Annotated in this window: 45 protein-coding genes and 1 tRNA gene (1 of these 46 running past the window's edge); 7 read left to right on the top strand and 39 right to left on the bottom strand. The window is 37.6% G+C overall.

The window, feature by feature from the left end; translation table 11 throughout:
- From GKE48_RS09840 to GKE48_RS09810, 7 genes are all read right to left on the bottom strand, one after another.
- Positions 1 to 1,600, bottom strand: the 5' portion of a protein-coding gene (locus tag GKE48_RS09840) for a DNA topoisomerase (protein WP_173016915.1). The gene continues 416 nt to the left of window position 1, outside the view; the window shows 1,600 of its 2,016 coding nt (coding positions 1-1,600); it begins with the start codon at positions 1,598 to 1,600; the stop codon falls past the left edge of the window.
- A 34-nt stretch (positions 1,601 to 1,634) separates the two neighbouring features.
- Complete coding sequence (yfbR, locus tag GKE48_RS09835) at positions 1,635 to 2,222, bottom strand: 5'-deoxynucleotidase (protein WP_081458296.1); 588 nt, start codon at positions 2,220 to 2,222, stop codon at positions 1,635 to 1,637.
- A 123-nt stretch (positions 2,223 to 2,345) separates the two neighbouring features.
- Positions 2,346 to 3,443: an aspartate-semialdehyde dehydrogenase gene (gene asd, locus GKE48_RS09830; RefSeq protein WP_012739480.1), complete on the bottom strand. Its 1,098-nt coding sequence runs from the start codon at positions 3,441 to 3,443 to the stop codon at positions 2,346 to 2,348.
- 242 nt (positions 3,444 to 3,685) lie between these two features.
- Positions 3,686 to 5,533 (bottom strand): carbohydrate esterase family 12 protein, encoded by a 1,848-nt coding sequence (locus tag GKE48_RS09825; RefSeq protein WP_154300978.1) that lies wholly within the window; start codon positions 5,531 to 5,533, stop codon positions 3,686 to 3,688.
- Between the two features lie 140 nt (positions 5,534 to 5,673).
- Positions 5,674 to 9,534 carry a pectate lyase family protein gene (locus tag GKE48_RS09820; protein ID WP_154300977.1) on the bottom strand — a complete coding sequence of 1,287 codons (3,861 nt, stop codon included), beginning with the start codon at positions 9,532 to 9,534 and terminating at the stop codon, positions 5,674 to 5,676.
- Between the two features lie 220 nt (positions 9,535 to 9,754).
- Complete coding sequence (locus GKE48_RS09815; protein WP_154300976.1) at positions 9,755 to 10,357, bottom strand: metallophosphoesterase family protein; 603 nt, start codon at positions 10,355 to 10,357, stop codon at positions 9,755 to 9,757.
- Positions 10,358 to 10,395: 38 nt separating this feature from the next.
- Positions 10,396 to 12,315, bottom strand: coding sequence for a BMP family ABC transporter substrate-binding protein (locus tag GKE48_RS09810; protein WP_154300975.1), 1,920 nt, complete (start codon positions 12,313 to 12,315; stop codon positions 10,396 to 10,398).
- A 249-nt stretch (positions 12,316 to 12,564) separates the two neighbouring features.
- Between GKE48_RS09810 and GKE48_RS09805 the strand changes: the two genes are divergently transcribed.
- Positions 12,565 to 13,713 carry an aminotransferase class I/II-fold pyridoxal phosphate-dependent enzyme gene (locus GKE48_RS09805; RefSeq protein WP_022097685.1) on the top strand — a complete coding sequence of 383 codons (1,149 nt, stop codon included), beginning with the start codon at positions 12,565 to 12,567 and terminating at the stop codon, positions 13,711 to 13,713.
- A gap of 95 nt (positions 13,714 to 13,808) precedes the next feature.
- Here the strand turns inward: GKE48_RS09805 and GKE48_RS09800 are convergent, their stop codons facing one another.
- The 5 genes from GKE48_RS09800 to ppdK all read right to left on the bottom strand — a co-directional run bounded on the left by GKE48_RS09800 (position 13,809) and on the right by ppdK (position 20,801).
- Positions 13,809 to 14,447, bottom strand: coding sequence for a bifunctional 4-hydroxy-2-oxoglutarate aldolase/2-dehydro-3-deoxy-phosphogluconate aldolase (locus GKE48_RS09800; RefSeq protein ID WP_022097684.1), 639 nt, complete (start codon positions 14,445 to 14,447; stop codon positions 13,809 to 13,811).
- 63 nt (positions 14,448 to 14,510) lie between these two features.
- The gene (locus GKE48_RS09795; RefSeq protein WP_022097683.1) at positions 14,511 to 15,806 is read right to left on the bottom strand and encodes an MATE family efflux transporter; all 1,296 of its coding nucleotides are present in this window, start codon (positions 15,804 to 15,806) and stop codon (positions 14,511 to 14,513) included.
- Positions 15,807 to 15,917: 111 nt separating this feature from the next.
- Positions 15,918 to 16,565 (bottom strand): uracil phosphoribosyltransferase, encoded by a 648-nt coding sequence (gene upp, locus GKE48_RS09790; RefSeq protein WP_012739488.1) that lies wholly within the window; start codon positions 16,563 to 16,565, stop codon positions 15,918 to 15,920.
- 29 nt (positions 16,566 to 16,594) lie between these two features.
- Positions 16,595 to 18,022 (bottom strand): uracil-xanthine permease family protein, encoded by a 1,428-nt coding sequence (locus GKE48_RS09785; protein WP_012739489.1) that lies wholly within the window; start codon positions 18,020 to 18,022, stop codon positions 16,595 to 16,597.
- A 148-nt stretch (positions 18,023 to 18,170) separates the two neighbouring features.
- Positions 18,171 to 20,801 (bottom strand): pyruvate, phosphate dikinase, encoded by a 2,631-nt coding sequence (gene ppdK / locus GKE48_RS09780; protein ID WP_118369904.1) that lies wholly within the window; start codon positions 20,799 to 20,801, stop codon positions 18,171 to 18,173.
- 234 nt (positions 20,802 to 21,035) lie between these two features.
- Between ppdK and GKE48_RS09775 the strand changes: the two genes are divergently transcribed.
- The gene (locus tag GKE48_RS09775; protein ID WP_055285811.1) at positions 21,036 to 21,206 is read left to right on the top strand and encodes a DUF4250 domain-containing protein; all 171 of its coding nucleotides are present in this window, start codon (positions 21,036 to 21,038) and stop codon (positions 21,204 to 21,206) included.
- A gap of 355 nt (positions 21,207 to 21,561) precedes the next feature.
- Here GKE48_RS09775 and GKE48_RS09770 read toward each other — a convergent pair whose 3' ends face one another.
- The 6 genes from GKE48_RS09770 to GKE48_RS09745 form a co-directional block, all read right to left on the bottom strand.
- Positions 21,562 to 22,440 carry an Rpn family recombination-promoting nuclease/putative transposase gene (locus GKE48_RS09770; protein WP_154300974.1) on the bottom strand — a complete coding sequence of 293 codons (879 nt, stop codon included), beginning with the start codon at positions 22,438 to 22,440 and terminating at the stop codon, positions 21,562 to 21,564.
- 361 nt (positions 22,441 to 22,801) lie between these two features.
- Positions 22,802 to 25,405, bottom strand: a complete 2,604-nt coding sequence (gene clpB, locus GKE48_RS09765; RefSeq protein ID WP_022097678.1) for an ATP-dependent chaperone ClpB — start codon at positions 25,403 to 25,405, stop codon at positions 22,802 to 22,804.
- Between the two features lie 209 nt (positions 25,406 to 25,614).
- Positions 25,615 to 26,850 (bottom strand): glycerate kinase type-2 family protein, encoded by a 1,236-nt coding sequence (locus GKE48_RS09760; protein ID WP_154300973.1) that lies wholly within the window; start codon positions 26,848 to 26,850, stop codon positions 25,615 to 25,617.
- Positions 26,851 to 26,892: 42 nt separating this feature from the next.
- Complete coding sequence (garR, locus tag GKE48_RS09755; protein ID WP_118265941.1) at positions 26,893 to 27,768, bottom strand: 2-hydroxy-3-oxopropionate reductase; 876 nt, start codon at positions 27,766 to 27,768, stop codon at positions 26,893 to 26,895.
- A gap of 125 nt (positions 27,769 to 27,893) precedes the next feature.
- Entirely contained in the window at positions 27,894 to 29,285 is a 1,392-nt protein-coding gene (locus GKE48_RS09750) for a GntP family permease (RefSeq protein WP_022097675.1), read from the bottom strand.
- A gap of 120 nt (positions 29,286 to 29,405) precedes the next feature.
- A complete protein-coding gene (locus GKE48_RS09745) occupies positions 29,406 to 30,578 on the bottom strand; it encodes a CdaR family transcriptional regulator (protein ID WP_012739496.1) in 1,173 nt (390 codons plus the stop codon).
- Positions 30,579 to 30,755: 177 nt separating this feature from the next.
- On the opposite strand from GKE48_RS09745, the gene hcp reads away from it, so the two are divergent.
- On the top strand, positions 30,756 to 32,429 hold the full coding sequence (gene hcp, locus GKE48_RS09740; RefSeq protein ID WP_154300971.1) for a hydroxylamine reductase: 1,674 nt from the start codon (positions 30,756 to 30,758) through the stop codon (positions 32,427 to 32,429).
- Between the two features lie 58 nt (positions 32,430 to 32,487).
- Here the strand turns inward: hcp and GKE48_RS09735 are convergent, their stop codons facing one another.
- Positions 32,488 to 33,747, bottom strand: a complete 1,260-nt coding sequence (locus tag GKE48_RS09735; RefSeq protein WP_118149191.1) for a peptidoglycan-binding protein — start codon at positions 33,745 to 33,747, stop codon at positions 32,488 to 32,490.
- Between the two features lie 53 nt (positions 33,748 to 33,800).
- Here GKE48_RS09735 and GKE48_RS09730 point away from each other — a divergent pair, with 53 nt between their 5' ends.
- Positions 33,801 to 34,760, top strand: coding sequence for an N-acetylmuramoyl-L-alanine amidase (locus tag GKE48_RS09730; RefSeq protein ID WP_154301049.1), 960 nt, complete (start codon positions 33,801 to 33,803; stop codon positions 34,758 to 34,760).
- 86 nt (positions 34,761 to 34,846) lie between these two features.
- Here GKE48_RS09730 and GKE48_RS09725 read toward each other — a convergent pair whose 3' ends face one another.
- The 12 genes from GKE48_RS09725 to GKE48_RS09670 form a co-directional block, all read right to left on the bottom strand.
- On the bottom strand, positions 34,847 to 35,368 hold the full coding sequence (locus GKE48_RS09725; protein WP_070098659.1) for a hypothetical protein: 522 nt from the start codon (positions 35,366 to 35,368) through the stop codon (positions 34,847 to 34,849).
- A 2-nt stretch (positions 35,369 to 35,370) separates the two neighbouring features.
- Positions 35,371 to 36,384, bottom strand: a complete 1,014-nt coding sequence (locus GKE48_RS09720) for an SGNH/GDSL hydrolase family protein (RefSeq protein ID WP_154300970.1) — start codon at positions 36,382 to 36,384, stop codon at positions 35,371 to 35,373.
- 29 nt (positions 36,385 to 36,413) lie between these two features.
- On the bottom strand, positions 36,414 to 37,976 hold the full coding sequence (locus tag GKE48_RS09715) for an MBOAT family O-acyltransferase (RefSeq protein WP_154300969.1): 1,563 nt from the start codon (positions 37,974 to 37,976) through the stop codon (positions 36,414 to 36,416).
- A 15-nt stretch (positions 37,977 to 37,991) separates the two neighbouring features.
- Positions 37,992 to 38,960, bottom strand: a complete 969-nt coding sequence (locus GKE48_RS09710) for a transglutaminase domain-containing protein (RefSeq protein WP_154300968.1) — start codon at positions 38,958 to 38,960, stop codon at positions 37,992 to 37,994.
- 164 nt (positions 38,961 to 39,124) lie between these two features.
- Positions 39,125 to 40,660: a flotillin family protein gene (locus tag GKE48_RS09705; protein ID WP_154300967.1), complete on the bottom strand. Its 1,536-nt coding sequence runs from the start codon at positions 40,658 to 40,660 to the stop codon at positions 39,125 to 39,127.
- Between the two features lie 47 nt (positions 40,661 to 40,707).
- Positions 40,708 to 42,366 carry a zinc ribbon domain-containing protein gene (locus tag GKE48_RS09700; RefSeq protein WP_154300966.1) on the bottom strand — a complete coding sequence of 553 codons (1,659 nt, stop codon included), beginning with the start codon at positions 42,364 to 42,366 and terminating at the stop codon, positions 40,708 to 40,710.
- Positions 42,367 to 42,486: 120 nt separating this feature from the next.
- Positions 42,487 to 42,975 (bottom strand): dihydrofolate reductase, encoded by a 489-nt coding sequence (locus GKE48_RS09695; RefSeq protein WP_119220285.1) that lies wholly within the window; start codon positions 42,973 to 42,975, stop codon positions 42,487 to 42,489.
- A 2-nt stretch (positions 42,976 to 42,977) separates the two neighbouring features.
- Positions 42,978 to 44,219, bottom strand: a complete 1,242-nt coding sequence (hflX, locus tag GKE48_RS09690; RefSeq protein WP_154300965.1) for a GTPase HflX — start codon at positions 44,217 to 44,219, stop codon at positions 42,978 to 42,980.
- Between the two features lie 14 nt (positions 44,220 to 44,233).
- Entirely contained in the window at positions 44,234 to 45,961 is a 1,728-nt protein-coding gene (gene ptsP / locus GKE48_RS09685) for a phosphoenolpyruvate--protein phosphotransferase (protein ID WP_154300964.1), read from the bottom strand.
- Between the two features lie 15 nt (positions 45,962 to 45,976).
- Positions 45,977 to 47,788 (bottom strand): glycerophosphodiester phosphodiesterase family protein, encoded by a 1,812-nt coding sequence (locus GKE48_RS09680; protein ID WP_119220287.1) that lies wholly within the window; start codon positions 47,786 to 47,788, stop codon positions 45,977 to 45,979.
- Between the two features lie 37 nt (positions 47,789 to 47,825).
- Positions 47,826 to 48,419 carry a putative ABC transporter permease gene (locus tag GKE48_RS09675; protein ID WP_243004229.1) on the bottom strand — a complete coding sequence of 198 codons (594 nt, stop codon included), beginning with the start codon at positions 48,417 to 48,419 and terminating at the stop codon, positions 47,826 to 47,828.
- Between the two features lie 41 nt (positions 48,420 to 48,460).
- On the bottom strand, positions 48,461 to 49,669 hold the full coding sequence (locus GKE48_RS09670) for an NADP-dependent isocitrate dehydrogenase (protein WP_154300963.1): 1,209 nt from the start codon (positions 49,667 to 49,669) through the stop codon (positions 48,461 to 48,463).
- A gap of 183 nt (positions 49,670 to 49,852) precedes the next feature.
- Between GKE48_RS09670 and asnB the strand changes: the two genes are divergently transcribed.
- Positions 49,853 to 51,697, top strand: a complete 1,845-nt coding sequence (asnB, locus tag GKE48_RS09665; RefSeq protein WP_154300962.1) for an asparagine synthase (glutamine-hydrolyzing) — start codon at positions 49,853 to 49,855, stop codon at positions 51,695 to 51,697.
- 73 nt (positions 51,698 to 51,770) lie between these two features.
- Here asnB and arcC read toward each other — a convergent pair whose 3' ends face one another.
- Both arcC and GKE48_RS09655 read right to left on the bottom strand, forming a co-directional pair.
- Positions 51,771 to 52,709 (bottom strand): carbamate kinase, encoded by a 939-nt coding sequence (gene arcC, locus GKE48_RS09660; protein ID WP_022097657.1) that lies wholly within the window; start codon positions 52,707 to 52,709, stop codon positions 51,771 to 51,773.
- 92 nt (positions 52,710 to 52,801) lie between these two features.
- Positions 52,802 to 53,563 carry an SDR family NAD(P)-dependent oxidoreductase gene (locus tag GKE48_RS09655; protein WP_022097656.1) on the bottom strand — a complete coding sequence of 254 codons (762 nt, stop codon included), beginning with the start codon at positions 53,561 to 53,563 and terminating at the stop codon, positions 52,802 to 52,804.
- A 155-nt stretch (positions 53,564 to 53,718) separates the two neighbouring features.
- On the opposite strand from GKE48_RS09655, the gene GKE48_RS09650 reads away from it, so the two are divergent.
- The gene (locus GKE48_RS09650) at positions 53,719 to 54,525 is read left to right on the top strand and encodes a S8 family peptidase (RefSeq protein ID WP_154300961.1); all 807 of its coding nucleotides are present in this window, start codon (positions 53,719 to 53,721) and stop codon (positions 54,523 to 54,525) included.
- 1 nt (position 54,526) lies between these two features.
- On the opposite strand, the gene GKE48_RS09645 is transcribed toward GKE48_RS09650, so the two are convergent.
- Genes GKE48_RS09645 through GKE48_RS09630 form a run of 4 tightly spaced genes read right to left on the bottom strand, consistent with a single transcriptional unit; the run spans position 54,527 to position 56,532 of the window.
- The gene (locus GKE48_RS09645; protein WP_022097227.1) at positions 54,527 to 54,685 is read right to left on the bottom strand and encodes a hypothetical protein; all 159 of its coding nucleotides are present in this window, start codon (positions 54,683 to 54,685) and stop codon (positions 54,527 to 54,529) included.
- The gene (hypB, locus tag GKE48_RS09640; RefSeq protein WP_022097228.1) at positions 54,685 to 55,362 is read right to left on the bottom strand and encodes a hydrogenase nickel incorporation protein HypB; all 678 of its coding nucleotides are present in this window, start codon (positions 55,360 to 55,362) and stop codon (positions 54,685 to 54,687) included. Before hypB (GKE48_RS09640) ends, GKE48_RS09645 begins: the two co-directional genes overlap by 1 nt.
- A complete protein-coding gene (gene hypB, locus GKE48_RS09635; protein WP_118265957.1) occupies positions 55,355 to 56,065 on the bottom strand; it encodes a hydrogenase nickel incorporation protein HypB in 711 nt (236 codons plus the stop codon). Before hypB (GKE48_RS09635) ends, hypB (GKE48_RS09640) begins: the two co-directional genes overlap by 8 nt.
- An 11-nt stretch (positions 56,066 to 56,076) precedes the next feature.
- Positions 56,077 to 56,532, bottom strand: a complete 456-nt coding sequence (locus tag GKE48_RS09630) for a GNAT family N-acetyltransferase (protein WP_243138492.1) — start codon at positions 56,530 to 56,532, stop codon at positions 56,077 to 56,079.
- A gap of 117 nt (positions 56,533 to 56,649) precedes the next feature.
- Here GKE48_RS09630 and GKE48_RS09625 point away from each other — a divergent pair, with 117 nt between their 5' ends.
- Positions 56,650 to 56,829 carry a hypothetical protein gene (locus tag GKE48_RS09625; protein ID WP_012738945.1) on the top strand — a complete coding sequence of 60 codons (180 nt, stop codon included), beginning with the start codon at positions 56,650 to 56,652 and terminating at the stop codon, positions 56,827 to 56,829.
- A gap of 8 nt (positions 56,830 to 56,837) precedes the next feature.
- Here GKE48_RS09625 and GKE48_RS09620 read toward each other — a convergent pair whose 3' ends face one another.
- Positions 56,838 to 57,338 carry a DNA-deoxyinosine glycosylase gene (locus tag GKE48_RS09620; protein WP_022097231.1) on the bottom strand — a complete coding sequence of 167 codons (501 nt, stop codon included), beginning with the start codon at positions 57,336 to 57,338 and terminating at the stop codon, positions 56,838 to 56,840.
- 109 nt (positions 57,339 to 57,447) lie between these two features.
- Positions 57,448 to 57,518: transfer RNA gene (locus tag GKE48_RS09615), tRNA-Trp, on the bottom strand.
- Positions 57,519 to 57,671: the final 153 nt, after the last annotated feature.

Below are 57,671 nucleotides of genomic sequence, written 5' to 3'. Positions count from 1 at the left end.
CTGAATTATATCTCTTAGGAGGTGATGTTTCACCTTCTTTGATATTAAACCCATTAAATGTGATTGTAGAACCTTTTCTGTATTTTTTCAATACCTCAAATAAAGCTGCATCACATTTATTATCTTCCTTATTATCGACGCTATCATCATCCTTTACTTTTGCATCATTTCTCGCCTTTGCAAATGAGTTCTTAGCTACGCTAAGATACCCTTCATCTACAAGCACTTTAAATGAAGCATACAGTTTTTCATTCTTTACATCACTGGTAATACTTACCTTCTGATAAATAGCCGGTGGATAGAATATACTTAAGAATCTTCTTACAATTATCTCATAAGTTCTCGCAGCTGTAACTGACAAGTTCTTTAAATTATTAAACCCCTGTCCTGTCGGAATAATCGCATAATGGTCTGTGATTGCTTTATCGTTGCAATATCTTGTCTTTTCAATCCCCTTCTGCATATTATTCTGTAATATATGCTCAGCTATCTCCTTCACAGGCGGAAAATTCCTGAGTCCTCCTATATTCTTATGTATTTCCTTACTTACCGCAGTCGATAACACTCTCGCATCAGTTCTTGGATAAGTAACCAGTTTCTTTTCATACAGTTCCTGAATAATATTAAGGGTCTCATCAGGGCTTATCTTAAACAGCTTGCTGCATTCATTCTGAATTTCAGCAAGATTATACAGAAGCGGTGGATTCTTGGTTTCTTTCTTTCTCTCAATAGAATCAACTACCCCCTGTGCCGGCAGTGGATCAGATAAGAACTTAACAAGTTCCTCAGCCTTTTTCCTTTCCTTAAAACCATTATCCTTATATAAATATGGCGTACCGGCATACATACTCTTATCACTTACACGCCATTCTGCATCAAATGTTGAATTTTCAGCCTGTGCCTGTCCAATAACTCTGTAGAACGGTGTCTTTACAAAGCTTCTTATCTCCCGTTCTCTTCTTACTACCATTCCAAGAACACATGTCATAACCCTTCCGACAGATACAACTGCCCTGTCAAGGTGCAGGTAATTAGCAATATTGCGTCCATATTTCAATGTAAGAACTCTTGAGAAATTAATTCCCATAAGATAATCTTCCTTCGCACGAAGATACGCTGAATCACTCAGATTATCATATTCAGATATATCTTTAGCCGTATTAATTCCTTTAAGAATCTCTTCCTCGGTCTGCGAATCAATCCACACACGGCGCTCTTTCTTTCCCTTAACGCCTGCCTCCTGCCTCACAAGCCTGTATATATATTCTCCCTCTCGTCCTGAATCGGTACACACATATATATATTCAACATCATCCCTTGTAAGAATGTCTTTAACTATATTAAACTGTTTCGCAACTGCAGGTATAACCTCATACTTAAATTCCTTTGGTATGAATGGCAATGTGTCAAAGCTCCATCTTTTCAGATTAGGATCATATGCATCCGGGTAGCTCATAGTTACCAGATGTCCTACACACCATGTCACAATATGGTCTCCACCCTCAAGATATCCGTCTTTTCTTGTGAAGTTCACATGCAGTGCCTTGGCAAACTCCTGCGCTACGCTTGGTTTTTCCGCGATATATACGGATTTTCCCATTATATCCCTCATTTCTGTGTCTATTACACAATTATTATTCTCCTGAAGCATCAAGAGTTCCCATATAAGCTGGTATATATTCTTTTATAAAATAATCTGCTTCCGGAATATTCATATCAACAATAGCCTGATATATTGTCTTTTCCGCATCAGCAAAATCCATATTACCAGACTTCTTTTCCTCAAGACATTTGATATAAGCTGACATCTTATCAGCCGCCTTTACATATTTCCAGAGTTCTTCTTCCTCTTCTGTCTCTGATAACACACCCTTATAATGTGCTCTTATATCAGATGACAGACCTGAGAGCATCTGCTCCTCTGCAACATGCTCTACTTCCTTATAAGCATTTCTTATAACCGGATTGTAATACTTTACAGGAGTCGGAAGATCACCCGTAATTATCTCTGTAACATCATGATACATTCCAAGAATTGCAAGCCTTTCAGCATTAATATTCCCACCATATATCTCATTGTTGATAATTCCCAATGCATGTGCTATGAATGCCACTTCAAGACTATGCTCGCACAGATTCTCATGGCGTGTATTCTGCATAAGTCCCCATCTGTTAATATATTTCATTCTCGACAGCATTGCATAAAAATAATTTTCCTTCAATGTAAATGTCCCCTCTTAACTCTTTAAGTCGTTTCATAATTTTATATCATAATAGGTTTTTAAGCAAGTAAAAAGAGATGCCATCTCTGACATCTCTTTTCTGGTATGTGTATTAGAATTTAATTATTCTGCATCCTTAGGAGTGATATAACCCTGTGCCTTAAGAAGCTCTGCAATAAGAACAGCTCCACCTGCTGCACCTCTTAATGTGTTGTGTGAAAGACCAACAAACTTATAATCAAACACACTGTCTTCTCTTAAACGGCCAAGTGAAACACCCATTCCGTTCTCATAATTTACATCAAGCTTAACCTGTGGACGGTCATCTTCTTCAAGATACTGGATGAACTGCTTTGGAGCACTTGGAAGATTAAGTTCCTGTGGAACTCCCTTGAAGCTTCTCCACTTTTCAATAATCTGTTCCTTAGTTGGCTTCTTCTCAAAGTTAACAAATACAGCTGCTGTATGTCCATCAAGAACTGGAACTCTGATACACTGACATGTGATAACCGGATCACTTGCAGGAACAATCTTTCCATCCTCAATCTTACCCCATAATCTTAAAGGCTCTTTCTCAGACTTTTCTTCCTCGCCACCAATATAAGGGATGATATTCTCAACCATCTCTGGCCACTGTTCAAATGTTTTACCAGCACCTGAGATTGCCTGATATGTTGTTGCAACAACAAGCTTTGGTCCGAATTCCTTTAATGCATTAAGAGCAGGTGTGTAGCTCTGGATTGAACAGTTAGGCTTAACACAGATAAATCCTCTCTTAGTACCAAGTCTTTCTCTCTGATATTTAATAACTTCAAGATGCTCTGGGTTGATTTCTGGAACAACCATAGGAACATCTGGTGTCCAACGATTAGCACTGTTATTAGAAACAACTGGAACTTCTGCCTTAGCATATCTTTCCTCTATAGCCTTAATCTGGTCCTTAGGCATATTAACTGCACAGAATACGAAATCTACCTTAGAAACAATTTCATCAAAATCCTTATCCATATCATATACAGTCATCTTCTTAACGAACTCTGGCATTGGTGTCTGCATCTTCCAGCGTCCTTCAACAGCATCTTCATAAAGCTTTCCTGCTGAACGTCCTGAAGCTGCTACTAAAACAACCTCAAACCAAGGATGATTCTCAAGTAATGTTATAAATCTCTGTCCTACCATACCTGTACCGCCAAGGATACCAACTCTTAACTTATCGCTCATTTTTAACTCCTTCAATATGTAAAATCTAAAAGACACTTCCCTCTGTTCTGTCTTTCTGTGACGGACATTTGTTTTTGTGTCTAAGAAAATATATCACAGCCTATAGGATAATGCAAGCCATTTTTAAATATTTTAAGATTTTTCTTAATAAAAATATATTTTTTTATGTAAAAATGAAAAAGCCCCGGCAGTTAACCGGAAGCTTTTTCTGGAAATATTAGGAGAAGTAAATTCTTATAAACTTATTTATCGAATGTCTTCTTTCTCTTTAATTCAACACATGCAATTCCTGCTGTTAATGTCATTGCAGCAATATACCATACCATATGGTATGAATCACCTGTCTCAACACCATTATTGTCTGATACCACTGGATCTGTAGCTGGCTGCTCTGCCGGTGTCTCTGGTTTAGCAGGCTGCTCTGGTGCTGGATTCTCTGGTTCACCCGGTGTTGGATTCTCTGGTTCACCCGGTGTTGGATTCTCTGGTTCACCTGGTGCTGGATTCTCTGGTTCGCCCGGTGTTGGATTCTCTGGTTCGCCTGCAGATGTAATCTCCTTACCATCAACAACAAGCTTAACATCTGAAAATGTCACATCAGCACTTCTTGCAACATACATTCCAACATATACATATTCTGAATCTACAGAAGTTAATTTAAAATCAAAACCACCTGTAATAGTTTCTTCATTACCAAATGTACATGCATAACCATCTGTATTACTTTCGATTTTAAGGTTATATGTCTCACCAGCCTTAATTTCATTAGCACATGTTCCGCCCTGTGTAAGAGCGCCACTCTTTCTTGCAAAACAGTTCCATACAGAATCTTTCTTAGTAAGCTTAAGTGGACCAGCTGCAACATAGTCACCCATTGTACTGTTAATATACTGATCTACATACATATCATCTCTTGCCATAAGACCGAATGATACCTGATCATTAGATGTAAAACTGTTTACAGTCGCCTTTGCTGTAATTGTAAAATTACTGTTTGCTGGAACTCTGTAATAATACATAGCAATTCCATCAGCAGTACTTGCTATCTTTCCTGCTCCATTAACAGCAATATTAATATTACCATTGTCAAGACTCTCAAGCTTAAATTTAGATGCTATCTTATCATTGCCGCCAACATTTCCAAATACAGTTCCCTTAAAGATTCCTGCATTAGCCCATAATTCGCTGTCTTTTAAATCATTTGAATATTCTGACTCTTTATAATCAGGATTAGACTTTAAAACATCACTCTTAGTTGGTGCTTTAGCATCAATAATATGCTCTGCAAGTCCTGCTACATTAAGTTCCTTAATTGTCTTAGTAACAAGATATGCATTATATGTTCCGCCCCAGATATTAGTATGCGTATTGTCTACACTTTCTGGCTTTGATGATGTCCATGCATGTAAATTAACTGTCTCGGCTGCTCCTAATGAATCATATAATTTCTTAGTAAGAGAAGTCATATCAACCACTGGAACATTAAGATCTTTTCCAAGATTAATGATTGCCTGTGGATAACTTCCTCCTTCAAACTCTCCTGAAGCAGCTGTAACATGAAGCTGACTGTCAGACCAGTTGCCATCAGCAGTTCTTCTTACAATCGGTGTACATAAAACAACTGTTGTTCCTGCTGCCTGTGCTGGCTTTATATAATTCTCATATAAAGAATAAGCAAATGAACCTGCTGTTTTATAATCTCCATTAGGGTTAGTATATCTTCCGCTCTCCGCTTTTTCATCATTGTGGCCGAAACCAACAAGAAGAAAATCTCCCTTTTTCATTCCAGCTATAAGCTCACCATACTCCTTATCCGCTGTATAGCTTGTTGAACTTCTTCCTGATAAAGCAATATTCTTTACCTCAAAAGTTCCATCCAGATACTTATCAATCTGTGTTCCCCATCCATATCTAGGATAATAATAATTGTCTGTGAAAGCACTGACTGTCGAATCTCCCACAATCCAGACAACAGGCTTTGATGAATCTGATTCCTCAGCTCCTGCAAATGTTCCAAATCCAAAGCTCATAACAAGCAAAAGGATTGCACTAAGCAGACAACTGATCAGCCTTCTATTTTTGTTTTTCATAACAAAGACCATTCCTTTCTTTTATTTGTTCAAATTGTAAACTATGAACCTATGTCAAGGTCAAGTCTTTGTGTATATTTTACCATAAAATGTTTTTGCAAAAAAATCCCCGCACTATGTGCGGGGAAATTCTCAAAATATTAATACGCTATACCATTAGATACTTCTACATAATAAATATTAACTCCACCAGATTCTGATACAATATAATATTCACCTGCCTCATCTAATCTGAATGATACTGACTTAAGTGAAGAACCAGGTATCTTAGCTGTACTTGTTACATCATTACCATTCTTATCAATAATCTTAATAAGTCTGCTTGTATCTGTATCTGAGCTTGTTGCATATATCTTTACCTTAGATTCACCTGCTGTCTTAAATGCAATAGCTCTTGCAGATTCGCTTCCTGCACCGCCAAGCTTGATTCTCTTTGTAAAGCTGATATTCTTGTAATCCTTATTGCTCTTATCAACCGTTACAGTCTTTTTGCTTGTTGCAACAATCTTAAGACCATCAACTACAGTTGAACTCTTAATCTTTCCTGTTGAAACATCATTAGCATTAAGAATTAATTTTTCACCCTTTGTTGATACTGAAGAAGCTTCTGTTGCTTTTGTTGGAGCCTGTGTAGCCTTTGTTGGAGTCTGTGTCTCCTTTGTTGTTGCCTCTGTCGCCTTAGTTGGAGCCTGTGTCTCCTTTGTTGTGCCTTCAGTAGCTTTAGTTGTTTCCTGAGCCTTTGTTGTCTCTTCTGGCTTAGTTACCTCAGATGATGAATTCTTTGAAGATACACTAATCATCTGATTAGCAACATTGAATCTTGCTCCCATTGAAGCATAGCTTCCTGTTGTCTCATAAAGGCTGTTCATGTTAATTGTTCCATCAGCATTTCTAAGCTGTTTATCTATATTTTTGCTCATATCAATTGCATTAACAGTGTTCTTAAACATTCCAGCTGTCTTAGCAGGGTCAGTTACAACAGTTCCCTTCTTATCTCCACTTACTAAAGAAGTAAACAAAGAACCTGAAAGATTATAATACTTACCTGAATTGTAATATATTGAATCAGCCATTTTACCAGTAAACTTATCTGAATCAATTGCACCAGCTGATACAAGTCCCTTAAATATTGCTGCACTTGATGTTCTGTAACATAAGAAGTTACCCTTCTTAGCATACTTTCCATTGCCCCATGCTGTAACATTTACAATTGTAAGACCTGTTGGGTTATTATTATCTGTAAATCCTGTTGCACCATTGTCAAATGACAGACAATTCATTACATTATGTGGAGTTCCAACACCTGAACCACCAAGCTTAAATCCATTCATATCTCCATTAGCATAATGAACACCATTAGATAATGTTCCGTTGTTAAATGCAACGCAATTTCTTATTGTAATTACACCTATAGGACCTGTTGCACTCTTTGCAAATAAATCCCATCCATCATCTGAGTTGCTGTATGATATACATCCGTCAAATACATTGCCTTCACCACATGTAAGCTTTGCAGCAAATCCATCTGCATTCTCACCTGTACCGCCCTGGTCAGGGAAATCACAGTTATCATGTGATGTACAGTTGATAATCAGGTTATTTGATGGCCATAAATCTTTAGTAGCAGCCGTTGTGTCATATCTTGAAATCTGGAGTCCTGAATCTCTGTTTGCTTCAAATACACATTTTTCAAAAATGTTGTTATTACCAGCAAGTAATACTCCGTTATCTCCAGCACCATAGAAATTAATTCCCTGGAAATACCAGTAATCTCCATCTACAACTACACCTCTGTTAGCTCCGTCAAGCTTCTGTGCTGAAAAATCAAACTTAACTTCCTTGCCACTTTCAGCCTTTACAATAATATAAGAGCCTGATTTTCCATTCATGGCATTATTAATTACAATTGTATCAGAGAACTTATATGTTCCCTCTTTTACAATAATTACATCGCCAGCCTTAGCTGAACTGATTGCATTAAGAATTTCATTTGAAGATGATACATATTTTGCATTCTTGAAATCTGCATCTTTCTTCTTACTGATATCTGTATACGCACCTGAATAAGAAAGGCTTGTCTTATCATATGATGTTGTTGCATCTGAACCCGTTGTTTCCTTTTCAGTTGCCTTTGTTGCGCTTTCTGTTGATTTAGTTGTTGCCTGTGTTGCTTTTGTTGTTGTCTGTGTTTCCTTTGTTGTTGCCTGTGTTGCTTTTGTTGTACTCTCTGTTGCCTTAGTTTCTTCTGTTGTTGGATCTGGTGATACAATCTTCGCATTAGTACCACCTACAGAAACAAGGTCTGTATTCTTGTAATTAGTAACTGTTGCCTTTAATTCCTTATCAATGGCATATACAGAATCATCTTTATCAGAGAATGTCCATGAAATCACTCCACCACCAAGGCTTCCTGCTCCCTTTGCAGATGTTACTACTGAAGGTACATCTTCTGCATTATTAAGACTTCCTGATTTAACTCCGAGATCCTTAGTTGTATCAAAGTTATCATAAGATGTTGCACCTGCTACAGTCTTATATGAAGATGGAACTTTCTCATCTGCTGACTTTGCAAGGTATGCATCAAATGATGCCGCATTTGCAGAATCACCTGTTTCTGAAACAGCATTTGCATAGATAATCTTCTGTGCACCTACGATAACATTTCCATATGCTTTAATGATACCACCGTTCTCACCTGAGAATGTACCCTCACCAAGTGCATCTGTTCCCTGATTAGATGAAAGCATTGGATTCTTACAGTTTCTAAAATAGTTATTCTGTATGAATAATGAAGAACCCATTGTTGAACCAGCACCGTACTTTGCATTGCCATCATAGTAGTTGTTATACATATGCACTGACATTGTTCTTACTCTTGCATGTCTTGAATCAGAATGATCAAACCAGTTATGATGATATGTAATATAGTTAGGACCAGACTCACTCTTCATTCCACATAATGAGCACTTACCTGAGTCATAAAAATGTACATATGAAACTGTTATATACTGTGAATTACCTTTAATGTCAATTGAACCGTCACCCTTTGCCTGGTCAGCATCCCCACCTGCTTTACCATAGTACAGATCAACATTGTGAATCCATACATTGCAGTTTGCTGTATCGAGAGAAATACCATCATCCATGAAATTAATAATTGAGAAATTTCTCATCTCAACATTTCCTGCATTTCTTAAGAGGAAACCGAATCCATTGATTGTTGCATCATCTCCGATACCCTCTATTGTCATATTAAGATTTGAATAAGCACTAGCTCCTTTAATCTGTACTCCCTCAGATGAACTTGAAAACTTATCCATTGCAGTATCTGTAACACATCCGATTACACGAACATCAAGTGCTCTTGTTTCTATCCCCTTGCTAGCACTTTTTGTATATGCATCAATTATTGTCTGAAGACCTGTATATTCCTTCTCTCCCTTTGCCTCTTTTACTGATGCCTTAATTGTCTTTGCATTATCGTTAGTAACATAAAGAACAATTGCATCTTTCTTAAGTGTTCCATTCTCATTGTAAGCACCTGAACCTGTTTTATATTTTGATTCAGATGAAAATGCAAATCCGGATCTGTCATAAGAACTTACATTGAGTGTCTTAGTAACCTGTGCTTTGTCAGTAACTTCCTTTCCGTTCTTTACAGGAACTACCTTAATAACATAGTCACCTGCCGCAAGTCCTACTGCATCAACCCTGTAGTAGTTCTTATACTTTCTGATAAGTTCATTGTCGATTCTTGCATAGGCAGAATCTGACTGACTGGCTTTCTTGATATATGCTGTATATCCTTCTGCCTGATTATCAATGGTCCACTGTGCATATGCTGACTCTAACCATCCTGCCGCACCATCAATAAATTTAACTGTTCCAACATCCGCCTTTGCTGTAAGAAGTGATGTAGGAATCACGATACTCACAATCATAACCAATGCAAGTACCCATGCCCATTTTCTACGAGCTGCTTTGCTAATAATAGCTTTCATGTTTTGCTTTTCCTCCTCAATACATTTTTTTGTGCATTTTGCTTTAACCAGCAAGGGTTTATGTCGTTATATTAGCAACTTTTACTCAAAAAGTACATGTATGTTAAGTAGGAAATAGGTACCATTTTCATAACTTTTAAGTACTTCATATTAAAATATGACAAAAATATGTAAAACACCGTGGCACATTTGCTATTAAGCTAATATGCCACGGTGCAGATTAAGCATCCGGATATTCCAATATATATCTCTCATAACCATTAATTATCTTAGTATTCTCATTATATTCATATTCCTGCTTAAACTTCATCTGGTAGGTCTTGTGGATATGACCATGGATGAAATACTTAGGCTTATATTTTTCCAACAGATAATTAAAGCCCTCAAAACCCTTATGCGGTTCGTCAGGTCCGTCACCTATTCCCGCTGCCGGTGAATGTGTAAGCAGTATATCAAAGCCCCTGTTCTTCTTTATTGAAAGCCACATTTTATTAATTCTGTGGTTCATCTCTTTCTGTGTATACTGGTTCTTTCCCTTCTTATAGCGTATAGAACCACCAAGTCCCATAATACGGACACCTTTATACACATATATCTTATCCTCAATATTGATACATCCATCCGGTGGCTGTATATCATAACAGTCATCATGATTGCCATGCACATAAAGAATAGGTACTTTTGAAAATGATGCAAGAAACGACAGATACTGGGGCTTTAAATCCCCTGCTGAAAGTATAAGATCTATACCTTCCAATTTTTCCTTTTCGAAATAATCCCATAAGTACTTTGATTCAACATCCGCTAACACAAGTATTTTCATTAATAATTCCCCAGCCACCACTGCAGGCAGCATGCTTTCTATTCTTCTTCTTTGACAACACCCTGAAGTGCCATTTTTAATTTAGCATTATCTGTAAGTTCATTATACCGAGGCAGTCTGCCAACCACATTATCAAGCAGCCAGTCCATAGTAATTATATGTTCCGGATCAATAAGCTTCCCTTCTTCAACCCTTATATTACCCTGCTGATCTTTTAATTCACCCTCAAACACTCTGAACCTTGCTTCCTTAAGTTCTTTCTCAAAGAGCTTTACAAGTCTCTTAGTTGCTGATGGCAGACTCTCTGAATATATAAGATCAACAACTCCTGCCGACATTCCCCACCAGTAATTAAGTGCTTTTACATTATCGCCGTCCTCATCCTTACTCCATGAACCACTCATAATGCTCTGTATAAGCTTTTCATAAAAAACTCCCCAGTGCCATACAGGCATAGCCAGGTGCTTATCCGAATCACTCGCTTTATACAACCCGAACTTTCTCTTACTCTTGCCCGGAGTAATCATATCCTGATTAGAAATAATGCTTATATTCTTCTTAGCAAGATTTTCCTCTGAATCATTATCCTTAATACTGTTCCATTCAAGGTAAACCTTGGCTCTTGGATTAACAAACTTTACTCCCAATGCAAATGCATTTATATTCGCACATGCCCCATAAACCGGATTATCAGCTATATAACCAACATTATCGTCATCAGCCAGTGAACCTGCAATAATCCCTGTTATAAACTTTGCTTCAAACATTCTTGCATAATATGACCTGATATATTTATGTGAAATGTTAAGAGAACAATCAAGAATCTTTACTGACGGATGTGCTATTGCAGCTTTAAGTCCAGCCATATTCATCGCCGAAGATGTCACGAATATAAGATCACATCCTTTATCTATAAGTCTGTTGATTGCCGCCTCATCATTCTGCTCCGGTATCACATTCTCCTCAACGTATGTCTCTATCTGGTCACCAAATGTATCATCAATATACTGTCTTCCAAGCTCATGTGCATAACACCACTCTGAATCCTGCGGTGTTTTTTCATATACAAATCCAACCTTAAGCTTCTTAACTCCTCCACCCATTGGAAGCAGATAGCTTAATATATTCTTCTTAGGTGCTGCTGCCGGCGTCATCTTAAGTTCCACTTCACTGTTATCATCAAGAAGCTCGAATTCAGCCCATGTTTTGGCGACATTCTTTGCCATCTCAGACTTAGTCATCTTCTTAACAGCATCATATCCGTGAATATGAATGAAGCGTAAAAATGAATCTCCTGTTGGAAAATCAAACTTATCCCCTCCTCTTGATTCATAAGCAAGCCTGAAATTAAGATAGCACGAAACAAGGTCTTTCTTATCATCCTCATCCATTGGTTCTCCTGGTGTAATTCCAACCAGCTCCATAAGAGTTGTAAAACTGCCCTCTTTACTGAAATATATATCGTTTAACTTGGTAGATTTATAAAAATCCATGAATTCATAATATATCTTAACATCAGGATCATCACTGTATTTAGGTATCTTTCTTATAACCTGTGCACTTACTGTCACCGCCTTAAAATATTTAAGTACACTGACTCTTTTATTACCTTCAAGCACATAGAACTTATTCATGTACTCATATACTTTAATATCGTCTCTTATTCCTTCATTCACCTGACTGTCGCTAAGCGAAGCCCACTTTGCTGAAAATTCTGTTCCCCAGTCAAGTATAGGCATGAAGTTGTCTGCAAATGCAGTAGTTCTACCTGCTGTACATGTTCCAACCACAAGTCTTAACGGAATCTGGTCACTTCCAAGACTAACTTCTCTGTCAATACTGTTTTCATCAATAATATCCTCCAAAACCGGAAGATATGGGTACGTACCCTTATTTACACACGCATGATATTCTTTTTTACCAATCTTTACTGCACTAAGATAATCCTGTACTGACATATCTTCTACCTTTCCTTTCTGTCTGCATTCTACCGTTTAATGTTCCTGTATGTAACATTTGCAGACCGCCATATCTTATTTATTTCTACTTACATATATAAAACTATCACATTTTCACCAAAAAATACACCTTAAAATTGACTTTTGTTAATTATGCTAGTATCTTATTCGATAGGCTTGAAATTTTTCTATATTTCGGGTCTGAATAAAATGCATGCAGATACGCATTTAAAGAAATGGAGTATACATATGAATATTGAATTTTCTAAGAGAGCTGACCGCTTTGGCAGCAACATTTTTAATATACTTAATCAGAAAAAGAATGACAGACTTGCACAGGGAAAGCCGGTATATAACTTTACTGTAGGAACTCCTGATTTCAAGCCTGATGAATCTGTTATGAAGGTTGTTTCAGAGGCAGCACTTGACCCTGAGAATTACAAGTACTCACTTGGTGATACTGATGAATTGCTTGACGCTGTATGCAAATGGTACAAACGCCGTTACAACACCGTTATCACACCTGATGAAGTCGCCTCTGTATTCGGAACCCAGGAAGGCATGGCTCATATTGCCCTTGCTTTGTGCAACCCTGGTGATTTATGCTTAGTTCCTAATCCAGGATATCCTATATTCGAGATTGGACCATTCCTGTGTGACGCACAGATTGCTTATTACAATCTTCTCCCAGAGAATGATTATCTTATAGATTTTGATTCTATCGATGAAGATACTGCAAAAAAAGCCAAAATGATGGTTGTATCTTATCCACTGAATCCTGTATGTGCTACTGCACCTGATGAATTCTACGATAAACTCATCGCATTTGCCAAGAAATATAACATCATTATTATTCACGACAACGCATATTCTGAGATTATATATGACGGACAGATTGGTGGCTCTTTCTTAAGCCACGAAGGTGCTATGGAAGTCGGAGTTGAATTCAACTCTCTTTCTAAGACTTATAATCTTACTGGTCTGCGCCTTTCATTTCTTATCGGAAACCGTGAAATCGTAAGCAAATTCAAAACTGTCCGCTCACAATTTGACTATGGAACAAGTTTTATATATCAGAAAGCTGCTGTTGCTGCACTTAACGGTCCGCAAGGATATGTCGCTGACAACCGTGCTGAATATGAGTTAAGAAGAAATGCTCTCGTTGCCGGAATTAAGAAGCTTGGACTTAAACCTGCTGATGTTAAAGGCACAATGTTTGTATGGGCTGCCATTCCTGACGGCTATACCAGTTCAGCTGATTATGTTATGGAACTTCTTAATAAGACTGGCGTTTTATGTACACCTGGAAGCAGCTTCGGAAGCCTTGGAGAAGGTCATGTAAGATTTGCCCTTGTACTTCCCCATGAAGAAATTGAGAATATTTTTTCTAATCTGTAATTCACTAAAAAACATAATATACGTACAAAACCCCGTATCCTGCAAAACAGAATACGGGGTTTATATGTATCTTTGCTATTAACAATCACTGGTGATTAGCCACGGATCTTCTTAACAAGAGCAACAGCCTCTGCTGTCATATCCTTAATCTTGTCAAATTCTCCTGCCTTAATCATATCACCCTTAACCATCCATGAACCACCACAGCAGAAGATCTTATCGCATGATAAGAATTCCTCAAGGTTAGCTGTGTTGATACCACCTGTAGGCATGATTCTTACATTAGTGTAAGCTGCGCACATAGCCTTGATCATCTTAATTCCACCTGCAGCTGTAGCTGGGAAGAATTTAACTCTTGTAAGGCCTCTCTTAACAGCCTGTGCAAGCTCTGAAGGTGTAACGATACCTGGCATAACAGGAATGTTCTTAGAAATACAGTAATCAACGATTTCTGGATCAAATCCTGGGCTTACGATAACTGAAGCACCAGCTGCTACAGCTCTGTCAACCTGCTCTGTTGTAAGTACTGTACCTGCTGCAAGTACCATATCTGGATATGCTTCATGCATAAGACGGATAGATTCCTCAGCTGCTGCTGTACGGAATGTAACCTCTGCACAAGGAAGACCACCATCAACTAAAGCCTTAGCTAATGGAAGTGCATCTTTAGCATCATTCAATACTACTACTGGAATTACTCCAAGTTCTTCAAATTTGTCTGCAATATTGCTCATAATTATATAGACTCCTTTCATATTTCCCCAATCTCTGGGATAATTTTGTCCGCAAATATTCTATCACACTCTCATCGCCATTACAAGCATTATAAATGTTGTTATTCCCTCAGCAACAGCATACGCAAGCCATACTCCTGTCATTCCAAAAAATGCCGACATTACAAAAACTGCACCTAAAATCAGCACAAATCCTCTTGCCACAGAAACAACTGCCGCTTTAAACGCATCCTCTGTTGCACTGAATGCACCGCCACCTACAATGTTAATTCCCGCAAAGAATATTCCAATAAAATATAACTTAACACCTTCTGTTGCGTAAAGCCTTAACATTTCTGAACCTTCACTGTTAAACACTGCGACAAACTGTCCTGCAAATATAAACAATATACTATACATAACCGCTGCAAGTACAAATGCTGTTGTATATCCCATTCGTTTTAACTGTGTACATCCATCCTTGTCTCCCCTGCCGAAACAACTGCTTATAAGTGGCTGACTTCCCTGTGCAACACCATTAAATACCGCAGTTGTGACAATTGCAATATTAGCCACAACTCCGTATGCAGCTACTCCGACATTACCAGCCAGCTTAAGTATTACGAAATTAAAAGCAAGTGTAATGACCGCTGACGACATCTCTCCTACAAATGCCGATACACCAAGCTGGCACCCTGCCACAAGTTTTCTGACTGAAGGCTTACACACAACAAGCCTGACACTGCTTTTCTTAGAGAAGAAATGTATGCTGCATATTCCCATTCCGATAATCGGCGACAAAGCTGTTGCCAGTGCTGCACCTTCCATTCCCAGATTCATCGGGAACATGAGAATATAGTCAAATACTATATTAAACAAACTGCTAAAAAGTGTTGCACTCATAGCAATTCCCGGTGCTCCGTCATTTCTTACAAATGCATTAGTCACATAGTTGCACATAAACATAGGTGCAAAACACATGAATATCTTAGTGTAATTATTTCCAACTGCTACAATATGTTCATCAGCTCCTAGAACACGCATGATATCTGCCGAAAAGAATATTCCGGCAAAAACGAATAGCATGCTTGACAATATACACCATATTAATGCATTCCAGAAATAATCATCTGCATCTGCATCTTTTTTAATCTTACTAATTGCATACCTTATAGCTGAACCAACACCAATCATCTCACCAATTGAGAATATTATACTATATAATGGCATAACAAGATTTAATGCTGTAAGTCCGTCTGCTCCCTTTGCTATAGATATAAAATACGAGTCAGCAAGAACGTAGCATGAAAACCCTATCATTCCGAGAATATTCTGCGATACATATTTAGAAAAATTCTTTCTGTTTTCCTCCTTGCTCATCGAAATCTCCTTAATTAAATAATATAAGTTACAAAAACGGCTCCCGTTGGGAGCCGCATTTTACACACTATCATATCTCTTAACACAAAGCAATTACATGCCCATAATTATTTACTTAGTTCCGAAGATTCGGTCTCCGGCATCCCCAAGTCCTGGGCAAATATAAGCATCTGCGTTAAGCTCTCTGTCAAGATGTCCAATGTATATCTGAACATCCGGATGCGCCTTATGAAGCTTTTCAACTCCCTCTGGGGCAGCTATGATACACATGAACTTAATCTGCTTTCCGCCAACCTTCTTTATCTGGTCAATTGCATCAACTGCCGAACCACCTGTTGCAAGCATCGGATCTGTTACAACAATAGTTCTTTCCTCTATTGGATGTGGAAGCTTGCAGTAATATGGTACAGGCTCATGTGTCTCTTCATTACGATACATTCCAATATGTCCAACCTTAGCTGTTGGTACAAGTGAAAGTACACCAGGAACCATGCCAAGGCCTGCCCTTAAGATAGGAACAATTGCAAGCTTACGTCCTGAAATCATAGGTGTCATACAAGTCTCAATAGGTGTCTCAATCTCAACATCTTCTGTTGGAAGATCTGATAATGCCTCAAAACCTTCAAGCATAGCTATTTCTTCAACGAGCTTTCTGAATTCATTAGTTCCTGTTTTCTTATCTCTAAGAATTGAAATCTTATGCTGGATAAGTGGATGTGTAAATATAGTTATATTCTTCTCATTCTCAAAATCCATCATTATTAAGTACCTCCAAATTTTATTGTTATTTACTTATTATCTTCTGATTCTTCTTTTTCAGAGTCTGTGTTCATAACATAAACTCCACGGCTGCTGTCACCTGCTGGATTCTTACCGAATTCATAATCATTACCAGGTAATATAGCATTAAGAAGAATACCTGCTATAGCAGCGATTGCAAGTGCTGTAAGTGTTATAGATGTTCCACCGATTGTAAATGTAAGTCCACCACCGAAGCCTAAACCACATACAAATATAACACCTGCAATAATAAGGTTTCTTGACTTAGTAAGGTCAACCTTGTTCTCAACAACATTTCTTACACCGATAGCTGAAATCATACCATAAAGCATGAATGATATACCACCGATAATTGCTGTTGGCATAGTTGATATAACTGATGAAAACTTAGGTATGAATGAAAGTATAATTGCAAATACTGCTGCAATTCTGATTACTCTTGGGTCATATACCTTAGAAAGTTCAAGAACTCCTGTGTTCTCACCATATGTAGTATTAGCCGGACCTCCAATTGCACCTGCAAATGCTGTTGCAACACCATCACCAATAAGTGTTCTGTGAAGTCCCGGATCTGCTAAGTAGTTTTCTTCAACTGTAGCCGAAATAGCTGACATATCTCCGATATGCTCCATCATTGTTGCAATAGCAATAGGTGCCATTACAAGGATTGCTGTTACATCAAACTTCATAAACTGGAACTTTGGAATTCCTACCCATGAAGCAGATGCAATTGATGAGAAATTAAGTATTGCTGAACCATCAGGATTATGTACGCCACATGCATTAAGAATAAGTGCAAATACATATGAAATTACTACGCCCATAAGAATAGGAATAATCTTGAAAAGTCCCTTGCCCCATATATTGAATATAATAATTACAGCAAGTGCAACAAATGCAAGTAACCAGTTAGTTGAAGCATTTGTAATAGCTGAACCTGCAAGTGAAAGACCAATACATATAATGATAGGTCCTGTAACTACAGGTGGAAGGAATTTCATAACTCTGTTGACTCCAACAAGCTTAATTATAAGTGCAAGTACAAAGTAAAGCATTCCGGCAACAAATATACCACCACATGCATAAGCAGCCTTATCATTAGCTGACATTCCAGCATACATACCGCTGTCAAGATTAGCTACTGTGTAGAATCCACCAAGAAATGCAAAGGAAGATCCTAAGAATGCAGGTACTTTGAATTTAGTACACAGGTGGAATATCAATGTACCAAAGCCTGCACAGAAAAGTGTTACTGATACAGACAGACCTCTGGTAAGCTCCTCACCGCAGGCAGCCTGAAAGTATCCTGATACCAGAATAGGTACAAGGATAGTTGCGCCAAACATGGCAAACATATGCTGAATACCAAGAATCAGCATCTTCGCTTTACCAAGCTTTCTGGCATCACGAATAGGTTCGATTTTCTTTTGTTCCATAATACGCTCCAATCAATATATATTTTACATTATTATAGAACATATCGTGATTTAGGGCAATGAAAAAATATTCCATTTTAAACATTTCGGGGCATGAAAAGCTTTCGCCTTCCATGCCCCGAAACTCGTGTTATGGTCAGAAATTGGATTATTTCTCTTCTGCAATAGCAGCCTGTGCTGCTGCAAGTCTTGCAATAGGTACTCTGAATGGTGAGCAGCTCACATAATCAAGACCAATCTTGTGGCAGAATGCAACTGATGAAGGATCTCCACCATGCTCTCCACAGATACCTATGTGAAGATCCGGATTAACCGGTCTTCCAAGCTTTATTGTCATCTCCATAAGCTTACCAACACCATTCTGGTCAAGCTTTGCAAATGGGTCATTCTCAAATATCTTAGATTCATAGTATGCATTAAGGAACTTACCAGCGTCATCTCTTGAGAATCCGAATGTCATCTGTGTAAGATCGTTAGTACCAAAGCAGAAGAAATCAGCTTCCTTGGCAATCTCATCAGCAGTAAGTGCAGCTCTTGGAATCTCAATCATAGTACCAACCTCGTATTCAAGGTCGATTCCTGCTGCCTTAATCTCTTCATCTGCTGTCTCAACAACAGTCTTCTTTACATACTTTAATTCCTTAACCTCACAGATAAGCGGAATCATAATCTCCGGCTTAACATTCCAGTCAGGATGTGCCTTCTTAACATTGATTGCAGCTCTTATAACAGCTCTTGTCTGCATCTTGGCAATCTCTGGATATGTTACTGCAAGACGGCATCCTCTGTGTCCCATCATTGGATTAAACTCATGAAGACTTGCAATAATATTCTTAATAGTCTCTACTGACTTGCCCTGTGATTCAGCTAACTTCTTAATATCTTCTTCCTCTGTAGGAACAAATTCATGAAGAGGTGGATCAAGGAATCTGATAGTTACAGGATTACCTTCAAGTGCCTCATAAAGTGCTTCGAAATCTCCCTGCTGATATGGCAGAATCTTATCCAGTGCTGCTTCTCTTTCTTCTACAGTATCAGAACATATCATCTCTCTGAATGCTGCAATTCTGTCCTCTTCAAAGAACATATGCTCAGTACGGCAAAGTCCGATACCTTCTGCTCCAAGTTCTCTTGCCTTCTTGGCATCCTTAGGAGTATCTGCATTAGTACGAACCTTTAACTTTCTGTACTTGTCTGCCCACTCCATAACTCTTCCAAACTCACCTGCAATCTTGGCATCAACCGTAGGAATCTGTCCATCATATATATTACCTGTTGTACCATCAATAGATATATAATCTCCTTCATGATATTCCTTGCCTGCAAGTGTGAATTTCTTATTAGCTTCGTCCATTGCAATATCACCACAGCCAGATACACAGCAGGTTCCCATACCTCTTGCAACAACCGCTGCATGGCTTGTCATACCTCCTCTTACAGTAAGAATACCCTGTGAAGCCTTCATACCTGTAATATCTTCTGGCGATGTCTCAAGTCTTACAAGAACAACCTTCTCACCTCTTGCATTCCACTCTTCTGCGTCTTCTGCTGAGAAAACAATCTTACCACATGCAGCGCCAGGAGATGCTCCAAGACCTCTTCCTGCTGGAGTTGCAGCCTTAAGTGCAGCTGCATCAAACTGAGGATGAAGAAGTGTATCAAGATTACGAGGATCAATCATTGCAACTGCTTCCTTCTCTGTTCTCATCCCCTCATCTACAAGGTCGCATGCAATCTTTAATGCTGCCTGTGCTGTTCTCTTACCATTACGTGTCTGTAACATGAACAGCTTGCCATGCTCTACTGTAAATTCCATATCCTGCATATCTCTGTAATGTTCTTCCAGAGTTGCACACACATCCTTAAACTGCTCAAATGCTTCCGGGAACTTCTCACTCATTTCCTGAATATGCATTGGAGTTCTTACTCCGGCAACAACATCTTCACCCTGTGCGTTAGTAAGGAACTCTCCAAAAAGTCCTTTAGCACCAGTTGCAGGATCTCTTGTAAATGCAACACCAGTTCCACAGTCATCCCCCATATTACCAAATGCCATAGACTGTACATTAACTGCTGTTCCCCAAGAATAAGGAATATCATTATCTCTTCTGTATACATTAGCTCTTGGGTTGTCCCATGAACGGAATACAGCTTTTATAGCTCCGTATAACTGTTCCTTAGGATCATCTGGGAAATCCTTGCCAATCTTAGACTTATATTCAGCCTTAAACTGTGTTGCAAGCTCCTTAAGATCATCCGCTGTAAGCTCTACATCAAGCTTAACCCCTCTCTCATCCTTCATCTTGTCAATAAGCTCTTCGAAATATTTCTTGCCAACTTCCATAACTACATCTGAATACATCTGGATAAATCTTCTATAACAATCCCATGCCCATCTTGGATTGCCGGATTTCTGTGCAATTACATTAACAACGTCCTCGTTAAGTCCAAGATTAAGGATTGTATCCATCATACCCGGCATAGAAGCTCTTGCTCCAGAACGAACAGAAACTAAAAGTGGATTCTCCATATCTCCAAACTTCTTGCCTGTAATCTGTTCCATCTTCTCAATATGTTCGTTAATCTGTCCCATGATCTCATCATTGATTTCTCTACCATCCTCGTAATACTGGGTACAAGCTTCCGTAGTAATAGTAAACCCCTGTGGAACCGGAAGACCAATATTAGTCATCTCTGCCAGATTCGCACCTTTACCACCGAGAAGCTCACGCATATCTGCGTTACCCTCTGTAAACAAATACACCCATTTCTTTCCCATAACAAAACCTCCATAATTTAATATTCAGTTATTTAAGTAGTATATTTCTTAGCTTGTTAAAATTATAACATAGTAATCGTTTTCGTGCAACCATAAATGTATTTATTTTAATACAATTTTATATACAAGCCTTACATTTACAGAATATGCTTAATATGGGAAAATATTCATGCTGTACTAAATAGTACAACAATAGAGCAATCACTGAAAACACAATATAAGGAGGATTTTTCTATGCCTAAAGACCCTGTTATGCTTTTAAGCTTTGTCAATACACAACTTCGAGACAATTACAATTCATTAGAGGAACTGTGCAAATCTTATATGATTTCTGAGGAAGAAATAACCAATAAGTTAAAATCAATTAATTATGAATATAATACTGAAAAGAACCAGTTTATCTAGTTCTGTATAAATATGTCTTAATCTGATTATTGATTCGTTGTTCATGATACCTATAGGTAGTCGCATTATCACTTGATTTATAGGACATATCCAGGCAGAATCCTTATTCAACCTTCACTTTTTCTTCCAATCTGCCTATAGATAAACTTCCTCGTGCCTGCCTGATAGGTATATTCCTGCAATTTCATGTATTTCTGCCTGAAATTTGCCTATATAGATTGATTATTTATTGTTCTTATAGGAACACGCAGAAGTAAGTTCCTGAACAGAAACAGACTTTTCCATAAAATAAAAGCAATGCCAGTATCCACTCTTCCCAGCATTGCTTTATCTTTATATATTATATTGTCAGCTATCACTCCATATCCGGACACTTGTATCCCGCATTAATCATATTAGCTCGCAGCTTTTCTACACTTACCCCTAGCTTTTGTGCACCCTTTTCCATACTTATGCTCTCATCTTCGACCAGTGAATATATCATCTGGTTGCCTTCTTCTCTTCCTTTCTGAAGTCCTTTCTCAATTCCCCTGTCTTCAAGTCTCTGCGCTACATCACACATATTGCTCACTCCTTCCTTATCTGACAATATCTCTTCATATCTGTTATCCCCTGTCATAACTGATAAGAACTTTAGTATCTCATCCACATGCTTAATTGTTGTCTTATCATCTGGTATGTAATCTTTGTTCTTTCTCTTGTTCACAAAGAAATTAGCAACTATCTTATAATCACTCGTAAACTTTGCTATCTGTTCATCTGTCAGCCACGCTATCTCAAATACATTAGCTTTAGTGTCATTAACATACTTATCCAGATTATCCGGGACTTTAATCAGAGACTTAAGATTCTTTGGTGCTGTCCATTTTCTGTCTGTACCATAATACAGAACCATCGTTATTACCGGCACTATTGTTTTCTTATCACATTGACCTCTGTATGAAGAACCTTCATATCCTGATATTCTTGCCGGCATTCTTTTCTCAACCTTTGTCTGATTCTCTATGCCATACAGGACTATGTCTGTACCTCCTCTTTTCCAATACTTAGCAATATCGCGTTCCTGTTCATGAACTTTTCCATCTTCAGCCTTATACTGTGAATGAACTGTCGTATTAACAAGTTCATTCTCTTCAACCTCCGACTTTCCATCAAATAACAACACATTAACAATATCCGCAAATATATCATTATTATCTTCCAGTACCTTTTGTGTTATATCTTTCTCTTTCATTCACATACAAGCAGTCTGTCATGAATCTTTAACCATAAATCATTTTTAATATACAATTAATATAATTTTTTGTCAATACCGTAATTGCGGTTTGCCTATAAAGTATGCTGTCAGAAATTCAAAGAATAAATTGTTGGTTTGCTTTCAAAAAGCCTACTAAACTTGCATTACACAATAGTTTAGTAGGCTTTTTAATTTCATCAATGACAACTTTCAATTTCAAAAACCTACTAATTCGCATATATACCATAATCTGGTAGGCTTTTATTTCAAAAGTATCATCTGTATTTATATTCATTTAGCAAAAGTCAAAAATTCCAATGCCCCCAAAAGGACCATAAAGTTCTTACAATATCAGGCCTTATCCCTCAACAGCCCTTGCAGCGGCTCTGGCTGTCAGCTTTCCATCTACAAGGTCAATAACAATATCATCCCCTGTATTGATATTGCCTGCAAGTATTAACTTGGCTGCCAGTGTCTCAACTGTCTTCTGGACATATCTCTTAAGCGGTCTTGCACCATACATTGGGTCAAATCCGTTTTCAACTATGAAATCCTTGGCTGCATCTGTAAGAACAATCTCAAGCTCTTTATCTGCAAGTCTCTTGTTAACATCTGCAACAAGAAGATTGATAATATTGCTGATATTATCCTTAGTAAGAGGCTTGAACATAATTATCTCATCAAGACGGTTAAGGAATTCAGGTCTGAAATGATTCTTTAAATCACCCATAACAGCTTCCTCTGCCTCTGGCTTAATTGAGCCATCAGGATTGATGCCTTCAAGCAGATATGAAGAACCAATGTTACTTGTCATTATGATTATAGTGTTCTTAAAATCCACAGTTCTTCCCTGTGAATCAGTGATACGGCCATCATCAAGTACCTGTAAGAGGACATTAAATACATCTGGATGTGCCTTCTCAACTTCATCAAAAAGAACAACTGAATATGGTTTTCTTCTTACAGCTTCTGTAAGCTGTCCACCTTCATCATAACCTACATATCCTGGAGGCGCTCCGATAAGTCTGGATACTGAATACTTCTCCATATACTCGGACATATCAAGTCTTACTATATTAGATTCATCATCAAACAGACTCTCAGCCAGTGCCTTTGCAAGCTCTGTCTTACCTACACCTGTAGGTCCTAAGAACAGGAATGAACCGATTGGCTTAGTCGGGTCTTTAATACCAGCCTTAGACCTTATGATTGCCTCTGTTACCTTAGTAACACCTTCATCCTGACCGATAACTCTCTTGTGGAGCTGTTCATCAAGATTAAGAGTTTTCTGTCTTTCAGACTCACTTAACTTGCTAACCGGAATACCAGTCCATCTTGATATAATCTTAGCAATCTCTTCCTCAGTAACACTTTCATGAACAAGGCTCATATCTCTGTTACTTGACTTCTTCTCTGCTTCTTCCAAAGCCTTCTGTGCCTGTGGAAGTTTACCATACTGAAGTTCTGCTGCCTTATTAAGATCATATTCTCTCTTAGCCTGTGCTATCTGGGTATTAATCTGGTCAATCTCTTCCTTTAACTTGCTTACCTGGTCAACAGAAGATTTCTCGCTGTCCCATTTAGCTTTCTGGATATTGAAATCAGACCTTAATTCAGACAATTCCTTCTGTAATGCATCAAGTCTTTCCTTACTGAGGTTATCTGTCTCTTTCTTAAGTGCAGCCTCCTCAATCTCAAGCTGCATAATCTTTCTTCTCTTCTCATCAAGTTCTGCAGGCATTGAATCAAGTTCAGTCTTAATCATTGCACATGCCTCATCTACAAGGTCAATAGCCTTATCTGGCAGGAATCTGTCTGAAATGTATCTGTCTGACAAGGTAGCTGCACTTACAAGTGCGCCATCTGTAATCTTAACTCCATGGAACACTTCATATCTGTCCTTAAGACCTCTAAGGATTGAGATAGTATCCTCAACTGTAGGTTCATCAACCATAACTGGCTGGAATCGTCTTTCAAGTGCCGGGTCTTTCTCAATATACTCTCTGTGCTCATCAAGAGTTGTAGCACCTATACAATGAAGTTCACCACGGGCAAGCATTGGTTTTAGCATATTACCTGCATCCATAGCACCTTCTGTTTTACCTGCACCGACAATAGTGTGAATTTCATCAATAAACAGGATTATCTGACCTTCAGATTTCTTAACCTCATCAAGTACAGCCTTAAGTCTTTCCTCGAATTCACCACGATATTTTGCACCTGCAACAAGCGCACCCATATCCAGTGCAAAAAGCTTCTTATCCTTTAAGCCTTCTGGAACATCACCTCTCACGATTCTCTGTGCAAGTCCTTCAACAACTGCTGTTTTACCAACACCTGGCTCACCAATAAGAACGGGATTGTTCTTAGTCTTACGGGAAAGGATTCTTATTACATTTCTTATTTCATTATCTCTGCCGATAACCGGATCAAGCTTTCCATCCTTGGCTCTTTCTACAAGGTCTGTAGCATATTTGCTAAGAGTATCATAAGTTGCCTCCGGATTATCCGAAGTAACACTCTGGTTGCCTCTTACTGTAGCAAGGGCTGACAGGAATGATTCCCTGTTAATTCCATATGTCTTAAAAAGCTGCTTTATGCCCTTGTTAGGTGCTGCAATCATCGCAAGCATAAGATGCTCAACAGAAACATATGCATCCCCCATTCTCTTTGCTTCATCTTCAGCATTTACTAAAACCTTATTAAGATCATTGCTTACATAAAGCTGTACATTTCCTGAAACCTTATTCTTCTGGCTAAGCAGAGTCTCAATATTCTTAATAAATGTGTCCTTATCAATTCCCATCTTCTCTATCAGGCTCGCGATAAGACTATCTTCTATAGTTAAGAGACTGTACAGAAAATGTTCCTGATCAATCTCCTGATTACCATAATCGTAGGCAATCTTCTCGCACTGGTTAACAGCCTCAATAGACTTCTGTGTAAACTTATTAATGTTCATACGATTACCTCCTTCTATTACAATGAATGCTTAACTTCACTGTTTATCTATTGTTTTCCTCTTACAATTGATGTTATACATCTCATTGTTAGCACTGTCAAGAGGTGAGTGCTAATGAATTTATTAAAAAAATATAAAGCCAGCAAAATACTGGCTTTACACTATAATAAATAATTAAATTATATATTTTTATCGCTTTATGTACCTTATCAATCTGATATAAGCAGCACGGAAACATCATTAACATTTGTTCCCGTAGGACCTGTTATAATAAGCCCCTCTGTTAGTTTCAATGCATTATAAGCATCATTATTCTTAAGTACTTCAAATATATCTATTCCTTTATTCTTTAATTCTCCTGCTGTATAACCATCGCTATATCCACCTGCCGCATCCGTAGGTCCGTCTGTTCCATCGCTGCCTATACTGAATACTGCCGCATTTGACATTCCCTTAATACCTTCTGCTGCTGATAATGCAATCTCCTGATTTCTTCCGCCTTTACCATGTCCGGTAATATTAACAACAGTTTCTCCGCCTGCTATGTATGCCAGCTTCTTTCCTGACTTACAATGTGTCTTTGCTATAGATGCAAGAAAACTTCCGGCTTCTTTTGCCTGACAGCATAACTGGTCCGTAAGCATTACTGGTTCATATCCATACTTTGAACATTCCCTTGATACTGCACTGCATAATTCACGCACACTTCCATTAATAAAAGTTGTTACATTATCCAGTTTCTTCGGTGTCTCAATATCCATCAGCTTTTTTACATCTTCACTTATATTAAGATTATATTTTTCTACAATGTGCCATGCTTCTTCACATGTTGTTGTATCTGCACATGCCGGACCTGAAGCAATCATATCCAGTGGGTCACCAAGTATATCTGATAATACTATTGATAATACATGCGCCGGTTCACATAATTTTGCAAACCGTCCGCCCTTTACTTCTGATAAGCGTTTTCTTATCGTATTAATCTCAACAATATCTGCGCCGCATGCAAGTAACTGATTAGTTATATCCTGCAATTCTTCTCCTGTAATCTTCGGCTTCTCAAATAAAGCACTTCCTCCACCTGAAAGAAGAAAAAGCACTGTATCATTCTTATTGAGTCCGCTTACCATCTCAATAGCTGCCTGTGTTGCTTTAAATGAATTCTCATCTGGAACAGGGTGGCCTGCCTCAAAACATTCTATTCTTTCAATCGGCTCTTTTACATGTCCATACTTCGTTATTACAATTCCTTCATTTATTCTGTCTCCCAGACAGTCACTTGCCGCCTTTGCCATCTGCCATGCGGCTTTTCCTACTGCTACAAGAATAACTTTTCCATCAAATTTCCTGTCTTTAAGTGTTTTCTTAACTGCTTCATCCGGAAGAACTGCTTTAATTGCCGCATCAATTATATTGTCTGCAACCGCTCTTAATTCTTTATTCATAAGATTCTCCTTCCTGACATTATAATAACCTGTCAACAACATTTATAATTTTGTGTCTGCCAGTTTTTCATAATAATGTATAATTGCACTGTGGTCGCTGCTTCCATCTCCATTATTATGCAGATACTGCATTATTTCCTGAACCTGTGCCGTCATCGGTACTGGAGCTCCAACACTATGAGCACACTCAAGTGCATTATTCAAATCTTTAATATGTAAATCTACTCTGAATCCTGGTTCAACATTGTCCTCTATCATCATTGGAACTTTGGCATTCATAACAGTAGACCCTGCAAGTCCGCCTTTTATTGCCTCAAATACACATTCAGGGTCTACTCCGGCTTTTTTTGCCAGAATGAAACTTTCAGAAACTGCCTGGATATTACATGCAACAATTATCTGATTGGCAAGTTTTGTTGTATTTCCTGCTCCAAGTTCACCACATCTTGTAACTGATGAACCCATATGTGTAAGAATTTGTTTATACTTATCAAATGTTTTCTCATCTCCACCAACCATAAATGCAACTGTTCCATCTATTGCTTTAGGTTCTCCTCCTGACACAGGTGCATCAAGCATATCAATTCCTTTTTCTTTTAATACATCACCAATATATCTGCTGTCGACAGGATTAATTGAACTCATATCTATAAAACATGTTCCTTTTTTCATATAACCCGCAATACCATTTTCCCCAAGCATTACATCCTTTACCTGAGGACTGTTTGGAAGCATTGTTATAACTACATCACTTTCCATGCCAATCTGTTTTAAATCACCACTTCTCGCACCTGCCTGTACAAGTTCATCGACATTTTCCTTATGATGGTCATTAACAATCAATGTGTATCCAGCTCTGCAAAGATTCTTTGCCATCGGTTTTCCCATTATTCCCAATCCAACAAAGCCTATAACCATATATAATCCTCCTGATATTGTTCTAAATGTATTGTTATTATAACCTTTCTTTTATATAATAATGCGGCCATACTGATAAGTCCATATAGTTCTCATAAGTATAGCCGCATTATGTAACATTTATATTATAAAATTAATGAAAGAATAAATATTTCAACCATTGCTGCAATACCCATTATTAATGTGCACACTGTCTGTGTCTTATATCCCTGTTCAGGATCCATGTCACCAAAATTAGTAACTACCCAGAAGTATGAGTCGTTAGCATGTGATACTGTCATGGCACCAGCGCCTATAGCCATTACACAAAGCACTGTCTTAACAGGTGAAGCAAGTCCAAGCGCACCAAGCAACGGAGCAATTATACCTGCTGTTGTTGTAATTGCAACTGTTGAAGACCCCTGTGCTGTCTTTAATATTGCCGCAAGAAGGAATGGGAAGAATATTCCGACTGCTGAAAGCACTTCTGCATGCTGTGTAATAAATGCAACCATTGAGCTTGAAGATATAACCTTACCTAACACACCACCGGCTGCTGTTACAAAAAGTATAGGGCCAACTGTTTTTAATGTCTCATTGGTAATATTGTAAAAATCGGACATCTTATGTGCCGTTGCAAGCTGGATTACTGCAAATATTGTACCAACAGCAAGAGCAATTATTGGTTTACCAAGGAACTGGCATGCTATGTCAAGTGCGCCGGTCCAGCCAGCCATTGATGAAATTGAACCAAGTGCCATAAGAATGATTGGTACAAGAATTGGAGCTAATGCATTAAATCCATTAGGAAGCTTTCCATACTCTGCAACTAATTCTTCATATGTCTTAGTAACCTCTCCATTGTCTGTTACTTCATCAGCACTCTTTACTCTCTTTCCAATAAACTTAGCATATACAAGACCTGCAATAAGAGGAAATATTGAACATACAACACCAAGTCCCATTACAAGTAAAAGATTATCTCCAACTCCAAGTGTATTAGCAGCTGCTATCGGACCTGGTGTTGGTGGAATAAACACATGAGAAATATAAAGTCCTGCTGAAAGTGCTACTGTCATTGCTACACTTGAAACTGCTGTTCTTTTTACAAGTGCTTTTCTTATTGGATTAAGAATTACAAAACCACTGTCACAGAACACAGGAATTGAAACAACCCAGCCCATAAGCTCTATTGCAAGTTCTGGTCTTTTCTTTCCTACTACCTTAATTACCATATCTGCCAGCTTCAATGCTGCTCCTGTTTTTTCAAGTACCGATCCAATCAATGCACCTAATATAATAACAATACCGATGCTGCTGAATGTACCTGAGAATCCAGCTCCTATAACTGTTGGAATTCCAGACACCTTCGTTCCGTCTGGTTTTACAGTATCAACAAATGGAATCCCTGCCAACATTGCAAGAATAAGTGATACCGCCATAATTGCTAAGAAAGGATGAACCTTAAACTTAGAAATTGCAACTATCATCACAATGATAGCCAAGACAAATGCAATTATCAATGCTACTCCTGTCATAAAAACACCTCATTTCTATTTTATTGTTGTACGGTTTGCACAAACCTTTGTGCTTTGTATGACACAATAATAGCATGTAAAGTTCAATAGCAAAATGTTACACAGCACATAATATCATTTTTATTTTGTATTATGTAACAATAATGGTAAATCATATTTTTCATTAATTAATTCATCAGTAATTATGTATGCTAGATACAACGCTGGACTTTCTGTTGGTTTCCTGACATCAAGTCCTGTTATTTCTTTCAGTTTTGATATTCTGTATTGTAATGTATTCTTATGAATATACAGATTGTCTGCTGCTTTCTGTATTGATCCCTGTGCATTAAAATACGCTTTCAGCAACGCAATATTCTCACATACATCATTATAATCCATATCTTTGAATACCTTCTTTAAATATTCAAGCTTAATCTCTGTTGGTACATTGCTTATTAAAAGTTCAAGGCTAATATCCTCATAGCATATAATCTGTTCATGTTTTTCAGCTGCAGCCGTCCATGCCCTATGTGCTTCAACATAAGCTTCATGCATATCATAGCTTTGGGCTGAATCTATACCAATATTCAGCTCAAACTTATCTTTTTCCCACACATATCCTGCCAGCTCTCCTGCAAATTTAACCACATTTTCCGTATCCATATTATCTATGATTATTATCTGTCTTGAAGCATTCCTGAAATGCATTTTATAATTATTTCTCTTTAAAAATGCATCAACATCATTTTCAAATTTTGCAATCTGAGACTGTCCCTGCTGTGAATCTTTAAGGTTGTCCAACTCATCTATGCTGGCAATAAACACTCTTCTTGGCTTATTAATATCTATTCCCAAAGCCATTCCACGGTCTTCTAAATCAGCATTCTTATATCCTCCATTTATAAGCCATTCTTCATAGAAAGCATTCCTTACACGCTTATTCATAAGCTGTCTATAGTTTGCACGACTCTCCATCAAAAGAATTTCCGTCATCTTTTTTAACAGTTTTCCAGACGTTATAACCTCTTCATATCCACCTGTCATTCCTATCACTCCTACTATTCCGCCATCAAGTTCAAGTGGAAGATTAATTCCTTTTTTTATGCCTTTTGATAAATCATCTTCATCAATATAATATTCCTCAAGATTTTCAGATATAATCTTATATGCACCATAATGAAAATCCCCTATTCTGGATTTATCACGACTTGCAATTATATGTCCTGTCTCATCCATAAGATTAATATTCTGTTTAACAAGTTTTGAAATTTCTTCAACAATCTGAGTTGCAGAATTCTTTGATATATGCATAACACGTATCTCCTTTTTGATAAGGATGTGACGGATTCCGTCACATATTCTTTCTATATAATATTGTACCATACATTTTATATCATTAAATTGTCATATCATACAAATTTATGAATAAATCAGATATTCAGGATTCATAATATTAATTAATAATTATGAATGAAAAAGGAGTATTATATGAGTAATAATATGGATCTTGGATACGATATGTTCTGCTATCAATGTGAACAGACAGCCGGAGGAAAAGGCTGCACTAAACTCGGCGTATGCGGAAAGACGCCAGAAATAGCCAATCTTCAGGATTTGCTTATATATCAGCTGAAAGGTATCAGCTTCTATGCCAGACATATTCTGGATTCAGGACTTAATGTTGACAAATCTGTTGTCAGCTTTATTGAGAATTGTCTTTTTACCACTCTTACCAATGTTAATTTCAATGTAGATGACCATGTCCATCTTCTTAAACAATCCCAGGACATCAAGAATAATCTGAAAAATATAGTAGGAACAACTGATTATATTACCCCATCTGCTGCATACGAACTGCCAGAAACTAAAGCTGATATGCTGCGTGACGCGCCAATGGCAGGTATTATGTACGACAAAACTCTGGATCCTGATATCCGCTCATTAAGACAGACTATTCTTTATGGTCTTAAAGGAATAAGCGCCTACGGTCATCAGGCAAGGGAACTTTCATACTATAGTGATAATGTTGACAATTTCTATATCATTGCACTCGAAGCAATAACAGATAACACCCTGACTGTCGAAGAACTTATCCGTCTGACTCTTAAAACAGGTGATATGGCTATTGAGATAATGAAAAAACTTGATGAAGCAAACACTACCATTTACGGTAATCCATCGCCTCACACAGTTAATGTACACATTAAGAAAGGTCCATTTATAATTGTTTCAGGACATGACCTTAAAGACCTTGAAATGCTTTTAAAACAGACAGAAGGACTTGGCATTAATATATATACCCACGGGGAAATGCTCCCTTCACATGGTTATGAAGGTCTTAAAAAATATAAGCATCTTGCAGGTAATTTTGGCGGTGCATGGCAGGACCAGCAAAAACAGTTTGATAATCTTCCCGGCTGTATCCTTATGACAACCAATTGTCTCATGCGTCCAAGAGACACATATAAAGACCGTATATATTCTACTAATGTTGTAGGCTGGGATGGCATAAAATATATAGAGAAGAAGCCTGACGGTGAAAAAGATTTTTCTGAAATCATAAAACAGTCTCTTGAACTTGGAGGCTTTACCGAAGAGCAGGAAGTAAAAGAAATTCTAGTAGGATTCGGACATGAAGCTGCTCTGTCTCATGCAGGTGAACTTGTTGAAGCGGTAAAATCAAAACAGATACGACATTTTTTCCTGATTGGTGGCTGTGATGGTGCAAGACCTGGCAGAAGTTATTTTACTGATTTTGCCACTATGGTTCCTGATGACTGCATGATTCTCACTCTTGCATGCGGCAAATATCGTTTCAATAAGCTTGATTTCGGCACAATTGCCGGACTTCCAAGGCTTCTTGATATCGGACAGTGTAATGATGTATATTCTGCTATTCTTATTGCCAATGCCCTTGCAGATGCATTTGATACAGATGTCAATGGACTTCCTTTATCTCTTATTGTTTCATGGTATGAGCAGAAGGCTGTTGCAGACCTTCTCGCCCTGTTAAGCCTTGGCATTAAGAATATTTATCTTGGTCCGACACTTCCAGCATTCTTAAGCCCTAATGTATTGCAGTACCTTGTAGACACTTTCCAGTTAAGACTTATAAGCAATCCGGAAGATGACATTAAGACATGTCTTGGACAGGCTGTTTAAATGTTTCTCCTAAAAAGGCTGCCACAAAGTGACAGCCTTACATACCTCATTAACATTCTTATAATTCCGCCAGTCCGGCAAGTGCAACATATTTTTCTGATACTGTAAACCATGTAGGGAAATCTGTTATTCCTGACTGTGGCAGATTGAATATCCGCTGGAATTCCTTAACCGCTGCTGCTGTCTGCTCACCATATATTCCATCAGTACTTAGGACCGGAATAGAACTATAATACTCTCCTATAAGGTTAAGCTGTTCCTGAAGCTGTCTTACCTTCTGTCCTGATGAACCTATATCAAGATTAGTTCCTGGCCATGAATAAGGAATTCCGCTTATCTGTTCTGCCGCATTAATATACACATCCTGACCATAATAATATCTTAATATATCAATCGATGAATAATTCTGATCTCCCAGATACTTGCTTCCCCACTGTGAAAGCCTGTTAGGACATGTCACTCTCTTTCCATCACAATACTGTGTAAGTATTGGCTGCTTTACATTAGGTCTTGATATGTAATTGTCAAATATATCATCTACTACCTGTGATATACTTTCGAACACATTTCTTCCATTAACCCATTTCTGGTCATATGCAGTTGATGAAGTTATTGTAAAATCATAAAATTTGTTTCTGTACCATTCTGTATATACCCGGTTTAATGTAAATGACATAATAGCAAGCACATTTGCCTCAATTGTCTGCCTTGGCCATGTTGAATATATCTCAGAGCTTGCTACATTCTTAATATAATCCTTATAAGTAACATAATAATTATCTGCCTCAGTATCTTTAGGCGGTCCGTCATGTACAACTACAATTTCAGGAACAACAACTCTGTCAAGCACAATTTCACCCGACTGACCCATAGGCTTAATCTCTTCTTCATCAATCTTAGGTGGGTAATCTCCATATAATGTGTTAACAGGTATGACTATATTATTCTGCGAATTATCCCTTGCAGACATCTTTACATTCTGAATACTTAGCTCCCCCGAAAACATATCACTGCCTGATATATTTACATTATCAAATCCTGGCGCACTTACAGCTATGTCATACTCTGAAAATGGCTGCCTGTTCCCTGGTTCCATGCTATATTCAATTGGAGGCGTTCTTAAGTCGTTAAATATACTTATCCCGTCTCCGTCTGTACCACTTTCTCCTATTATATTATCAGGATTTCCTGTATACGACAGTCTTACAGCCGCTCCTTTAATTGGCACATTTTCTTCATTGACAACACTTACCTTCAACCGGCCTTTATCAATATTATTTTCTGGCACTTCAAATGTATGTACATATCCAACGTTCATAATCTGTCCTCTTTCTCATCTTAAGATAAATATATGTGACAGGTACGCTTATTATGTCTTTTGCATACAATAATATGATTAATGTTATCGGAGATATTATGGCTCAATATAAGATAGCTGTAGATGCCGGACACGGCGGTAGCGACTATGGTGCAACATATAATGGCAGAGCTGAGAAAGATGACAACTTAAAGCTCGCTCTTGCCGTAGGTGATATATTAGAAAAAAATGGTATTGACGTTGTGTACACCCGTACTACTGATGAATATGAGACACCTTTTAAAAAAGCGACTGATGCCAATGATGCTAAGGCTGATTATTTTGTTTCAATCCACAGAAATTCATCCCCTACGCCTAACCAGTACACAGGCGTGGAAACTCTTGTTTACAATAATTCCGGTATTAAATCACAGATGGCTGCCAATATCAATTCTGAGCTGGAAAAGGCTGGCTTTAAAAATCTTGGAATTACCGAACGTCCTAACCTTGTTGTACTCAAACGGACAAAAATGCCTGCCGTACTTGTAGAAGCCGGCTTTATTAACAACGATAAAGATAATGAAACATTTGATAAGAACTTTAACCAGATTGCAAATGGAATCGCAGATGGTATTCTTAAGACCCTTGGAATTAAACCAAAGACAAATAATACTACTGCACAGGCTGCTTCAGGTGAAGTCCCATCAGTGAAATCAGATTCTGCCAAATCCGCTGAAATTATGCCTGCAGCATGCGAAAAAAAGCCTGCACCTCCTGCTAAACCAGCATGTAACTGTGATGATGACCTCTCTCCTGAGCCACTTTATCGTGTTCAGGTTGGTGCCTACCGCAATAAAAATAATGCAGACCGCATGCTTAATTCCCTGCTTATTGAAGGATTCCCAGCTTTTATCATATATGAGAATGACTATTATAAAGTTCAGGTTGGTGCTTTCAGACAGCTTTCAAACGCCATTAAAATGGAGCAGAAGCTGCGTAAATTCCGATACAACACATATATTGTATACTCATAAATATACGCTGATAGTCATACAACAATTAATCCCGCCAGACTGTCTGTAAACCAGTCTGACGGGATTAATTGCTATGTTCCATTGAATTATTTAACACTGTATATTATGCTCTGTACTTCATCATCCTTCATAACGAACGAAAGTCTTGTGTTACCTGATTCATACAGAAGCTGTCCGTCAGCTTCTGTATAATCACTTCCATATGCTGATAAAACCTTATCTTTCTTATCGCCAATACGGACACCTTCTTTAGTCTTAACAGCATCATCCATAAGTGTTATAGAATAAAGCTTATCATTTCCGTCCTTCTGATATCCCTGTAGAGTTACGCTATCATAGTAATAGAATTTGTCCATTCCTTCAAATGCACAGCTTTTAGCCTCATAGTAACCACCAGAAGGTTCTCCAAGCTTAGATGTATATTCTGTAAGATCGCCATCTGTCTTTAACTCTATGCCTTTTAATTCAAATGAATACTTACTTTCCGTCTGCTGTGATGCAACTGGCTTTTCCTGACTATTATCTGGCAGTGTTGATGCACTTCCACATGCTGCCATCATAACTCCTGCTGCAAGTACTGCTGCTAACATTAAACTCTTCTTTCTCATAATCAATCTCCCTGTTTCTCTTCGTAATATTTATTAACTATTGTCTGCCATGCATTCTTATATGATTCATCCTGTCTATGGTCAGTAAGCCTGAAATTCTTAACAAGCTGTTCCCCAAGATATAACGACAGCTTCTCAGCTCCTTCCACATTAAGATGCTGTCCATAGTCAAATGTATCAGTAGTATAGTCTATACCTATATTTCCAGCCTCATTAATTGTATTAAGATATAGTATTCCATGCTCATACGCATAATCACTAACCTGCTTATCCCACTCATCATACCAGTGAGGATATACACTCGGTGCTTTCATAAGAACAAGATTAATACCATTATCTTTACAAAGTGAATATATCTTATCAAGATATTCCATATTCCTGTCACTGAATGTATAATTAGCAAGTGGTGCAGCTTTTGGTATGGTCTTAACTGGTCTTACACCTTTCTGCATAAGATAACCGTTAGTCGTAACAGATGGTGTTTTCCACATATATCTGAAATCCTCTGATGACAATTCACTCCATCTTGAGTGATATCTAAGCAGTGGGAATATATAGCTGGCCATATTCTCTTCTTCTGTCATTGACTCCTTTATAGAAGCTATCTTATACTTTGAAAGCTTCATGCCATCCAGTGTCATTCTGTTATAAGCCTCGTTTTTGGCATCACTTTCTGTCATTGCAAGTACATTTACAATAACAACCTGCGGTTTCTCATACTTTAGTGTATCCTCTAAAAGATAATACGACTGCCATATAAGCTGTTCCGCACTTCCACGGATATAACTTGATATTCCGTAATTCTCCCACATTGTAACAGGGGATATATTCTCATACACTTCACAGTCACCAAGAATAAGCACATCATGATTCTTTTCACTGTTATAATATTCCTTAATCATTGCACCTTCTTTAATATCTGATGCATATTTAGGAACTAACAGACACTGTAAAAGATACAGACATACTATCGGTATTATGACAACTGCAATACCTGTACATATCTTCTTTCTCAAAACTATCTCCATTCCTTAGAAAATGTTTTCTAAAACTGATTATATATAAACTGACTTGACTCGTATCCGGTTCCATAGATTCCAAATACAGCTATAAGCAGAAAAATCACAAGAAAAACTGTATATCTTATAATATAATTCTTCTTTGCTAACCGGTCTCTTACCGGACATTTTCTCTCAAGCAGGCTTACCGCAAACATTATAACCACGCCTGCAAAAATAACTATATAATCAGCTGCTGATAATCCTATACTCCACATTCCCTTAGTAAACACAGCCGCATAATTGACACTGGTAAACATCGAGAAAAACATACGGAATGCCTCTGCAATATCTCTGTAATAATCAAGCATCTGCAGGCAGCATACTATAGCAGTAGTTCTTATTATCTCAAATACTTTGTAATATTTTAACTTTCTATAACCTAACCTGTTATCTGCCTTCTCATATAGTGGCTTAAGTTCCTGTGAAACAAGCATAATTATGCTGTTCAAAAGTCCCCAAACTACGAAATTCCAGCTTGCACCATGCCATATACCTGTCACAAACCACACAGTAAGACTTGAAAAATACACTGGAAATCTTGAACCTACTGGCTTTCCAACGTGCTTCTTAAGCCACCTTGATACCTTATTCATCCATTTAGACATTGATAACGGATAGAAAAGATAATCCTTAAACCATGCACACAACGTAATATGCCATCTTCTCCAGTATTCTGCTATACTCTTTGAAAAGAATGGTCTTCTGAAATTCTCCGGAAGAGTAATACCAAACATCTGTGCAACACCAATTGTAATATCTATACCACCTGTGAAATCTGCATACAGATCAATTGCGTACAGCAGCATTCCTACAAATGCATATGCACCATAATACACCGAAACATCCGACTGTATTGTGGCAAGTCCAATGGCTGCCCTGTCTGCAATTACCATCTTCTTAAAATATCCCCACAGAATTCTCTCAAAACCATATTGTATATTAATCCATGAGAAAGCATGGCTTTCAAGCAGACTTTTCTTCAGATCATTCCACCTGCTTATAGGTCCCTGTACCAGCTGTGGGAAAAAGGACACAAACAATGCATATCTGAATGGATTCTTCTCTGCATCTGCAACACCGCGATACACATCAATCATGTATCCAGTAGACTGGAATGTATAAAATGATATTCCCATCGGAAGTACAAAATCAACCGTATTAAATGTTGTAAATGTGACTATAAACATATTGGTGTATTTAAGTACAGCAAGTATTCCAAAATTAATAAACAGAACAATAGTAAGAAACATTTTCTGTTTTCTTAAAGAAATGTTCTTAAGCTTTTTCTTTTCATCTCTGGATATATCACCTTTATGTTCTTCTATGAAGCGTACAGACCTATCTTTCTCCCTGCATATAAGCCTTGCACCTGCATACGTCGTTATGATAGTTGTTACTATGAATATTATTCCGCTTAATCCGGCATACACATAGAATAACATATTCATACATAACAGTACTATCCACTGAATACGTTTAGGCGCAACATAATATAAAATAAGTGCAATCAGAACAAATAAAATAAACTGATAAGATGTAAATAACATTTATCTTACTCCTCCCTAATATGAAAACTCTTCTGAAGGAGTTGCCGGATACGCAGACATATCTCTTCTATATATTGAATTTCCTCTGTTAATATAATCCTGCACCTGTGAATCTGTCAGCATAAAGCATTCAAATCCATCATACATTCTAGTTGAATCAAAATGATACCAGCCTGTTCCAAGATTACATAAAAGCCAGCTATGATCTCCAGACCTTGCACCCTGATTATCAACCCATATACACTCTGCCCCTATTCCATCCAGGAGTGCTCTGTCAACAGAAGCATATGTGAAACAGTCACCAGCCACATATCCATTCTTCTTAATCTCTTTTAATGCCTCAAATGCTTCATCCTGCCATTCTGAACTTTTCGTATAGCTGTTGCCTGTATATCCAATCTTAGCATGTGCATACTTATATATTGCCCTTGCTTTCTGACCTTTAGACATAGAACTGTCTGTAATATCCTGAAGAACTGCAGCTACAACTTCATCAAGAGTTGAATAACTGCTGTTTACTTTAACTTCCTGGGTCTCCTCTTCAATAAAAGTAAATGTCACTTCTTCTATAGTCTCATTACCATCTGAATCTACTGCTTTATAATAAACAATATAACTTCCCGGCTGTGAAGTATTAACCTGTGATTTATCAACCTCAACATCAATCTCCTGCCCTGAGAAATCTGTTGCATATACATCTGTCATATATGAAACTTTGCTGCCTATATAATATGTCTTATCTGATATACCATGAATTACCGGTGGCTCAACATGAATATCTGACGGCTGGTCATTCACATCTGTCTCACTGAACTCTTCTGACTGATTATTTCCTTCTGTCTTAGTACTTCCTTCTGTCTTAATACTTCCTTCTGAAATATTATTCTTGTTGTTACATCCTGTCATTGCTGCAGATAACATAACTGTAACACTTATCAATCCATATACAAGAACTCTTCCTGCAAAATATCTTTGTTTAATCATTGTTCACATGCACTTGTATAATTCAAATGCTATTCTCCTTCAATTCGAATTATAAAATTATAACTCACTACAATTTATATTGTCAACTTGTAAAACCGGCTCTTACTGTAAAAATGCTGATACCAGCATATACATTTTACATTTAGATTCTTAATTAATCAGTATTATTCTGTTTTACCATCAGTTTCAGGCTCTTTAGCTGCTGCACTCATCTCTTCTGGAAGACCTGTGAAATTAACGTTCTTAGTAGTCTTTGCATCATATGTATTAGCCTTCATGACTTCTGTCAGGTCAAAACCTGTAGTTTCCTTGATACTCTCAATTGTCTTAGCAAGAACTGACAGTACATTACCACTGAAAGTTCCTACTCCGTTCTCACCTGAACCTCCATCAATAATAGTAACCTTATCAATGCTTTCAAGAGGCTTTGCAATTGCTTCTGCCATCTGTGGAAGGACTTTAATAATCATCTCTGTCATAGCAGCTTTACCATACTTAGCCATTGCCTCTGCTTTCTTTTCCATAGCCTCAGCCTCAGCAAGACCTCTTGCCTTAATACTTTCTGCATCTGCAAGACCTTTTGCCTTAATGCTTTCTGCTTCAGCAATTCCCTGTGCCTTAACAGCCTCAGCTTCCTGCTCTTTTGCAAATCTGTCTGCTTCTGCCTGTGCCTTCTTAGCCTCTGCCTGTTTCTGAATTTCGAACTGTTTTGCTTCTGCTTCCTTCTGTCTCTGGTAAAGCTGTGCATCAGCCTTCTGCTGTGTTGCGTATTTCTCTGCTTCTGCCTGCTTACGTATATCTGCATCAAGTGTTTTTTCCTTAACAGCAATCTCTTTCTCTCTTAACTCAATCTCTTTCTCCTGCTTTGCAATATTAGCATTCGCAGTTGTAATTTCGATTGTTTTTCTCTGTTCCTGCTGCTGGATTTCGTATGCAGCATCAGCCTCAGCTTTCTTAACATCTGCTGATCTCTTTAATTCCTGTTTCTTAATCTCAAGTTCGTTATTTCTTTCTGCAATAGCAGTCTCAGCTTCGATTCTTGCATCATTTGCCTGCTTTGTTGCATTAGCCTTGGCAACTGCAATATCCCTTTCTGATTCTGCTCTTGATATCTGTGCTGATTTACTGATACTTACAACCCTGTCAATACCAAGGTTCTCAATAACATTTCCCTCATCAGTAACATTCTGGACATTAAAGCTTACTATTTCAAGACCCATTCTTGCCATATCCGGAGCAGCATTTTCCTGTACCTTCTCAGCAAACATCTTTCTGTCCTGAACAATATCTTCCAGCCTCATCTGTCCTATAATCTCACGAACATTACCCTCTAATACATCTCCTACTGAGTTTCTGATATAATCTTCGTTCTTGTTAAGGAAGTTGCTTGCTGCTTTCTCAAGCATTTCCTTAGAAGAACCAACCTTAATCTTTACAGCAGAATCAATATTGACATTAATATATTCATTGGTTGGAACTGATTCCTTTGTCTTGACATCAACAGAAATCATCTTGAGTTCAAGTTTATCAACTCTCTGTAAGAATGGAATTCTTAATGCTGACTTACCAATAACAAATTTAGGATTCTTTCTAAGACCTGAAACAATCAGTGCCCTGTCTGTTGGTGCTTTAATATAACTTGCAAGAATAAAAACGATAAATAAAATCACAACTACCCCAATAATAATTGCCAATTCCATATTATATACCCTCATCTTTCTAATTACTCATTAGTTAATAACTGCCATTAAAACCCAAGTCTTGCACTACCAGAAGAACTCTTTCCATTAAACAATTCATTATATAGATTATCACTGAACACATTAGATAAAACATTTAAATTCTTCATAAGCTCATATGCCAGTGTTGTGCTCTGTGTATCAGTAAGATTAGCAAGATTATAAGCTCCCGAATAATCTGATGCAGAATATTTTAACTTGCTGAATTCCTTCTGTGTAGCTTCACCTGAAAGCTTCATATCTATATTGCTGCCATCAATATTACTATTCACATAAAGATTATCAATCTTTACCGTTGTTCCTGATGCACTGAGCTCTGCTCCTGCTTTGATATACTCTTTATTCTGAGTCATCTCTAATGCCAGTGCAGCCTTATTATCCTGTGTCCTTACTGTATACTTCATATTAATATCATCAACATCTGCTTCGATAACAACATATTCAAATGGATTGTCATTGCCAAGAAATGACATTGCAATAAATCCTTTTTCGCTTGTGTTATAATCTGCCGCATCAATTGCAAGCCTTACAATCTCATCCTTCTTATTAACATACATTGATATTGTAACTGGCTGCATATCACTTAATGAACTCTCAATACTGCTCTTGATAGTTGTCTGTGAAACACCTGCCATTGTAAGAAGTGTCATATAAGAAGAAAGATCTTTACTTGCATATAATTCATCAATGACTGTTTCGCATGCCTTAATAACAGCATCCTTAGTTATTGTTATGCTATATTCAGAAACCTTGATGTCTCCGTTATCAGAATTATATGTAAGCTTATCGCCCTTCTTGTATTCACATTCTTCTGCAAATGTGTTAATACCTTTAACTACACATTTAACTGCAGCATTAACAGGTTCTCTGTACAATTCAATATTGCTTGTATCAATTGATGAGAAATACTTTGAAATACTGCCCATACTTCCATAAGAAAAGCCTGAATCAATTTCATCCTCTAGCTGTGCCAGTGAAATCACGAATGACTCTGAGAACAACTCAGGAACTTTGAAATACATGTTATTACCATCTGAATAAAATGTAGCTGTAAGTGCTGTAGCTGAACCATTCTGTAACTTAATCTCTCCTGCCATCTTCTCTGTAGAAGCATCCATCTGAATATCATATGTAACTGTATCAGCCTTTATATAATCTGAATACTTCTCGCCATCAATTGTGGCAGTATCAATCTTTAATGTACCTGTTATCTGACTCTTATCTGATACAGATGTAAATGACATATTATCAAACGCACTGCTTGCTGTATTCTCAAGACCTGTTCCAAGCTTCTTGATAGCTGCTTTTGCATGCTTATCTGGTGATAACACATTAGGAAGTACTACAAATCCAATTACTGCTGCCGCTGCCGCAATAACTGCTATTATAGCAACAACAATTGGCCATTTCTTCTTTTTCTTCCTAGGCTGTGGCTGCATAGGAGGTGCTTCCTGATATCTTGGTACGTCTGCATTCACTGGAGGAACTGCCCCTGACTGTGGCTGAGTTCCAAACTGCTGCTGTACAACCGGCTCACTCTGTACCGTCTGTACAACCGGTTCGTTCTGTACAGGTGTTTCCTGTACTGGCTGTGGATTTAAAGGATTTCCACACTTTGGACAAAACTTAGCTGTCCCTGCATTATATCCGCATTTTGTGCAAAACATAACATTTCTCCCCTCTCTTGTTTTTTTATTATAGTATCAAATAAAATGTATATTTTCAATGAAAAAAATATGCAAGAAACTTTTCTATCATATCCGTTTCTGCACGATTCAAATCATAATTTACATTTTACAGTACTTTTTAAATTCGTAACACAAATCAAAGTATGTATGTTCCTCACTCATCTGTGTAACTTTCCATTCTGGTATCTTATCCAGATTAGGAAAATGTGCATCTGCATCATATTTATAATCAACACTCGTTATATGTGCCACATCGCAATATGGAAGAAACTGTTCAAATACAGATTCTCCGCCAATTACATATACATCCTCTGACTTATATGATGCAACCTTTTCAAGTGCCTCTTCTACTGAATGTACTACAACAACTCCGTCCTTCTTATATGACAAATCATTAGTAAGAATAACATTATATCTGTCTATAAGTGCTGTTCTGTCTGTAATCTGTTCATAAGTCTTTCTTCCCATTATTGCAGCTTTTCCTGCTGTTTCCATTCGGAAAAGCTTAATATCTTCTGGAATATTAACAAGAAGATGTCCCTGTTTCCCTATTGCCCAGTTCTTATCTACTGTTGCTATCAGATTCATAATTACAACTTCCCTTCTATCTCCTTAGGAACATAGGCAAGCACCTTGATTCCATCTTCTGTGTACTCTTCACTTTCAAGCTGTCCAAACTGTCTTATAAGCTGTATCTTGCCTGCTTCACTGTAAGGAAATACTCTTTCAATTCTTATTCTGCTCTTAAGAATAATTTCCTGTATGCACTCTTTAAATGCATCAAGGCCATTGCCTCTTATGGCAGATATATTGTATGTGTAGTCTGCGTGTAAATCTTTAGCTGCTGGTTTCTCCGGTAAAACATCACATTTATTAAATAATGTAATAACAGGCTTTCCTTCAACACCTAACTGCTTTAGTGTTGCATATACTGTTGACATCTGCTGTTCATAGTCCGGGTTGGATACATCAACAACATGCACTATAATGTCTGCATACTTTGCCTCTTCAAGAGTACTTTTGAATGCTTCAATAAGATTATGTGGAAGCTTTCTTATAAATCCGACTGTATCAGTAAGCAACACTTTCTCTCCATTAGGAAGTTCCATACTTCTTGTTGTAGGGTCAAGTGTTGCAAAAAGCTTGTCCTCCGACAACACACCTGCATCAGTAAGCTTGTTAAGAAGCGTTGATTTGCCAGCATTGGTATATCCAACTATAGCCGCAACAGGTGTTGAGGTCTTAGCTCTTTTGCTTCTCTGGACATCTCTGTGCTCCTTCATATCCTTAAGGTCTGCTGAGAGCTTTGATATTCTGTCCCTTATAAGTCGTCTGTCTGTCTCAATCTTTTTCTCACCGGGACCTCTTGTTCCTATTCCGCCACCAAGTCTTGACATTGATGTTCCGAAGCCTGCAAGTCTTATTGAACGGTACTTTAACTGTGCCATCTCAACCTGAATCTTACCTTCACTTGATGTAGCTCTTGCCGCAAATATGTCAAGAATAACCATTGTTCTGTCCATGACTTTAACGTCAAGTTCATCCTCAAGATTCTTAAACTGGGCAGGACTTAATTCGTCATCACATATAATTCCCGTAGCATCAAGCTCGTCAATCATAAGTCTTAATTCTTCAATCTTTCCCTTGCCAATATATGTTGCAGGGTGAAAATTATCTCTTGTCTGAATCATCCTTCCAACTGTCTGTGCGCCCGCTGTCTTGGCAAGCTCTCTAAGCTCATCCAGGGAGCGTTCTGTATCATCATCTGTATCAAATGCTACTCCAACCAGAATAACTTTCTCGATAATCTCATCTGTTTCATAAACTGCCATATATATATTTCCTTTTATTTTTTATTTCTTTCTGATAAATAGTCACTAAGATAGTCTGTTACTTCCTTCTCAGTTGCCATTGACATAACCTTATCTGTTACAAGTCCGGCTTCTTTAAGTGACCAGTCTGCAATTGTCTTTCTTGTCTCTAATACCTTTCCTGTTGATACTGAGAATTCATCCAGACCAAATGATAACAATATAGGAGCCATTAAAGCATTTGCAGCTGCCTCTCCACACATTCCGGCTTCAATACCTGCATTATGGGCACATTCTATTATCCTTCTTATAAGTCTTAATACTGCCGGATTGAATGCAGAATACAGATATGCTACATTTTCATTGCATCTGTCTACTGCAATAGTATACTGTGTGAGGTCATTAGTGCCTATTGAAAAGAAATCAACCTCCTGTGCTATAACATCTGCCATGACAGCAGCAGCAGGAGTCTCAATCATAACGCCTATATGGATATTCTTGTCATAACTAATTCCATTACGTTCAAGATCACTGCATATCTTCTTAATAAGCTCCTTGACCTGTCTGATTTCATTAACCGATGTAATCATAGGTATCATAATTCTTATAGAACCATATGCACTGGCTCTTAATATCGCACGGAGCTGTGTCGTGAATATATCAACTCTGTCAAGACAAAATCTTATTGCACGGTATCCTAAAAATGGATTGGTTTCTTTAGTAAGGCCCATATAAGGAATATCCTTATCACCACCAATATCAAGTGTTCTTATTGTAAGTGGCATACCTTTTGTCAGCACTGCTGCCTTCTTGTATTCCTCAAACTGCTCTTCTTCTGTAGGCAGCGCACTTTTGTTAAGAAACAGGAATTCTGTTCTGAAAAGTCCCACACCTTCAGCTCCCGCCTTAACTGCCTTGGCAGCCTCTTCAGCTCCTCCAATATTGGCAGCAAGCATAACTTTTTTGCCATCAGCTGTCTCTGTGCTTTTATTTATAAATGTCTTTAATTCTTCAATATGTTCTTCGTATTTCTTTTTTTTCTTCTCATAGATAGAAAGAGTTCTCTGTGTAGGGTTAATAAATACTTCTCCATACGCTCCATCTATTATTATAGAATCACCATTACCCACCTTTTCAAGAATACCTTTTACGCTAAGTACTGCCGGAATCTCAAGTGCCCTGGCAAGAATAGAAGCATGTGCTGTGTCGCCACCTTTTTCCGCAACAATACCTGCAACATGTGCTATATCCATTGAAGCTGTCATAGATGGTTTAATCTCATCTGCCACAATAACAGTATTATCAGGAAGATTAGTTAAGTCAAATGCTTTCTCTCCTTGTAATATCTGTATCATGCGCTCCTTCATATCCTGAATATCTGTAACACGCTGCTGCATATCAGAATTATCCATTGAAGAAAACAGTTTAATAAGCTTATTGCATACATCTTCAAATGCTGCCTCCGCACAGATGTTATTATTCTCAATTGCAGCGACAACCTCACTTTCTGTTGTAATATCCTTCACAAGATATATCTGGTTCTTAAGTACAAGTGCATCCTTATCTGACTCTCCTAGCTTCTTTTCAAGGTCAGTTAGCAGGCTCTCTGTCTGCTCCATAAATATTTTCCTTGCCTCAAAAAACCTTGCTTTCTCTTCATTTGCGTTATAATGTGTTCCTCTGTTTACAACAGCATTATTATTAGACACTACAAGTACATGCCCAATGCCTATTCCTCTGGAAGTTCCTATTCCTCTTTCCATACGTATGCCCCCATTCTACTGATTAAACACATATCTGATCATATTAATAATTGTTTCAGAAGTATCTCTTGAATAAATTGTTTCCCTTGCAAGAACCGGATTATCTGTGATGACACCGTCAACTCCTTTATTAGTCAGGTTCTTGATAGAATCCTTATTATTAACCGTCCACGCATACACCTGTTTACCTGAATTATGAATTGCATCTATAGTCCTCTTTGATAAAAATGCTGCATTGACACTAAAGAAATCTATATTCTTCATATCATAATAATCGCCATACGCCGCAGATAATATATATCCGACTCTAATATTTTCATCACATGATTTTGCTGCCGATAAAGCTGAACTGCTAAATGATGTTATTACGCAATCATTCTCCATATTATATTTTTCAATGAGAGCGACTGTTTTCCTTGCAAGTTCTTCACTATTATCAGCAGGCTTTAATTCTATATTAAGCTTTATCTTTCCCTGTGCAAGTTCTAGTACTTCTCTAAGTCCTGGTACTTTCTCACCTTTATATTCAACTGAATACCATGAACCTGCATCAAGCCTTCTAACCTCTTTGTATGTCATATTTGCAATGTTTTCATCCACACCTGTTGTACGATATGCATTAGAATCATGCATCACTATAACTTCTCCATCACTTGTAAGCTGTACATCAAGTTCAATATAATCCGCCATATCATCTATAGCTTTCTGAAATGCTGCCATTGTATTCTCAGGTGTCTCTGTTGAAGCCCCCCTGTGAGCCATAACCTTAGTCTCATGAAAGATAGCTACATTTTCAAATGGATTATCATTAAATGTCATTATAAGATAAAATGCATCTGCAACAACAGCAACTGTTAAAACAATACTATATATTATCTTTCTTCTTTTTGCAGGACCTTCCTGTATATCTGTGAACTCAAACGTAATATCGTCCACATCAGTATATTTGTAATACATATGAGAAATAGCCGAAAAAGACAGTGGTATTGCAACACATACAAGAATACATTTTATAATTAGTCTTTCTGTTCTTAATGCAGACAGAAATATAGCATTACCAAGATATGCCATATTAAGAATCTTAACACCTGCAACAAGAAATACTGATATAAGCACATAAGTTATTCCAATAATTGCAAGCATAACCAGATTATACACAACAAGTGCTGATATTGTTCCCATTGGATGCTTCTTAACCATACGGGCACTTTTCTTATATGCTTCCCTAAATCCCAGTCCTTCCATCATGCATATATTCATTGCATATATTCCCGGAATAACAATTGCGTATATAATAATAAACACAAATATAACTTCAACCTTAATATACCAGTGATTCCTAATGATATACATTTTAATTAAATTAGTATTAGTCTCACTGTATAAGACATTAAACCATACAGTTACATTGGAAGCCAGAATTGATATGAAGTAAAATATACTCAGTCCAACATGCCTTGGCTTAAAAACATTTTTAAAAACCTTATAAGAATTATAAAATATATCAACAAGAGATGCATTACATGATGTTCTCTTTGTCTCAAAACAGACTGAAAGATATGTCATCTCATAAGTGCAATAGAATACAAATATACCAATAGCAAGAAAAATTGCAAATATGACTACAGGATGTGTCATTGCTCTCTGAATATATTCATTAGTAAGATAATTCACTCCTGCTATCTTCATAAGAAAATTAATTGCGAATAAAACAATGGGGAATATAACAGCAAAAGCAACAAGCTTGTACGCCAGTTCAAATGTCCATACATGCCTGCTGCTGTCAATTAAAAGACTAAAATTGTTTCGTAACTTTTTAAAAATCATATAATTATCCCCGAATCAATTGTCAATAAGATGCTGATTATCTGTGAAACATCTTAATAAACTTTCTCATCTCCGCTCTGATATCCATATTCTGCATATTAAGACTTTCCGAAAAACTCTGCATAAAATCCGCAGTATATGAAAAGACAAGAATCATTGCCATAACGCTGGCAATCCTGTAATCGATTGAGAATACAAAACGCTCCACAAATTTATTCAAAAATCCGAATATAAATACGGCAACAAACCCCCAGGCAAGTGTTGACTGTAAGCATATGATGCCTTTGTAATTAAACTTAAGATGATCATAATTCCACCACACTTCACCAAACAGCTTTAACATAACCTGTGCTGTAAGATACTCAAATGCTGTAGCACATATACATCCGAAAATATATAGTGCAATATAATTATGCTCTATAGGTTTAAAAATATTAAAAGCAATGAGTGTTCCAAATCCGTATATTATACAGAAAGGAAGCTTGGCAAACCCTCTGTTTTCCCAGTACCCAAGCTGCTTTCTGATAACTACACATTCCATACACCAGCCAAGAAAGCTGTATATGAAGAACCATATAACCAGCTGGCTTATATTCATGCTTCTAAATGTTATACCCAATAAATGTGACATAACGCCCCTCCATCATTAAATGGAAACCAACGGACTTCTAATTAAAGAAGTCCCTCAAGAGTCTGCCTTATTGCACTGATGAAATCCTGTGTATTAAGTGTTACAGGATTCTCCATTGTTGTAATAAGAGCAAGATCCTTTGTCATCTTTCCATCTTCAATAGTCTTAATGCATGCACGCTCAAGAGTATCAGCAAATTTTCCAAGCTCAGGAATATTATCCAGCTCTCCTCTTTTTCTTAAAGCGCCTGTCCATGCAAATATAGTAGCAATAGGGTTAGTAGATGTTTCTTCACCCTTAAGATGCTTATAATAGTGTCTCTGTACTGTTCCGTGTGCAGCTTCATACTCATAGTATCCATGAGGTGATACAAGAACAGAAGTCATCATTGAAAGTGAGCCAAATGCTGTGGCTACCATATCACTCATAACATCTCCATCATAGTTCTTGCAAGCCCAGATATATCCACCCTCTGAACGGATAACTCTTGCTACTGCATCATCTATAAGTGTATAGAAATATGTTATTCCTGCTTCTTCAAACTTAGTCTTATACTCAGCATCAAATATCTCCTGGAATATGTCCTTAAATGTATGGTCATACTTTTTAGAGATTGTATCCTTAGTTGCAAACCAAAGATCCTGCTTTGTCTCAAGTGCAAAATTAAAACAGCTTCTTGCAAAGCTCTCGATAGAATCGTTGAGATTATGCATTCCCTGAAGAACTCCTGCGCCCTTAAAGTTATGAATAAGCTCTCTTGTCTCTTCACCAGCCTCATTAGTAAATACAAGCTCTGCCTTACCAGCCTCAGAAACCTTCATCTCAGATGCCTTATACACATCACCATACGCATGTCTTGCAATTGTGATAGGCTTCTTCCATGTCTTAACATATGGCTCAATACCCTTAACGATAATAGGAGCTCTGAATACTGTACCATCAAGCATGGCTCTTATTGTTCCGTTAGGGCTCTTATACATCTCTTTAAGGTTATATTCTGTCATTCTTGCTGCATTAGGCGTAATTGTTGCACACTTTACTGCAACACCATACTTCTTAGTAGCTTCTGCTGAATCTATAGTCACCTGATCATTAGTCTCATTTCTATGTACAAGACCTAAATCATAATATTCTGTGTTAAGATCAATAAAAGGAGTGAGCAGCTCGTCCTTGATAAGCTTCCACAATACTCTTGTCATCTCATCTCCGTCCATCTCTACAAGTGGAGTTGTCATCTTAATTTTGTCCATAATATAAAGAACCTCTCTTTCTTTTTCTTACCTGATTAATTATTATAATTTATTTCAAATATTTTGTAAACAGAAACTGACTTGTATTAGCCTGATTACTTTGTTATAATTCATAAGTAATTTTTACACACTACATTTAACAATGCACAGATTGTGCAGTCATAATTATGGAGGTACAGATACATGTGTGGATTCGCAGGTTTTACTGGATACTTGGCTGATGGTGATGCTGTTCTTGAACGCATGATGAACAAAATTATTCACAGAGGCCCTGACAGTGCTGGTAAATACATTGATGATAAAGCATACATGGGCTTTAGAAGACTTTCTATCATTGACCTTGATAACGGAAGCCAGCCTATGTTTAACGAAAATAAGAAGATAGTAATAACATTTAACGGTGAGATATATAACTATCAGGATTTAAGAAAAGACCTTATAGAGAAAGGTCATGTATTTGCTAACAATTCAGATACTGAAGTTCTCATTCACTCATACGAGGAGTATGGCAAGGACATGCTTAACAAACTTCGTGGAATGTTTGCATTCGTAATCTGGGACAGTGAAAAAGAAACTCTTTTCGGAGCAAGAGACTTCTTCGGAATCAAGCCTTTCTACTACACAGTTGCAGACGGCAACATGATATATGGTTCAGAGATTAAAAGTATCTTAGAGCATCCTGCTTATAAGAAAGAGGTTAATCCTGTTGCACTTGAGAATTATCTCACATTCCAGTACTCAGTACTTGATGAAACATTTTTCAAAGGAATATTCAAGTTGATGCCTGGTCACTGCTTTACATTCCACAAAGGCGAGCTTAACATTGAAAGATACTGGGAGCCAACATTTGATGCTGATGAGAGCAAGTCTTTAGATGAATTTGTTGATGAAATCGACGATGTTATGCATGATTCAGTTGAACACCATAAAATCAGTGATGTTGAGGTTGGTTCATTTCTCTCAAGCGGTGTTGATTCAAGCTATGTTGCTGCTACATTTAACGGTGACAAAACATTTACTGTTGGATTTGATTATGAAAAATACAACGAGATTGACTATGCCAAAGCTTTATCTGACAAGATTAAGATTGACAATTATTCAAAGCTTGTTTCAAGTGAAGAATACTGGGCTGCAATTCCTAAAATCCAGTATCATATGGACGAGCCTTTAGCTGACCCTGCTGCCATTGCACTTTACTTTGTAAGCCAGACAGCAGCCAAGCATGTAAAGGTTGCCATGTCAGGTGAAGGTGCTGACGAGTTCTTCGGTGGATATAACATTTACAAAGAACCACTTGACCTTGCAGAATTTCAGAAGCTCCCTAAGGGCTTAAGAAAAGGACTTGCCAATATTGCCAACGCTATCCCATTCAAATTCAAGGGAAAAAGCTTCTTGAACAGAGCAAGCAAGACAGTTGAAGAAAGATTCATAGGTAATGCTTTCATGTTCAATGAAAAAGAGCGTGCCAGGATATTAAAGAATCCTACCGGCAAGTATGACCATAAGGAACTTACAAAGCCTTTCTATGATAAGGTTGCTGATAAGGATGATATTACTAAGATGCAATATATTGATATCAATTTCTGGCTGATAGGCGATATCTTACTTAAGGCTGACAAGATGAGTATGGCTCATTCTCTTGAGGTAAGAGTTCCTTTCCTTGATAAGGAAGTATTCAATGTTGCCCGTACTATTCCAACTAAGTACAAGGTTAACAAGAGTAATACCAAGTATGCCATGAGACAGGCTGCCCATAGACATCTTCCAGACATGGTTGCTGAGAAGAAGAAACTTGGATTCCCTGTTCCTATCAGAATCTGGCTCAAGGATGAGAAGTACTACAATATGATTAAAAAGGCTTTCACAAGTGAAGCTGCTGAAAAGTATTTTAACACTGATGAGATTGTTAAATATCTTGATGACCACAAAGAAGGTAAGGCCGATAATTCACGTAAGATATGGACAATTTACATGTTCCTTGTATGGTATGAAGATTTCTTTGGCAACGGAGTTAAAGAAGCTGCTTAATATTTAAATTTGTATTTGCAAATAAGGCACGGACATGAATGTCCGTGCCTTATTTGATATTATGAGTAAAATATTACGCTGTAATTGTTGTTCCTGTCTTTCCAGCAAGACCTTCCTTAGCCTTCTCAAGATTAGCAATAACAGCCTTTCTTTCCTTATCTGCTGTTACGAATCTAATAGATGCATCAACCTTAGGGAAAGTTGTAACTGCTGGGAAGTGACCATCCTTAATATACTGGTGAAGATCTGTTGCAGAAACTGTATCAAATACCTTCTCCTCTGGTGTTCCCTTTCCTATAGTAAGCTTATCATATGCTGTAAGGAAAAGTAATGTTCCCGCTCCAACAAGCTCTGCTAACTTGGCAGCTGTATAATCCTTTTCAATAATAGCACTTGCACCCTTAAGATGTGAACCTTGCTGTAATACAGGAATTCCACCACCGCCCGCTGCAATAACAACCTGATCTGCATCAAGTAATGCCTTGACAGCATCAATCTCATATATATCAATAGGCATAGGTGAAGCAATTATTCTTCTGAACTTACCTGGCTCTTCTTCAACTACATAATTTCCCTTCTCTTCTTCAGCATCAGCTTCTTCTTTAGACATATATCTACCAATAACCTTAGATGGTTCACTGAAAGCAATGTCAAAAGGATCAACTCTTACCTGAGTAATAATAGTTGAAACTGTCTTATATATTCCTCTGTTAATAAGCTCTTCTCTTATGGCATTCTGAAGATCATATCCAATATAACCTTCACTCATGGCTCCGCATACAGACATAGGAGCAACTGTTCTGTCATCAGGCTCAAGTCTTGCAAACTCAGTCATTGCTGTCTGAATCATACCGACCTGTGGTCCATTACTGTGCGTAATAACAACCTGATACTTAGCTTCTACAAGATCAGCTATTGCCACTGCTGCTTTCTTAACATTCTGCTGCTGCTCTGGAAATGTTTCTCCAAATGCATTTCTTCCTAAGGCAACTACAATTCTCTTATTATCCATAACATAAACCTCTCATACACGATTATTATTGATGTAAATATTATATTCCATGAACCGCCAAAAAGCAAATTATTTCAACATGTATATAGCCATTATGGCATTATAGAATTAGCACCATCAACAATCACACTCTGTCCTGAGAAATAACATGAATCCGGACCTGCTAAAAATGCAATGACAGGAGCAATATCTATCTCTGGATCACCAAAACGCTTCATAGGATTAAGGTTAACCTGCTTCGCATATTCCTCTGGAAATTTCTCAGCCCATGCCTTAGCTGCTGGTGATTCCGCTCCTGGAAGAACGATATTGACACATATACCATACTGTCCCCATTCCTTAGCTGCAATCTTAGTCATACCTCTTAATGCTTCCTTGTTAGAACCATAAGCTAACTGTCCTGCAATACCAAACATACCTGTTGCAGAAGCGAAGTTAATAATTCTTCCTTCATGCTGTTCCTTCATATAAGGGAATGCAGCCTGCATATAGTTAAGCGAACCAATTACACCACTCTGCCATGCCTTAAGCATATTATCATAAGAAGTTTCTTCAACTGGAGCAGAAGGAACAATAGCCTGTGCGTTATTAACTACAACATCAACTGTTCCATACTTTTCTGCAGCAGCCTTAACAACCTCTTCAACTCTTGCTCTGTCTGCTGAATCACATGTCATGGCGAAGCCTTCTCCTCCTAATTCCTTAATTTCTGCAATTGTCTGCTCAATTGGCTCTGCTCTACGTCCCGTTGCAATAACCTTAACCCCTCTTTTTGCAAGACAAAGAGCAATTCCTTTACCTATTCCCTGACCTGCTCCTGTTACAATAGCAACTTTTTCCTTTAACTGTTTCATTAAAGTACCTCCATAATTTTTATATTTAAATTATATCAATTTTTTATAAAAAAGCAAATGAATAATTAGTCACATCTAATCCCTGTAATATAACCGCACTAAACCACCTAATCTGAATATACTAAAATATAAATTATGTTCTGAAAATAATTATTATGAATAAATTAATCACTGTTGCTGTAATAGATTCAGGAATATATCCTCATATAGATTTCAAAAACCGTATAGTAGCTTTCAAGGACTTTGTCAATGGCAGAAAAAATGCTTATGACGACTGTGGACATGGCACCCATGTAAGTGGAATTATCGCTGGCAGCGGTTATGCAAGCCACGGCAGAATCAAAGGAATCTGCCCTGCTGCCAGTCTCGCAGGAATCAAAGTATTAGACAGACTTGGTAATGGCAGGATAGAAAATGTTTTAGATGCTGCTGGCTGGATAATCTCCCATCAGAAAGATTTGAATATAAGAGTTGTCAATATATCCTTCGGTGCAACCACATTTGGCGAAAAGGAAAACCTCATTGCTCTTGAAAAAGCAATTGAAAAGCTTTGGGACAATAATATAATTGTTGTCGCAGCCGCTGGAAATGAAGGGCCTGGACGACAGACTGTTGCAATCCCCGGAACCTGCAAAAAAATTATCACAGTCGGTTCCCCGGATGGCAAAGATTTCTATTCAGGAAGAGGTCCAACCAGTGAATGTATAGTCAAACCAGAGCTTATTGTAAATGGTTCATATATCAGGTCGTGCAATAATTCCGTTAGCGGATATTCTGTAAAAAGTGGAACTTCCATGTCTGCCCCGGTTGTTTCAGGTGCAATTGCAGATGTTCTGATAAAAAAAGACATGTCTCCTAAAGAGATAAAGAAAAGACTCCATTCCTGCTGTACTAAAAAAGCCCTGCCAGATAATCTGCAGGGCTGGGGATTATTAAATCTTTCCGAATTCATGAATATATGAACTATTTTGTGTTGACTGCCATAAGTATATCAATCATAAAATACTGTATAAGAATAAGTACAAGTGCAAGCACTACGATAACAACAAGCGGAATCCACTTATGCTTCTTTAACCCCTGTCCTTTCTGATTCTGTTTTTTAAAATTACGACTGTCTACCATCAGACTGTACCTCCAATCCATTCCTTAATATTATTGTCAAGCCAGCTTATCCATTCTTCAAAGCCTTCGCCAGTCTTAGCTGATACGAAAAATACCTTTGCCAATGGATTTCTTTCGTGAATTCTTTCAACAACTGCTTTGTCATCAAAATCAAAATACTCTTTAGTATCTATTTTATTGATAAGAACTACATGACACACCTCGAACATAAGAGGATATTTAAGTGGCTTATCATCACCCTCAGGATACGAAAGAATAACGACATTACGCGATGCTCCTGTGTCTGTCTCAGCCGGACATACTAGATTACCGACATTCTCCATAACAAGAAGATCAAGCCCCTCTGTGTCAAATTCATCAAGTGCCTGCATGGTCATATGAGCGTCCATCGCACACTCTCCGCCTGTATGCACCTGAATTGAAGTAACCCCTGCTGCCGCCATCTTCTCAGCATCAACAGAAGAATCAATATCTGCTTCCATTACACCTATACGATATCTGTCTCCTAACATATTAGCTGTTCTTATCAGAGTTGTAGTCTTACCTGCTCCCGGACTTGACATAAGATTAACCATAAATGTTTTCTCTTCCTTAAGCCTTGCCCTTGTCTTAGCAGCTATCTCATCATTAACGGCATAAACACTCTGATGTACATCAATTACTCTTACATTACCCATTCTGGTTCTCTCCTAAATATTGTGCTGCATTGTCTTTTAGCCATTCGCACCATGCATCCATTCCTTCTCCTGTTCTTGCAGAAATAGGGAAAACTACTGCTTCCGGATTTCTCATTGCAATATTATCCTTAACCCTATCCATATCAAAATCAAATGCCGGCATGGAATCAATCTTATTAATAATCACAACCTGACACTTCTCAAACATAAGCGGATACTTAAGCGGTTTATCATCTCCTTCCGGAACTGAAAGAATTGCCACATTAAGACATGCGCCTGTATCAAACTCAGCCGGACACACAAGATTACCAACGTTCTCGAGTATAATAAAATCAAGTGTATTATCTGCTTCAGCTTCTAACGCAGCCATTCCCTGTCTTGACATATCAGCATCAAGATGACACATTCCGCCTGTGTGCAGCTGTACTGCTGACACTCCTGCCTTAGCAACAGTAAGTGCATCAACATCCGAATCAATGTCTGCTTCCATTACACCTATATTAAAATGTTTCCTAAGTCTTTCAATTGTACCAACAATAGTTGTAGTCTTACCCGAACCGGGACTTGACATGACATTCATATAAAATACATTTTTCTTCTTTAACTCTTCTCTTAATCTGTCAGCATCAACGTCATTGTCCTCTAAAATAGTTTTCTTAAGGTCAATTATCTTCATGCTTCTTTCATTATAACTATTATTCATAACAACTCCAATTAGTAATCCTTAGCCATCTGCACATAACCGAGTCTCTCAAATCCAGCCTTCTTGTATGCTTTCACTGCTCTTTCATTCTCTTCTTCAACCTCAAGTCTGAATCTTACAGCTTCTTTTCCATACATATTGTCAAGATGTTCAAAGAACTCACCTGCAATATTCTTTCCTCTGTAATCCGGCTTAATATATATGTCCTCAACCCACTCACAATTACCACCACATTCAGTAGAATAGCTGTGTGCAACCATTGAATAACCCATGATGACACCTGTGTTATTCTCGAACACAAAACACTCTATAAATGGATTATCTCCAAGACAATCTGCAATATCCCTTTTCATAACATCCTCTGAAGGGTCTGAAAGCAGTGCTGGTGAGGCATAAAACACCTTCATCATCTCAAGGACTTCTGAAGAATCCTCTTCTTTCATGCTTCTTATAATAATATTATCCATATGAATCATTCCTTTTCCACATAATAATTAATGATATCATAGTATTTATTTATTGGCAAATTAAAAGACGCGGACTGCCAAACTGACAGCCCGTGCCTTCACATTTTTCAAAGACTAATGTATCTGATAAAACTTACTTCTCAGTCAGCTCTTGAGGTTGATGGACGTATTACTGGTACATTAGATGAACACAAGAAATACTTTGATTATCTCAAAGCTGGTAATGGTGATAAAGCTTATAGCATCCTCATAGATCATCTTATGATGCCTCTTAATGTTGTTAAACCTGAAAAATAATTAAAAAGCTAATATATTATAGATTTCTTCCATATCTCAACAAGTTTACCCAATGAATATGCAGCATTTGCAGGACTTGTTGAGGGAAGAATATCTGGTTTAATTCCCAGATATTTCATCTGATATTTTTCATAATATTTCCCTGATGTTTTCCCATTACATATTACTTTTTCAATCTTAGAATTATCTATAATGCTTTTTAAATCTGTTGGCACAACATTCTTAATACTACTGTCACTAGAACCAATTATGTCACAGCTGTATATCGTATCCCACATTGCAATATTATGCTTTAACATAAATGCCTTCTTTTCTTCTATCGTCTGCGGAACTGCCTCTTCAAATACGCCACTAATCATTTTCCAGAATCTGTTCTGCGGATGTCCATAAAAAAACATCTGCTCTCTTGACTTAACTGATGGCAGACTTCCAAGTATCAGTATTCTTGATTCACTGTTATACAACGGTGGAAATGGGTGTACTATATGCTCATATTTAGATTCATTCATGATTATCTCCTCATCATTATTATTATATAGTTTTAGCAACTTTATAATTAATCTTTTTAAATGCAAAAAAAGGATTCAAGCTGAAATTCAACTTAAATCCTTTAAATAGCAGGGGATGAGAGAATCGAACTCCCACCAAAGGTTTTGGAGACCCCTATCATACCATTTGACCAATCCCCTATCTTTAAGGAGAAGGATTGTTCCTTCAAAACTGCACATTAAATATATCATACCATATCTGTCTTTGCAAATACTTTTTCATCCGATTACTCTTAAGAATAACTCTCTTTGTTCTATCCAAACCGTCTTAACCTTTTCTCTTGGTTAAGCCCT

This window comes from Lachnospira eligens, from assembly GCF_009680455.1.
GTDB classification, from domain to species: domain Bacteria; phylum Bacillota; class Clostridia; order Lachnospirales; family Lachnospiraceae; genus Lachnospira; species Lachnospira eligens_A.
This window is presented reverse-complemented; position numbering and strand designations above follow the sequence as displayed.

Coding starts and splice junctions, on each gene's coding strand:
- GKE48_RS09700 (WP_154300966.1), bottom strand. CDS start 42,366: ATGTTTTGCACAAAATGCGGATATAATGCAGGGACAGCTAAGTTTTGT.
- GKE48_RS09805 (WP_022097685.1), top strand. CDS start 12,565: ATGAATATTGAATTTTCTAAGAGAGCTGACCGCTTTGGCAGCAACATT.
- GKE48_RS09695 (WP_119220285.1), bottom strand. CDS start 42,975: ATGAATCTGATAGCAACAGTAGATAAGAACTGGGCAATAGGGAAACAG.
- upp (WP_012739488.1), bottom strand. CDS start 16,565: ATGATGGATTTTGAGAATGAGAAGAATATAACTATATTTACACATCCA.
- GKE48_RS09820 (WP_154300977.1), bottom strand. CDS start 9,534: ATGAAAGCTATTATTAGCAAAGCAGCTCGTAGAAAATGGGCATGGGTA.
- GKE48_RS09825 (WP_154300978.1), bottom strand. CDS start 5,533: ATGAAAAACAAAAATAGAAGGCTGATCAGTTGTCTGCTTAGTGCAATC.
- GKE48_RS09630 (WP_243138492.1), bottom strand. CDS start 56,532: ATGGATAATATTATTATAAGAAGCATGAAAGAAGAGGATTCTTCAGAA.
- garR (WP_118265941.1), bottom strand. CDS start 27,768: ATGGTTATAGGCTTTGTTGGATTGGGAATAATGGGAAAACCGATGGCA.
- GKE48_RS09785 (WP_012739489.1), bottom strand. CDS start 18,022: ATGGAACAAAAGAAAATCGAACCTATTCGTGATGCCAGAAAGCTTGGT.
- ptsP (WP_154300964.1), bottom strand. CDS start 45,961: ATGGAAAGAGGAATAGGAACTTCCAGAGGAATAGGCATTGGGCATGTA.
- GKE48_RS09730 (WP_154301049.1), top strand. CDS start 33,801: ATGTCTTTTGCATACAATAATATGATTAATGTTATCGGAGATATTATG.
- arcC (WP_022097657.1), bottom strand. CDS start 52,709: ATGGATAATAAGAGAATTGTAGTTGCCTTAGGAAGAAATGCATTTGGA.
- GKE48_RS09775 (WP_055285811.1), top strand. CDS start 21,036: ATGCCTAAAGACCCTGTTATGCTTTTAAGCTTTGTCAATACACAACTT.
- GKE48_RS09725 (WP_070098659.1), bottom strand. CDS start 35,368: ATGAGAAAGAAGAGTTTAATGTTAGCAGCAGTACTTGCAGCAGGAGTT.
- asd (WP_012739480.1), bottom strand. CDS start 3,443: ATGAGCGATAAGTTAAGAGTTGGTATCCTTGGCGGTACAGGTATGGTA.
- clpB (WP_022097678.1), bottom strand. CDS start 25,405: ATGAACATTAATAAGTTTACACAGAAGTCTATTGAGGCTGTTAACCAG.
- GKE48_RS09655 (WP_022097656.1), bottom strand. CDS start 53,563: ATGAAACAGTTAAAGGAAAAAGTTGCTATTGTAACAGGAGCAGGTCAG.
- GKE48_RS09680 (WP_119220287.1), bottom strand. CDS start 47,788: ATGATTTTTAAAAAGTTACGAAACAATTTTAGTCTTTTAATTGACAGC.
- GKE48_RS09760 (WP_154300973.1), bottom strand. CDS start 26,850: ATGAATAAAGAATTAAGAGCGGTTGCAGACAATATAATTGATGCGGCA.
- GKE48_RS09670 (WP_154300963.1), bottom strand. CDS start 49,669: ATGGACAAAATTAAGATGACAACTCCACTTGTAGAGATGGACGGAGAT.
- GKE48_RS09800 (WP_022097684.1), bottom strand. CDS start 14,447: ATGAGCAATATTGCAGACAAATTTGAAGAACTTGGAGTAATTCCAGTA.
- hcp (WP_154300971.1), top strand. CDS start 30,756: ATGAGTAATAATATGGATCTTGGATACGATATGTTCTGCTATCAATGT.
- GKE48_RS09625 (WP_012738945.1), top strand. CDS start 56,650: ATGTATCTGATAAAACTTACTTCTCAGTCAGCTCTTGAGGTTGATGGA.
- GKE48_RS09650 (WP_154300961.1), top strand. CDS start 53,719: ATGAATAAATTAATCACTGTTGCTGTAATAGATTCAGGAATATATCCT.
- GKE48_RS09770 (WP_154300974.1), bottom strand. CDS start 22,440: ATGAAAGAGAAAGATATAACACAAAAGGTACTGGAAGATAATAATGAT.
- GKE48_RS09705 (WP_154300967.1), bottom strand. CDS start 40,660: ATGGAATTGGCAATTATTATTGGGGTAGTTGTGATTTTATTTATCGTT.
- GKE48_RS09745 (WP_012739496.1), bottom strand. CDS start 30,578: ATGCATATATCAAAGAATTCTGCAACTCAGATTGTTGAAGAAATTTCA.
- GKE48_RS09815 (WP_154300976.1), bottom strand. CDS start 10,357: ATGAAAATACTTGTGTTAGCGGATGTTGAATCAAAGTACTTATGGGAT.
- GKE48_RS09710 (WP_154300968.1), bottom strand. CDS start 38,960: ATGATTAAACAAAGATATTTTGCAGGAAGAGTTCTTGTATATGGATTG.
- GKE48_RS09795 (WP_022097683.1), bottom strand. CDS start 15,806: ATGAGCAAGGAGGAAAACAGAAAGAATTTTTCTAAATATGTATCGCAG.
- hypB (WP_022097228.1), bottom strand. CDS start 55,362: ATGGGTAATGTAAGAGTAATTGATGTACATCAGAGTGTTTATGCCGTT.
- GKE48_RS09810 (WP_154300975.1), bottom strand. CDS start 12,315: ATGTCAGTACAGGATTATCTTAGTGCAGTAAAGATTGGTAAAAAAGAA.
- GKE48_RS09735 (WP_118149191.1), bottom strand. CDS start 33,747: ATGAACGTTGGATATGTACATACATTTGAAGTGCCAGAAAATAATATT.
- GKE48_RS09715 (WP_154300969.1), bottom strand. CDS start 37,976: ATGTTATTTACATCTTATCAGTTTATTTTATTTGTTCTGATTGCACTT.
- hflX (WP_154300965.1), bottom strand. CDS start 44,219: ATGGCAGTTTATGAAACAGATGAGATTATCGAGAAAGTTATTCTGGTT.
- GKE48_RS09645 (WP_022097227.1), bottom strand. CDS start 54,685: ATGGTAGACAGTCGTAATTTTAAAAAACAGAATCAGAAAGGACAGGGG.
- GKE48_RS09675 (WP_243004229.1), bottom strand. CDS start 48,419: ATGTCACATTTATTGGGTATAACATTTAGAAGCATGAATATAAGCCAG.
- asnB (WP_154300962.1), top strand. CDS start 49,853: ATGTGTGGATTCGCAGGTTTTACTGGATACTTGGCTGATGGTGATGCT.
- GKE48_RS09750 (WP_022097675.1), bottom strand. CDS start 29,285: ATGACAGGAGTAGCATTGATAATTGCATTTGTCTTGGCTATCATTGTG.
- hypB (WP_118265957.1), bottom strand. CDS start 56,065: ATGAATAATAGTTATAATGAAAGAAGCATGAAGATAATTGACCTTAAG.
- ppdK (WP_118369904.1), bottom strand. CDS start 20,801: ATGGGAAAGAAATGGGTGTATTTGTTTACAGAGGGTAACGCAGATATG.
- GKE48_RS09620 (WP_022097231.1), bottom strand. CDS start 57,338: ATGAATGAATCTAAATATGAGCATATAGTACACCCATTTCCACCGTTG.